The organism is bacterium (assembly GCA_035380285.1).
Taxonomy (GTDB): Bacteria; Auribacterota; Erginobacteria; order Erginobacterales; family DAOSXE01; genus DAOSXE01.
Genome location: DAOSXE010000001.1, coordinates 114,028 through 171,259, shown reverse-complemented (window position 1 = coordinate 171,259; position 57,232 = coordinate 114,028). Strand labels below are relative to the sequence as shown.

52 protein-coding genes and 3 tRNA genes (2 of these 55 running past the window's edge) are annotated in these 57,232 nt (G+C 63.6%); 20 read left to right on the top strand and 35 right to left on the bottom strand.

Going from position 1 to position 57,232, the window contains the following annotated elements:
- Positions 1–1,395: the 3' portion of a sugar transferase gene (locus PLZ73_00775; protein HOO76406.1), read on the top strand. Its footprint begins 15 nt before the window's first position; 1,395 of the gene's 1,410 nt are visible here — the last part of the coding sequence; its start codon lies beyond the left edge, outside the window; it ends in the stop codon at positions 1,393–1,395.
- A gap of 9 nt (positions 1,396–1,404) precedes the next feature.
- On the opposite strand, the gene PLZ73_00770 is transcribed toward PLZ73_00775, so the two are convergent.
- From PLZ73_00770 to PLZ73_00750, 5 genes are all read right to left on the bottom strand, one after another.
- The gene (locus PLZ73_00770; GenBank protein ID HOO76405.1) at positions 1,405–2,052 is read right to left on the bottom strand and encodes an EpsI family protein; all 648 of its coding nucleotides are present in this window, start codon (positions 2,050–2,052) and stop codon (positions 1,405–1,407) included.
- Positions 2,049–2,903: an exosortase/archaeosortase family protein gene (locus tag PLZ73_00765; protein ID HOO76404.1), complete on the bottom strand. Its 855-nt coding sequence runs from the start codon at positions 2,901–2,903 to the stop codon at positions 2,049–2,051. The genes PLZ73_00770 and PLZ73_00765 overlap by 4 nt, the downstream gene beginning before the upstream one ends.
- Positions 2,900–3,751 (bottom strand): metallophosphoesterase, encoded by an 852-nt coding sequence (locus PLZ73_00760; GenBank protein ID HOO76403.1) that lies wholly within the window; start codon positions 3,749–3,751, stop codon positions 2,900–2,902. The genes PLZ73_00765 and PLZ73_00760 overlap by 4 nt, the downstream gene beginning before the upstream one ends.
- Positions 3,752–3,778: 27 nt before the next feature.
- Positions 3,779–5,194, bottom strand: coding sequence for a hypothetical protein (locus tag PLZ73_00755; GenBank protein ID HOO76402.1), 1,416 nt, complete (start codon positions 5,192–5,194; stop codon positions 3,779–3,781).
- Between the two features lie 92 nt (positions 5,195–5,286).
- Positions 5,287–6,318 carry a hypothetical protein gene (locus PLZ73_00750; GenBank protein ID HOO76401.1) on the bottom strand — a complete coding sequence of 344 codons (1,032 nt, stop codon included), beginning with the start codon at positions 6,316–6,318 and terminating at the stop codon, positions 5,287–5,289.
- A gap of 164 nt (positions 6,319–6,482) precedes the next feature.
- Between PLZ73_00750 and PLZ73_00745 the strand changes: the two genes are divergently transcribed.
- The 6 genes from PLZ73_00745 to PLZ73_00720 are packed head-to-tail and all read left to right on the top strand — an operon-like array spanning position 6,483 to position 11,999.
- Entirely contained in the window at positions 6,483–7,259 is a 777-nt protein-coding gene (locus PLZ73_00745; GenBank protein ID HOO76400.1) for a hypothetical protein, read from the top strand.
- Between the two features lie 4 nt (positions 7,260–7,263).
- Positions 7,264–9,348, top strand: coding sequence for a FliG C-terminal domain-containing protein (locus PLZ73_00740; GenBank protein HOO76399.1), 2,085 nt, complete (start codon positions 7,264–7,266; stop codon positions 9,346–9,348).
- Positions 9,349–9,363: 15 nt separating this feature from the next.
- Positions 9,364–9,564, top strand: a complete 201-nt coding sequence (locus tag PLZ73_00735) for a flagellar FlbD family protein (GenBank protein HOO76398.1) — start codon at positions 9,364–9,366, stop codon at positions 9,562–9,564.
- A gap of 9 nt (positions 9,565–9,573) precedes the next feature.
- Positions 9,574–10,329 carry a MotA/TolQ/ExbB proton channel family protein gene (locus PLZ73_00730; GenBank protein HOO76397.1) on the top strand — a complete coding sequence of 252 codons (756 nt, stop codon included), beginning with the start codon at positions 9,574–9,576 and terminating at the stop codon, positions 10,327–10,329.
- Positions 10,330–11,169, top strand: coding sequence for a flagellar motor protein MotB (locus PLZ73_00725; GenBank protein HOO76396.1), 840 nt, complete (start codon positions 10,330–10,332; stop codon positions 11,167–11,169). It abuts the gene before it with no gap.
- 2 nt (positions 11,170–11,171) lie between these two features.
- On the top strand, positions 11,172–11,999 hold the full coding sequence (locus tag PLZ73_00720; protein ID HOO76395.1) for a flagellar motor protein MotB: 828 nt from the start codon (positions 11,172–11,174) through the stop codon (positions 11,997–11,999).
- On the opposite strand, the gene PLZ73_00715 is transcribed toward PLZ73_00720, so the two are convergent.
- The 20 genes from PLZ73_00715 to PLZ73_00620 form a co-directional block, all read right to left on the bottom strand.
- Complete coding sequence (locus tag PLZ73_00715; protein ID HOO76394.1) at positions 11,930–12,265, bottom strand: hypothetical protein; 336 nt, start codon at positions 12,263–12,265, stop codon at positions 11,930–11,932. The genes PLZ73_00720 and PLZ73_00715 overlap by 70 nt on opposite strands.
- Positions 12,262–13,377, bottom strand: a complete 1,116-nt coding sequence (locus tag PLZ73_00710) for a radical SAM protein (protein ID HOO76393.1) — start codon at positions 13,375–13,377, stop codon at positions 12,262–12,264. The genes PLZ73_00715 and PLZ73_00710 overlap by 4 nt, the downstream gene beginning before the upstream one ends.
- Positions 13,374–14,555 carry a glycosyltransferase gene (locus tag PLZ73_00705; protein ID HOO76392.1) on the bottom strand — a complete coding sequence of 394 codons (1,182 nt, stop codon included), beginning with the start codon at positions 14,553–14,555 and terminating at the stop codon, positions 13,374–13,376. The genes PLZ73_00710 and PLZ73_00705 overlap by 4 nt, the downstream gene beginning before the upstream one ends.
- A 1-nt stretch (position 14,556) precedes the next feature.
- Positions 14,557–15,384 carry a polysaccharide deacetylase family protein gene (locus PLZ73_00700; GenBank protein HOO76391.1) on the bottom strand — a complete coding sequence of 276 codons (828 nt, stop codon included), beginning with the start codon at positions 15,382–15,384 and terminating at the stop codon, positions 14,557–14,559.
- Positions 15,381–16,466, bottom strand: coding sequence for a glycosyltransferase (locus PLZ73_00695; protein HOO76390.1), 1,086 nt, complete (start codon positions 16,464–16,466; stop codon positions 15,381–15,383). Before PLZ73_00695 ends, PLZ73_00700 begins: the two co-directional genes overlap by 4 nt.
- Complete coding sequence (locus PLZ73_00690) at positions 16,448–17,065, bottom strand: acyltransferase (protein HOO76389.1); 618 nt, start codon at positions 17,063–17,065, stop codon at positions 16,448–16,450. Before PLZ73_00690 ends, PLZ73_00695 begins: the two co-directional genes overlap by 19 nt.
- A gap of 1 nt (position 17,066) precedes the next feature.
- The gene (locus PLZ73_00685) at positions 17,067–18,083 is read right to left on the bottom strand and encodes a Gfo/Idh/MocA family oxidoreductase (protein HOO76388.1); all 1,017 of its coding nucleotides are present in this window, start codon (positions 18,081–18,083) and stop codon (positions 17,067–17,069) included.
- Positions 18,076–19,314 carry a glycosyltransferase gene (locus PLZ73_00680; GenBank protein ID HOO76387.1) on the bottom strand — a complete coding sequence of 413 codons (1,239 nt, stop codon included), beginning with the start codon at positions 19,312–19,314 and terminating at the stop codon, positions 18,076–18,078. Before PLZ73_00680 ends, PLZ73_00685 begins: the two co-directional genes overlap by 8 nt.
- A complete protein-coding gene (locus PLZ73_00675; GenBank protein HOO76386.1) occupies positions 19,311–20,753 on the bottom strand; it encodes a polysaccharide biosynthesis C-terminal domain-containing protein in 1,443 nt (480 codons plus the stop codon). The genes PLZ73_00680 and PLZ73_00675 overlap by 4 nt, the downstream gene beginning before the upstream one ends.
- The gene (locus tag PLZ73_00670) at positions 20,750–21,937 is read right to left on the bottom strand and encodes a glycosyltransferase family 39 protein (protein HOO76385.1); all 1,188 of its coding nucleotides are present in this window, start codon (positions 21,935–21,937) and stop codon (positions 20,750–20,752) included. The genes PLZ73_00675 and PLZ73_00670 overlap by 4 nt, the downstream gene beginning before the upstream one ends.
- 40 nt (positions 21,938–21,977) lie before the next feature.
- Positions 21,978–23,057, bottom strand: coding sequence for a flavodoxin-dependent (E)-4-hydroxy-3-methylbut-2-enyl-diphosphate synthase (ispG, locus tag PLZ73_00665; GenBank protein ID HOO76384.1), 1,080 nt, complete (start codon positions 23,055–23,057; stop codon positions 21,978–21,980).
- A gap of 4 nt (positions 23,058–23,061) precedes the next feature.
- Positions 23,062–24,648 carry an RIP metalloprotease RseP gene (gene rseP, locus PLZ73_00660; GenBank protein HOO76383.1) on the bottom strand — a complete coding sequence of 529 codons (1,587 nt, stop codon included), beginning with the start codon at positions 24,646–24,648 and terminating at the stop codon, positions 23,062–23,064.
- A 6-nt stretch (positions 24,649–24,654) separates the two neighbouring features.
- The gene (locus PLZ73_00655; GenBank protein ID HOO76382.1) at positions 24,655–25,827 is read right to left on the bottom strand and encodes a 1-deoxy-D-xylulose-5-phosphate reductoisomerase; all 1,173 of its coding nucleotides are present in this window, start codon (positions 25,825–25,827) and stop codon (positions 24,655–24,657) included.
- Positions 25,828–25,836: 9 nt separating this feature from the next.
- On the bottom strand, positions 25,837–26,766 hold the full coding sequence (locus tag PLZ73_00650; protein ID HOO76381.1) for a phosphatidate cytidylyltransferase: 930 nt from the start codon (positions 26,764–26,766) through the stop codon (positions 25,837–25,839).
- Positions 26,684–27,439, bottom strand: a complete 756-nt coding sequence (locus PLZ73_00645) for an isoprenyl transferase (GenBank protein HOO76380.1) — start codon at positions 27,437–27,439, stop codon at positions 26,684–26,686. Before PLZ73_00645 ends, PLZ73_00650 begins: the two co-directional genes overlap by 83 nt.
- 4 nt (positions 27,440–27,443) lie before the next feature.
- Positions 27,444–28,703 (bottom strand): ATP-dependent Clp protease ATP-binding subunit ClpX, encoded by a 1,260-nt coding sequence (clpX, locus tag PLZ73_00640; protein HOO76379.1) that lies wholly within the window; start codon positions 28,701–28,703, stop codon positions 27,444–27,446.
- A 10-nt stretch (positions 28,704–28,713) separates the two neighbouring features.
- Positions 28,714–29,319, bottom strand: coding sequence for an ATP-dependent Clp endopeptidase proteolytic subunit ClpP (gene clpP / locus PLZ73_00635; protein HOO76378.1), 606 nt, complete (start codon positions 29,317–29,319; stop codon positions 28,714–28,716).
- Positions 29,309–30,589 (bottom strand): trigger factor, encoded by a 1,281-nt coding sequence (gene tig / locus PLZ73_00630; GenBank protein HOO76377.1) that lies wholly within the window; start codon positions 30,587–30,589, stop codon positions 29,309–29,311. Before tig ends, clpP begins: the two co-directional genes overlap by 11 nt.
- A gap of 64 nt (positions 30,590–30,653) precedes the next feature.
- Positions 30,654–30,725 (bottom strand) — tRNA-Gly (locus PLZ73_00625).
- Positions 30,726–30,802: 77 nt separating this feature from the next.
- Positions 30,803–30,883, bottom strand: a tRNA-Leu gene (locus PLZ73_00620).
- A gap of 94 nt (positions 30,884–30,977) precedes the next feature.
- On the opposite strand from PLZ73_00620, the gene PLZ73_00615 reads away from it, so the two are divergent.
- Positions 30,978–31,868: an HAD family hydrolase gene (locus PLZ73_00615; protein HOO76376.1), complete on the top strand. Its 891-nt coding sequence runs from the start codon at positions 30,978–30,980 to the stop codon at positions 31,866–31,868.
- Between the two features lie 33 nt (positions 31,869–31,901).
- Here PLZ73_00615 and PLZ73_00610 read toward each other — a convergent pair.
- From PLZ73_00610 to PLZ73_00570, 9 genes are all read right to left on the bottom strand, one after another.
- Positions 31,902–31,974 (bottom strand) — tRNA-Gln (locus tag PLZ73_00610).
- A gap of 19 nt (positions 31,975–31,993) precedes the next feature.
- Entirely contained in the window at positions 31,994–32,911 is a 918-nt protein-coding gene (locus tag PLZ73_00605; GenBank protein HOO76375.1) for a TIGR01212 family radical SAM protein, read from the bottom strand.
- A 33-nt stretch (positions 32,912–32,944) separates the two neighbouring features.
- A complete protein-coding gene (locus PLZ73_00600) occupies positions 32,945–34,264 on the bottom strand; it encodes an outer membrane protein transport protein (protein ID HOO76374.1) in 1,320 nt (439 codons plus the stop codon).
- Between the two features lies 1 nt (position 34,265).
- Positions 34,266–37,607 carry a homocysteine S-methyltransferase family protein gene (locus PLZ73_00595; protein ID HOO76373.1) on the bottom strand — a complete coding sequence of 1,114 codons (3,342 nt, stop codon included), beginning with the start codon at positions 37,605–37,607 and terminating at the stop codon, positions 34,266–34,268.
- Between the two features lie 79 nt (positions 37,608–37,686).
- Positions 37,687–38,223, bottom strand: a complete 537-nt coding sequence (locus PLZ73_00590) for a hypothetical protein (GenBank protein ID HOO76372.1) — start codon at positions 38,221–38,223, stop codon at positions 37,687–37,689.
- A gap of 14 nt (positions 38,224–38,237) precedes the next feature.
- Positions 38,238–38,375, bottom strand: a complete 138-nt coding sequence (locus PLZ73_00585; GenBank protein HOO76371.1) for a rubredoxin — start codon at positions 38,373–38,375, stop codon at positions 38,238–38,240.
- A 189-nt stretch (positions 38,376–38,564) separates the two neighbouring features.
- Positions 38,565–39,296 carry an FAD-dependent oxidoreductase gene (locus tag PLZ73_00580; GenBank protein ID HOO76370.1) on the bottom strand — a complete coding sequence of 244 codons (732 nt, stop codon included), beginning with the start codon at positions 39,294–39,296 and terminating at the stop codon, positions 38,565–38,567.
- Between the two features lie 34 nt (positions 39,297–39,330).
- Complete coding sequence (locus tag PLZ73_00575) at positions 39,331–40,545, bottom strand: glycosyltransferase family 4 protein (GenBank protein HOO76369.1); 1,215 nt, start codon at positions 40,543–40,545, stop codon at positions 39,331–39,333.
- Positions 40,535–42,055 carry a radical SAM protein gene (locus PLZ73_00570; protein ID HOO76368.1) on the bottom strand — a complete coding sequence of 507 codons (1,521 nt, stop codon included), beginning with the start codon at positions 42,053–42,055 and terminating at the stop codon, positions 40,535–40,537. Before PLZ73_00570 ends, PLZ73_00575 begins: the two co-directional genes overlap by 11 nt.
- A gap of 265 nt (positions 42,056–42,320) precedes the next feature.
- Here PLZ73_00570 and PLZ73_00565 point away from each other — a divergent pair, with 265 nt between their 5' ends.
- From PLZ73_00565 to PLZ73_00555, 3 genes are read left to right on the top strand one after another with little or no spacing between them, the layout of a single operon-like run.
- On the top strand, positions 42,321–44,585 hold the full coding sequence (locus PLZ73_00565; protein ID HOO76367.1) for a hypothetical protein: 2,265 nt from the start codon (positions 42,321–42,323) through the stop codon (positions 44,583–44,585).
- Between the two features lie 8 nt (positions 44,586–44,593).
- A complete protein-coding gene (locus PLZ73_00560) occupies positions 44,594–46,531 on the top strand; it encodes a hypothetical protein (GenBank protein HOO76366.1) in 1,938 nt (645 codons plus the stop codon).
- On the top strand, positions 46,528–47,505 hold the full coding sequence (locus tag PLZ73_00555; GenBank protein ID HOO76365.1) for a lysylphosphatidylglycerol synthase transmembrane domain-containing protein: 978 nt from the start codon (positions 46,528–46,530) through the stop codon (positions 47,503–47,505). Before PLZ73_00560 ends, PLZ73_00555 begins: the two co-directional genes overlap by 4 nt.
- A gap of 38 nt (positions 47,506–47,543) precedes the next feature.
- On the opposite strand, the gene PLZ73_00550 is transcribed toward PLZ73_00555, so the two are convergent.
- Positions 47,544–49,904, bottom strand: coding sequence for a hypothetical protein (locus PLZ73_00550; GenBank protein ID HOO76364.1), 2,361 nt, complete (start codon positions 49,902–49,904; stop codon positions 47,544–47,546).
- Positions 49,905–50,004: 100 nt separating this feature from the next.
- On the opposite strand from PLZ73_00550, the gene PLZ73_00545 reads away from it, so the two are divergent.
- The 9 genes from PLZ73_00545 to PLZ73_00505 form a co-directional block, all read left to right on the top strand.
- Entirely contained in the window at positions 50,005–50,415 is a 411-nt protein-coding gene (locus PLZ73_00545; GenBank protein ID HOO76363.1) for a prepilin-type N-terminal cleavage/methylation domain-containing protein, read from the top strand.
- On the top strand, positions 50,412–50,801 hold the full coding sequence (locus PLZ73_00540) for a prepilin-type N-terminal cleavage/methylation domain-containing protein (GenBank protein ID HOO76362.1): 390 nt from the start codon (positions 50,412–50,414) through the stop codon (positions 50,799–50,801). The genes PLZ73_00545 and PLZ73_00540 overlap by 4 nt, the downstream gene beginning before the upstream one ends.
- On the top strand, positions 50,798–51,307 hold the full coding sequence (locus PLZ73_00535) for a type II secretion system protein (GenBank protein HOO76361.1): 510 nt from the start codon (positions 50,798–50,800) through the stop codon (positions 51,305–51,307). Before PLZ73_00540 ends, PLZ73_00535 begins: the two co-directional genes overlap by 4 nt.
- Positions 51,304–51,657: a hypothetical protein gene (locus PLZ73_00530; GenBank protein HOO76360.1), complete on the top strand. Its 354-nt coding sequence runs from the start codon at positions 51,304–51,306 to the stop codon at positions 51,655–51,657. Before PLZ73_00535 ends, PLZ73_00530 begins: the two co-directional genes overlap by 4 nt.
- Before the next feature lie 149 nt (positions 51,658–51,806).
- On the top strand, positions 51,807–53,189 hold the full coding sequence (locus PLZ73_00525; GenBank protein HOO76359.1) for a hypothetical protein: 1,383 nt from the start codon (positions 51,807–51,809) through the stop codon (positions 53,187–53,189).
- A 122-nt stretch (positions 53,190–53,311) separates the two neighbouring features.
- Positions 53,312–54,670, top strand: coding sequence for a hypothetical protein (locus tag PLZ73_00520; GenBank protein ID HOO76358.1), 1,359 nt, complete (start codon positions 53,312–53,314; stop codon positions 54,668–54,670).
- Entirely contained in the window at positions 54,663–55,340 is a 678-nt protein-coding gene (locus tag PLZ73_00515) for a hypothetical protein (protein HOO76357.1), read from the top strand. Before PLZ73_00520 ends, PLZ73_00515 begins: the two co-directional genes overlap by 8 nt.
- On the top strand, positions 55,337–56,059 hold the full coding sequence (locus tag PLZ73_00510) for an ABC transporter ATP-binding protein (protein ID HOO76356.1): 723 nt from the start codon (positions 55,337–55,339) through the stop codon (positions 56,057–56,059). Before PLZ73_00515 ends, PLZ73_00510 begins: the two co-directional genes overlap by 4 nt.
- Positions 56,046–57,232: the 5' portion of a hypothetical protein gene (locus PLZ73_00505; GenBank protein ID HOO76355.1), read on the top strand. Its footprint extends 481 nt past the window's final position; 1,187 of the gene's 1,668 nt are visible here — the first part of the coding sequence; the start codon lies at positions 56,046–56,048; its stop codon lies beyond the right edge, outside the window. Before PLZ73_00510 ends, PLZ73_00505 begins: the two co-directional genes overlap by 14 nt.

Here is a 57,232-nt window from a genome sequence, read left to right as displayed (position 1 = left end):
CGCTTCCCTTCGAAAACTTTCCTGGTCTCGATCTCGCTCCTGGTCGACGCCTGCTTGATCTTCTCCGCCGATCTGGCCGCCTTTTTCATCCGCTTCGGCTTCGAATACGGTCCGCTCCCGCGGGTCAACCGGATCGCGTGGCTGGGCCTGGTCCTCCCCATCATCGTCCTGAGACTCCTGTGTTTCTACATCTACGGGCTCTACAACAAGCCCAAATACAAATCGACGTACGACATCGTCCTCAGCACCGTCAAGGCCACCACCGTCAGCACGGGCATCATCATCGTCGTCGCTTTCATGGCCCGGTCTTTCGCCTACCCGCGTTCCGTGATCCTCATCTCCTGGGCGCTGACCATTCCCCTGATCGTTTTCTGGAGGCTGGCGACCAAGCGGATCATCAACTGGATACTTAAAAAAAACTATTTCGTCTCCCAGGTGCTGATCATCGGAACCTGCCGCGAAGCGCAACGGATCGCCACCCGCCTGGTGAGGGAAGCGGCCATCACCCGGAAGCTGGTGGGTTTCATCAACCCCTCCTCGGCCCGCAGCGATCCCGCGATCGCCGGACAGGTGTTGGGAGGGATATCCGATATTTCCGCCCTGGTCAAGGAGAAGGCCATCGACGAAGTCGTCATCGCCTCGCCCCTCATTACCCGGCAGGAGATCCTGGCGGTCATCAACGAATTCTCCGGAACCGACGTGATCTTCCGGATCGTTCCCGGTCTCTACGAGGCCACCATCGGCACCATGGCCGGAAGTCCGACCGAGGACATCCCCCTCATCAGCCCCACCGCCCATCAGAAAGTGGCCTGGTACCCCGACCTCAAACGGTTGATCGACACCTTCGGGGCCGTGGCCGGCCTGATCGTCTCTTTTCCCTTCATGCTGGGCGCCGCCGTCCTGATCAAACTGACCTCCCCGGGGCCGGTGATCTACCGGCAGGTCCGGGCCGGCCTGCATGGGAAGATATTCACTCTCTATAAGTTCCGAACCATGATCCCGGGGAGCGAAGCAGCGGGGGCCGCCTTCGCCGCCGACGACGATCCCCGCATCACCCGGTTCGGCGGCTTCCTGCGGCGGTTTCGGCTCGACGAGCTTCCGCAGCTTTACAATGTCCTGATCAACGATATGAGCCTGGTGGGGCCGAGGCCGGAAAGGCCCGTATTCATCCGGCAGCTGATGGAAGAGATCCCCTTTTACGCCGAGCGGCTGGCGGTAAAACCGGGCCTGACCGGGTGGGCGCAAATCGTCCACGGCTACGCGTCCACCCCGGAGGAACACCGCCAGAAGCTGCTCTACGACATCTTCTACATCGAGAACATGTCGCCCGCTCTGGATTTTCTTATCATTTTCCGCACCGTCTCGGTCGTGCTCCGCGGCAGCGGCTCGAGGTAAGCCCGACGGTCATTTCCCGCCGCCGGAGAAGATCGGAGCGATCGCGGGCAGCGCTTCCCGGATAAAGAGCCGGAAGGATTCTTCCGCGTAGTCGAGCCCGTCGTCGCCGTCCCAGGAAAGCCGGACCAGGCAGAAGGCTCGCTCTCGCCCCGCCAGGCGCTTCGCCAGGTTGGCCACCTGGGGAAGAAGATAATCCGGAGTAAAACCGTTACCGTCCGCGTACCAGTAATACACCAGGCTCCGGCGCCGCATCCTTTCGGCCTCGAAGCGGTTGACCTCGATCTCCTTCCCCTCCCCGTAAGGAACGCCGATCCGCGACCGCGCGGTCTCGTCGCTGGCCCCGCCGATCAGGCAATATTCGGGAGGGTGGAGCGAAAACGTCCCGGGGGCGCCCTCCACCACGTAGAGATCGAGATGTCTGTCCCCCTTGAGATAGCTGATATACACCGCGGCGACTCCTCCGACCCGGGCGGGATGGTCGGGCCCCAGGGAAACGCGCTTTCCCTTCCAGCCGGAGATTTCCAGCGGAATCTTCTCGAGATCGATGACCGGATACGAGCCCGGCTCGTGACGCCGGTTCGAAATCGTCGCCGCCAACCCCAGGATCAAAACGGCCGCAACGGTTTCGACGACGACGATCACACCCCGTTTTTTCATCGGCGGAACCATCTCCCGACCGCAAGCAGATAGAGAAAAAAGCAGAACCCGAAAGCCCCGGCGCCGGCCAGGAGATGGATCGGACCTTCGAGAGCCACCGGCCCGATCACCCGGCGGACCACTATCAGAAACACCACCCGCAGAAGATTGCTGAGCGGCGCCATCGACAACGCCAGCCCCGCCAGGAGAACCTTGCGCAGCGGTCCGGATTCTTCCTGAAGAGCGAAAAACAAGCCCAGGGAGGCAAAAACCAAGAGCGAGCGCAGCCCGCTGCAGGGGTCGCCGATCACCAGGCTCGGCCCGGGAGGGGCACCGGCGACGATCACGGTGGAACCATCCAACACCGCTTGCACCCCCAACAATCCGGCGACGACAACCCCCCCGGCGGCGGCTAAGGATTTGAGGTGAGCGGTCAACGCCAACAGCCAGACTCCGGGGAGGGGGATCATGCCCAGGAGCAGGAGGAGAGGAGGAAGGGCGATCCGGGCCCGGGCGGCACCTGCCCACGACCAGTACCACCCGATCCCGGCCAGAACCAGCCCCCAGGCGACGAGAAATCGGATATCGATGACGATGCCCGAGGCCGCGATCGACACCCCCAACCCATACGCGAAGGCCCCGAAAAAAGAGGCCTGCCGGCCCACGGCGGCGATCCGGGAGCGGCGCAGATAGATGAGCCAGGCGATGGCGGCCGGAATCAGCCAGCCGTGAGAGTAGTAGGATTCCTGTTCGAAGAACCGGCGGTTCATCCAGGTCAGCGCCCGCCAGGCCGGCCACGCCAGTACCAGCAGGGGCAGGAAAGGGGCGATCCATCCCAGCAATTTCCGCGGCCCGACAAGAACGGCTTTCATCGGGTAAACTCGAAGAGGGTGATTTCGGGGGGGCAGAGAAAGCGGATCGGCACCGTCTTGGTGGCGATCCCCCGATTGACGTAGAGAACGGTGTTTTTCAACCGGTAGAGACCCCGGACGAACCGCGACCTCCCGAACTCCTCGAACAGACTCCCCCAACCGGGAAGGCCGACCTGCCCGCCGTGGGAATCCCCGGAAAGCACCAGGTCCACGCCTTCATCCGCCAGCGCTTCCGCCGCGTCGGGGGAATAAGCCAGAAAAATTATGGGTTTTCCCGGAGGCACCCCGGAGACGATTTCCCGGATCCGGTCGGCGGGCACCGGTTGCCCGTAGCCGGGGAAATCGATCCCGGCCAGATAAAATTCGGCCGGAGCCGCTCCCGGCTGCATCCGCAACGCCCTTTCCCCGATCATCTCCAGGCCGGCCCGGCGCAGGGCATTCCGCTGGGATACGGAAAAGGCGTTGCGGTCGGCGTTACCCAGAACTCCGTAGGACCAGAGCCCGGGCTTGAGTTGGCGGATGAATTCCACGGCCAAGCGGCCCTGCCCCGGTCCTTCGACCAGATCTCCGGTAATGAGGATCAGATCGGGGCGCAACCGGTTCAAGCGGGCGATCAGGGACCGTTCCCGGAACCCCAAGCTCCCCCGCAGGTGGAGGTCGGAGATCTGGGCGACCCGGACCCCCTCCAGGGCGGCGGCCAGGTCCGGGTTTTCGATGCGCACGCGCCGCACGGTGATCCAGTTGGGTTCGACGACCAGGGCGTCGAACAAAAGAAAACCGGCCACGGCGCATAGGCCGGCCAGACCGACCACGCCCAGGACGGCCAACCTGCTGCGGACTCTGCTCATCTGATCGGGGAGATAGCAACCCCGGGCTTATTCGACCTGGATCGAGCCCACCACCCAATCCTCGATCTTGGGATCGGTATAGGGCTGCTTGATATAATCTTCCCCGACCACCGGCTGCTCGATGTTGACGACCTCCTGCCCCCGGCCGTCGTCCCAGGTCGCGGTCTTGATATACCCGACCCCGTCGCTTTGGATGGGGGTATAGAGACCGGCCCGGACCAGATATCGCCCGGGAGGGGCGTCGGGGCGGATCATCACCGGCGACGACAACGCGCCCACTTCCTGCTTCAGCGGCCACTGCCGTACCGGGACCACCAGATTGTTGTCCCCGTTCACCGCTCCCTGGAGGTCGTTTTCCCGGTAGATATGGACGAACAGCTTGCAGGGGGCGAAGACCGGAGCCTTCAGGGAAAAGAACACCTTGACGAAGAAGACTTCCCCCCGCTTGACGCTGGCCGGGCATTCCAGGCGCACGAACTCGACCGTGGGCTCGCTGGTCGGCATCCCCCGCGCCAGCAGCCGCAACCCGGTGACGTAAAAGGTGGCTTCCCGGTCGAGGGCGACCGAAAAGATTTTCACCCGCGCTATCCGGGAGATATTGATTACCCCCCCCAGCGTCACCATATCCAGCAGTTCCTGAGCCGACTCCCCCGGTTTCAACCGGACTTCCTTTTTATACATCCGTCCTTGAGCGTCGCTGATCTGTATGAACAACCTGCGCAGGGGAGATTGGCCGGGGACCGACAAACCTACCTGGAGAGCGTCGTACAGCGACCAGTCGGCATATTGGGGGAATATCTGGAAAAAATTGTTCAACTCCACCCCCGGATAAGGGACCGACGGATCGGGGACGATGGCGACCGCGGCCACCGGGAGCTCGTCGAGGTCGTAGCGCTCGACCCGCGCCCCCACCGGTTGCCAGAGGAGGACGTCGTTGTCTTTCTCGAAACTGACTATGTCCAGGTCGGCGACGGGAGCCTGCTCCCCTTCCCCCGGCCCTCCCCCGGCTCCGTCGGCCGGAGGAACCACCCGCACCCGACCCACCGTGAAATCCTTGATCTCGGGATTGGTGAACTTTTCCCGGATATACCGGGTTTCCTGCCCGGTGCGGTCGATCTCCATCAACCCGGTCCTGAGATCGTACTCTCCGGGGGCGATCGTGCCGGGAACGGTCAGGCCGATCGGGCCGGCTTCCACCGTCTGGCCCACCGCCCAAAGCGAAGTGGGATATTTGGGATAGAAATCGGCGTTGAGAACCGGGTTTTTCTGGCCGGCCGGAGCCAGATGGAAAAACACCTTCTCGTCGCCGTCGACCGGAGCCGTAAGCTGGAAAAAAGCGCTGGCCTTGACGAACGTCCCCTGGGGAATCTCGGTCTGCAGGGAAAAACTGATGAATTTCAGCCGGGCGGGGCCTTCCCTGAGCACGGTTTCGCTCCTACCCATCCCAGTCAATACCAGGAAGATCGCTAAACCCATCAATTTTTTATGCATCTCCACTTTCTCCGGTTACAGTCGCTGCTTGTCGTTTCGAAATCTCACTCGATCACTTCCACCTCGGCCACCGAATGCCCGGGCAGGTCGGCGTTGGCGTAGGGCAGAAAAACAACCCCCCCTTCCCCGCTCTCCCCCAAGGGACGGGCCATGACCGCTTCCAGTTCGTACAAGCCGGGGGAGGCGGTCATCGGGATTTCCAGGGGGAACGGACCGACCCGGGCCATCCGCCCCGGCGCCCAGGCCGAGGTGGGCAGCGGCGGGGAAACCTCGCCCAAGGGAGTGATGCCGGCTCGATTCTTGAGACGGACCAAGAGCAGGCAGCCCTCCGGCAACGCCGCCTCCGGCATGAAGAAGAAAGAAGCCTCAACTATCTCCCCCCGGCGGAGAATCCGGGGAAATTCCAACCCAAGAAATTTAAGCCCCGGCTGCCGGTTCGAAGCCGGTGGGGTCTCGCCGACCCCGGGGAGGCTGAAATTGGAAAAGAAGAGAACCGTTTCGCTTCCCGGGCCCCACAAGAAAAGATTCAGATAGCTGACTCGCCCCAGGTTGAGTTGGCCGGATGCAGCCGACAGCGGTACTGATATCGAAGTAGTTCGGCCCGGCGCCAGTTTCTGGGCTCTTTGGAAGGAGTTCCCGGACTGGTCCTTGATTTTAATCTTCAAATCCACGGGCCACCCGTTGGGGTTATAAGCGTCGAATTCCAACGCCTTCACCCCCCGCCAATCCATCACGCCCATGGATTCGTCGGTCCAGAGAAGCCCCGGAGCGGTGCCGGGGTAATACGTGACCCGGGCCCAGTGCCGGGCGCCGGGCAGATCCAGGTCGGTCACCGCCAGCGCCGTCTGGTGGGTGACCCAGATCCCGGTATCCCCGGGCTGCTCGAAGGAACATCGGAAACCCGCCATCGAACGGGGCTGGAAGGAGTTCATGACGGCTTGCGGCTCGCGGACCAAACCCCGCAGCCACCCCTTCACCTCCGTCAACCGGCTCCCCAAAAAAAGTCCCACCACCAGGAGGAACAGGAAAATCCAAATCCCGGTGAGCAGGCGATTTGCCAGCCTTTTTCTTTCCATCCGTCCGCCAAATAGGTTAGAGTTCGGTGTTGTTTTGAAGGAGACTAGCAGAGCGAAGCGGTCGCCGTCAATCCAAGGCTGCGCCCGACGCTTCGAGTTGACAATTCAAAGCGGCAGTTGCTATAAATTGATTTCAGCAATTACTTCAATCTAAGGAGCCCTTGATGAAGCGACTGTTCATCTTCATTCTGGCCGCGGGGGCGGCGGGAAACCTCCTTGCGGACACGGCCGAAATCGCGGACCGTTACGACCTGGAGAGCGTCTGGAAACCGGGCGGCCGCACCTTCCGCCCCATGGACTACCCGTTCAGCCCCCGGCCGCTGACCATCGGGGGACCCGACGACGTCCTCTGGGGCAACGAGGGGTTCATCTTCCGCAACCCCCGGATGCGCGACCTCGAACGCTACTACCCCGAAGCCGGGTCTCGAAGAACCGCGGAGTCTCCCGCCCCCAGCGAGGAAGAGCTTCTCCAGGCCCTGCGGGACGAACAAGCCGCCGCCGACGCCCTGAAAAAAGAAGTCGAGGCCTTGAGAAACCAGGTCGAGGAATTGACGATCAAGGCCGAAGACGAAGAAATCAAGCGCCGCCAGGCGGAGCTGCAGCTCAGCGAGGCCGAGGCGAGCGGTTCCGAGACCGGTCCGCGGATCACGGTAACCGCCGCGGGCGAACCGGTTTCCGCGCAGCTTCTGGGCATGGACACCTACCTGGTCGGCGAGGGCGAGTGCCTCTGGACCATCGCGGGCAAGCCGGAAGTTTACGGCAACCCCTACCGTTGGCTCCTTCTCTACCACGCCAATCGCGACCAGATCTTCGAACCGGACCTGATCTACCCGGGAATGGTGCTGATCGTCCCCCGCTACGCCGGGCTGGAGACGGTGGGGGGGCCCGCCGCGGTCCCGGAACCGGCCGGATCGGCCGGAACCGAACCTACGGAGGATTAAGACCATGCCCGGCAGCCTCTCCCGCGGACCGGTTAGAGCGAGCGCCGTCCTGGCCACCGTCTTCCTCCTCCTGGCCGGGACCGGTGCGGCCCAAGTGGCCCAGAGCAGCGCCGAAGCCCAGACCGAAGCGGCCATCCAAGCCAACCTACAGCCCAAACTCGACACCCTGGTGGGGCCGGGAAGAACGATCGTATCCATCGACGTCACCCTCAGCGATCCCACCGGTAACGGCAACCTGCAGAGGATACAGGGGCTTTCCCGGATATCCGGGGTAAAGACGGTCGACGCCGCCCAGGAAAAGAAACTGGTTCAGGCGGCCAATAACTTCTCCCCCACCATCTCCAGCCTCCACATCACCGTCGAGGTCGACGAAAACCTGCCCCAGGAACAGATCGAAGCCATCGAACCGGCCGTCCGGCGCTGGGCCGGGATCAACGAAGCCCGCGGCGACACCGTCGCCGTCGTCCCCGAACCGTGGCCCGAAGTGGCGCTTCCTCCCTCGGCGGCCCAACAGAACTACGTCCTCTACGCCCTCATCGCCCTCGCGGGCCTGCTCATCCTGATCGCCGCCATATTCCTGCCCCTGCGGAAACAGAAACGCGCGGAAACGGCGATCATCGGCGGGGCCCAGGGGGCGGGCGGCGAAGCGGGGGGGAGCGGGCACGAGGAAAGCCCGGAAGACAAGAAGAAACGGCGGCGCCAGGAACTGGAGGAAATCCGCCAGGTGGTGGCTGCCGCCGGCGGCGGGGATTACGGAGAAATACTGGAAGAGATCCGAGACGCCCTCGACCGGAGCGGCCAGGGGACCAATTTCGACGAGCTGCTGGGGGAGATCCGCGACGCCCTCACCCGCGGGCCCCAGGAAGCGGACGCCCTGCTCTCCGAAATCCGGGACACTCTCTCCGACATGCTCGACGAACAGCGCAAGCTGGTCGCCGGCGGCGGCACCGGCACCGGGACTCCCGGAACGGGAGCACCGGCGGCCGCGGCCCCGGCGGCGCAGGCGGCCGGACCGGCGGCGCCGGGAGCCGCCGGAGTCGGCTTCGGCGCCGAGGTGGTCGAGGTCCTGGGCAACATCGAAGATCTGATGTCCCAGCAACTGGAGAAGCTCCCCGACGCCTCGCTCCTCGACGAGCCCTTCAAGTACCTGCGCTCCCTGCCGCCCGACGAAGTCCACCTCCTGATCATGGACGAGGAACCGAAACTGGCCGCCGCGGTTCTCTCCCAAGTCGATCCCAAGGACGCCGCCGATGCCCTGAGCAAGCTGGAGGAGGAAAAACAGCTGGAGGTGGCCCAGGCCATGAGTTCTCTGACCGAGGGGGAGGACATGGCCGGGGAGATCAAGGCTTTCCTGGAACGCAAGCTCAAACAGATCAAGATGCTGAAAGATTATATCCCGGTCATGGGCTACCGGGTTCTGGCCGACATCCTCAGTTCCAGCCGGTACGCGGTGGCCAAGATCATTCTGGAGAACATGCAGAAACGGAATACCACCCTGGCCGAGGAGGTCCGCAAACGCATGTTCCTCTTCGAGGACATCTCATCCCTGGACGACAAGGATATCGAAACCCTTATCCACAACATCTCCCGGGAGATGATCGCCAACTCGCTCTCCGATGCGTCCGACGAAGTTAAAGCCAAGTTCCTGCGCAACATGACCGACCGGGCCCGGGAAATGTTCGAAGAAGACACCCAAACCGTGCGCCGGGTCGAGATCGAGCGCGAAGGAAAGGAACTGCCGTTCAACGAAGCCATGCTGGAAGTCGATCAGAACGTGATCGAGGATATCTTCCGGACCGTGGACCGGACCGTCCTGAAGATGGCGCTGCGGGGGGCGTCCGAGCAGGTGCGGGAGAAGTTTTTCGCCGGCCTGACGGAGCGGGCGGTGGCCATGCTCAAGGAGGATCTGGAAGTGATGGGTTCGATCAGCCGCAAGCGGGCCGACGAAGCCCAGGAGGAGATCATGAACATCCTCCGCCAGCTCAGCAGCAAGACCATGGAGGCCCAGCACGAGATCATCGCCACCATCCGCAAGCTCGAACGCGAGGGACAGGTTTCGGTGCACAGGTTCCAGGAGGAGATGGTTTAGCGGGGGCCGGATTTCATGATAAAGGTGACCAGGCTCAACGGGCAGGAGATGGTTCTCAACGCCGATTTCATCGAACGGGTGGAAGGCCGGCCGGATACGATCATCACCCTGACCACCGGCGAGCAGTTCATCGCCCGTGAAAGCGTGGACGAAATCGTCGGGAAAGTGAAGGATTACAAGCGTTCGATCGCGGCACCGCTGCAACCCAAGGAATAGGAACAGGCCATGCGACTGACGACCATTATCGGCTTCATCATCGGGTTCTGCGTTATCTTCTTCTCCATCTTCCTCAGGGGGGGCATGGAGATGGTGGGGTACTTCGTCAACTGGCCGTCGGTCCTGATCGTCTTCGGGGGTACCTCGGCCGCCATCCTTATCAACTTCAGCATCCGCCAGATCGTGGACGGCCTCAAGGCTTTCCGTTTCACTCTGGTCACCCGGGTGCTCAGCCCGGAGTCCGTGATCGAGATCATCGTCGACATGGCGGTCAAGGCCCGCCGGGAAGGGTTCATGGCCATCCGGGAGCTCTCCACCAACGGCCGCTACCCCCTGCTCGACATCGGCGTCGACCTGGTGGCGGACGGAACCGACCCCGAAGTCACCCGGGGGATCCTCGAGACCGTCTCCGACTACCTGCACATGAAGATCTCCACCGACGAACGGCTCTGGCGCGACATCTCGGTCTACGCCCCCCTCTTCGGGATGGTCGGGACCCTGGTCGGGCTGATCCTGCTGCTGAGAACCCTCTCCGACGTGGAGACCATCGCCCCCAACATGTCCGTGGCCCTGATGACCACCTTCTACGGAATCGTTTTGGCCGGGCTTTTCTGTATGCCCATCGCCGGCAAAATCCGGGTCTACAACACCAACATGGCCCTCACCCGCGAGATCATCATCGAAGGCATCGCATCCATCCAGGCGGGGGACAATTCCCAGATCGTCCGGGAGAAACTCAAGGCCTACCTGGCCGGGAGGCAGTGATTGCCGAGAAAGAAGAAAGCCGGCGATCCCCTGGTCGAGCGGACCCGCATCGAGCCCGACGTTCAGGAAGGAGGGCTGGAGGGGGAGTGGCCGCCGAAGTGGATGACCACTTATTCGGATATGACCACGATCCTGCTCACTTTCTTCGTGCTCTGGTACGCCAACACCATGATGGGGCTGCCCCAGGAATGGATCGAGATCGCCAAGGAATCATCGAGCAAGATCGTCCGGGGAATCGCCGAAGAACAGACCGATATTAAAAAGGGAGATCAACCCCGCCAGGTGATGGTCAAAAAACGCGTGGCCGATCTGGCCCGCAATATTTCCCCCCAACAGGAGTTGGCCGTCGACGAACTCCGGCCCATCCAGGAGAAGGCCGAGGAGATCAAGGAGACCCTGGCCCAAACCGGCGTCGCCCGGGACATCGAAATCAAGGTCACCGCCGAGGACGTCGTTCTCATCCCCACCACCACCGACATCCTTTTCCGAGAAGGATCGGACACGCTGCAGCCCGCTTTCTACCCCATCCTCGATAAGATCGCCGCGCTGCTGCGGGGGACCGGGGCCGCGATCCGGATCGAGGGCCACACCGACTCCGTCCCCATCCACCCCTGCCACCGGCGCCGGTTCCCCAGCAACTGGGAGCTCTCCAGCGCCCGGGCGGTGGCGGCCGGGCGCTATCTGATCGAGCACGGCGGGATCCCCGCCAGCCTGATCTCGGTCAGCGGCTACGGCGACTCCCTGCCCCGTTTCCCCAACGACACGCCCGAGCACCGGGCCCGGAACCGGCGGATCGAATTTCACATGTATATCAGTTCGGAGATGCTGGACAAGGGATAGCCATGGCGGCGCGGCGAAGAACCAGGGGAACCCAGGAAACCGGGTCCGGGGACCTGGAGGCGACCTGGCCTCCGGATTGGATGACCACCTATTCGGACATGGCCACCCTGCTCATGACCTTCTTCATCATCCTGGCCACCATGCTCGCCCTCAAGATCAACCCCGCCTGGATCGCGGGGAAGAAATTCATCCAGACCGACCAGGCCGATGTCGAGGCCCCGGACAACGTCCCTCTGGTCGAGGTCCGGGAAGCCGACCCCGATCTGATCGTCAAACTGGAAAAACTGGAGTCGCCCCTGCTCAAGGAACTGGAGCGGGTGGACGAACTCCAGAAGCTCGGGGAGGAGATCAAGCAGTACGTCGTCGACCAGGGTCTGGAACGGTTCGTTCGGGTCGAGGTTTCGCGCTGGAAGGTGACGATCGTGCCCCTGGCCCCGTTCCTCTTCTCTCCGGGCAAAGCCGTTCTCCGGCCCCAGGCCCGGGAACTGCTCGATCGGCTGGCGGCGTTTTTCGAACTCAACCCCTACCAGGTCCGGATCGGCGGCTACACCGACTCCACGCCCATTCACACGCCGCTGTATCCTTCCAATTGGGAACTTTCCAGCGCCCGGGCCGCGGCCGTGCTGCGCTATTTCATCGATTCCCACCAGGTCGACCCGGCCCGGTTCAGCGCCGTCGGCTACGGCTCCCAAAAACCGGTGGCCTCCAACGAAACCCCGGAAGGCCGCGCCCGGAACCGGCGGGTGGAGATCGAGATCGTTCAGCGCACCGCCTTCAGCGAAGGCGAGAGTTCGCCGGCGGACAGTTCGATTTCGGGCGCCTCCGAATAAGCGCTGAAAGCGCCGGACGCGGGTTTCGCTGAATCACCGCCGACGGGCTCCAGGCGGGTGTTGATGTGCACGGCCCGGTTGATCCCGATCCCGATACCCCATCCGATCAGGGCGCCGGCGACGATCGCCAGCCCCACCACCAGAAAGATGTAGTTTCGGGTCAGTTGGGGCCTTTTGCCGATATCGTCCGCCCGAGGCGACGAAACGCTGATCCAGCGCCGGGGGCGGACATAATGAAGCTTCGGCGGTTTGGCTCGTCCGCTCACTGCCGCCTCCCGAACAGCTTCGCCCACTTCACCTTCAGATATTCCTTGATGAGCTGCGGATACATGCGGGGATTGAAGAGGATGTTGAGGGTGAGAAAACACTCATAGGTGCAGAAACACTTCTGTTTCCTGATGGTTTCCCGGGCGCGGACGGCGGCGGCGCCGAACCAGATCCGCTTGAAATCGTATCCTGCTTCCCTGACGTTTCCCATGGTCAGATCCGAATGCAGCTCGCAGGGGAGCACGTCGCCGTTGGCGAAGAGCGCGGCGCCCAGTATCCCCGCGTAGCAGGGAAGGACCATCCTGTTCTCGCGGATGATTCTGCCGATGAGGCGGTGGCGCACGATCCGTTTGGCGTTGATCAGGTCGGCGAAGGGGAACTTATCGTACCCGGTGAGCCGTCGCCGCATCATCCCCGCTTCCAGGGCTTCGGCGTAACGGGTGTAGCGTTCGATGTCGAAAAATTTGGCGGCCGGCTCCATGGGTTTGCCCCGGCAGAGGAGCGTGAATATGGATTGCGCTCCGGCTTTCTCGGTGAAATAGCGGAACATGTCTTCCAGTTTATCGTCGTTGAAGGAAGAAACCGTGGTTTCTATGCTGGCCGTGAACCGGGGGTGCGCGGCGTCGATCTCCTTCAGGCGCCGGAAGGTCTCCATGGCTTTTTCGAAGAGCCCGGGCACCCGGCGGATCTCGTCGTGATCGGGGCCGATTCCGTCGATGGAGACATCCACCATCAAATCCAGCCCCGGACAGCGGCGCAGGATCTCTTCCACCGCCCCCACCACTTTCTCCGTCAGACCGCCGTTGGTGGGAATGCCTACGTTCTGGATATGGTTGTTGCGGTAGAACACCTCCACGATCTCGGGAAGGTCGGAACGAAGAAACGGCTCCCCCCCGGTGGGGAGCAGAAAAAGAAAATCGTCCATCGAGCGGGAAACCCGCTCGATCTCTTCCAGGGTAAGTTCGTCGCGACCGGGATGGATTCCCCCCAGAAGACAGTGGCGGCAACGGGCGTTGCAGCGCTCGGTAACGAAAAAAACCAGGTACAGCGGCGAAGCGTTGCGTTTATAGAAAAGCCGCCGGCCGTATTTGAAGTAATTCCAGACGCTCATCGCTCGATTTTTCCCGAAGCCATGGTACCCGAGCCGACCTCTTCCGGCAACCGCTTCCCGGGGGGGCGGACCAGGCGCAGGTATTCCTCTTCGTACCTGCGGACCATCCGGTCGAAGTCGAACCGTTCCTCGACGGCGGTCCGGGCGCGCCGCCCCATCCGAACCGACCGGGCCGGGGAGGAAAGGACCGAGGTTATCCCCGCGGCCAGGGCCCGCGCGTCCCGTTCGGGAACGAGCACCCCCGAAACCCCGTCCTCGATGACATCCACCGCGCCCCCCACGGCCGTCACCACCACCGGCCTTTCCAATGCCATCGCTTCCAGGAGGGCGATGGAAAGGCCTTCCCTCACGGAACTCATCACAAAGACGTCGAGACCGGCGACGATCTCGAGAGCGTCGGGGCGCGAACCGAGAAGATGCACGGTGCCCTGCAGATTCCGGGCGCGGATTCCCTCCGCGATCTCTTCCCGCAGTTCCCCTTCCCCGAGCAGGAGGAAATGGAGGCCGGGGAAATCGGCTCGTAAAAGGGCCGCCGCATCCAGCAGGTAGCGATGCCCTTTTTTGGGCGTAAGCGCGGCCGAAGTCCCCGCCACGAGACTTGCCGGGCTCAGCCCCAATTCCTGGCGTATCTTCGTCTCCCCGGCCATGGCCCCGATCCGGCGCAGATTAAGACCGTTGGCGATCGTGACCACCCGGTCGGGGGCGAAACCGCTGACCTCGATCAGCGACGTCCGCACCGGTTCCGAGACCGCGATCGCCCGGTCGGTCATCCGGGCCAAGACCCGGTCGGCCCGCGCCCGCCAACCCCGCTTCCAGGCGGACATATTATGCTCGGTCCTCATCACCTTCGCCCCGCATCGGCGGCCCGCCGCCGCCCCCCACAGATGGCTGGAAAAAATATGCGTATGCACGATCTCGACCCCGCCGGAGCGGATAATCCGGCACAGACGCCGGAAAGCCGACACGTCCCCGGGCGAACGGCGACCCAGCAGATGAACGGCGACTCCCAGCTCCGCCAGCATCTTCTCCACCCCTCCCCCGCCCGTGAGCGAGCACACCGAAAAATCCAGCAGGCTCCGATCGCTTCTTTGAATCAGATCGAAGAGCAGCATCTCCGCCCCTTCGCGGGGAAGGCTGTCGATGAGATGCAGAATCCTGACCGGCCGCACGGGGTCCATCCTAGCTTCCTTCTCCCCGGCCGCGCCGGAGCCGGTGAATGAAATCGGCACCTCCGCGGAGCTTGAACCCGAAATCGCAAAGGGAGTCGTCGGCGGATATCTCGGTTCTTCTCACCAGCGGGTACCCGCGGAACCGAACGTTGCTGCCGGGATCCACCGTCACCGCACCCCGATAACCGGCGCCCCGCAGTTCCCCGATCATCTCCGGGACGTACTTGCCCCGGGGAAAAGCGAACCAACCGGGAGCTCGACCCGTCCATTCCGCGATCTTCCGCGCGCTTTCCTTCAACTCGCCATTCCTCTCCCCGGGGGACAAAGCAGGCATTTCCCGGTGGGTGACGCCGTGGGACTCGAAGCGCATGCCCGCGCCGGCCATATCCGCGATCTGCCCCGGCGTCAGCGCCCGGCGGCGTTCGGCGGCCAAGGTCCGATAACGGGGAATTTCGGCGCTTCCGTCCACCAGCCCCACGGTCAGGAAAAATACCCCCGGGTAAGAAAACTCCTGCAATATCGGGAAGGCGTTATCATACCAGTCCCGGTAGCCGTCGTCGAACGTGATGACCAGCCGGGGAGAATCGGGGGGTCGAGCAGCGGCGGGAGCGTCGAGAAGATCGTCAAGGGTAACGACCCGGTACCCCCGGTCCCTAATCGTCTTCAGATGGGTTCTGAAAATACCGGGACTAACCCCCAGTCGGTCTCCGGGGAGATCGTCGATCCGGTGATAGGTAAGCACCCGCACCCCCCGTCCCCGCCAGATCGCGGCGGCGGCGGCGGGGAGCGCGCCGGCCGCAAACGCCCCGGAACGGATAGCACGGGCCGGCCTGCTCATCTTCCCCCCCCCACCTCACGGTAGAGCGCGTCCATTTGCCCGAGCATCTTCCGGGTCGAGAACTCCCGGGCGCGCAGCCGCGCCGACCGCCCCCAGCTTTCCCGCCGGGTTGCGGAGACGACCAGCTTCTCCAGTTCCCGGGCGAGCGCGGCGGGATCCGCGGGAGGGACGACGATGCCGTCGCGGCCGGCGCGGATCACTTCGTCATTCGCTCCCACCGCGGTCGCGACCACCGGGCACGCACAGCTCATCGCTTCCAGGAGGGAGTTGGAGAAACCCTCGGAGCGGGAGGGGAGAACGAAAATATCCAGACTTTCGAGAAAGGCGTACGGTTCGTCGATCTCGCCCGTCCAGACGACTCTTTTCTCCAGGCCCGTTTCCCGGACCAGGTTTTTCAGAAACAGGGCGTGGTCGCGCTCCAAATCGCGTCCGGCGATGTGCGCTTCCCAGGAGAGCCCCGGATCGAGCCGAGCCAGGGCTTTCACCATATCTTCGTAGCCTTTGACCGGCCGGATGTTGCCCAGGCATCCGATCCGAACCGTTTTTCGGGCCGGACGCGGAGCGGAGGGGGGCCGGGGGTCGATGCCGTTGTAGATCAGACTGATCCGCTTCCCGGGAAGGTGTTCCCGGAGGCGCAGGTATTCGACCACGGACCGGGAGTTGGCGGTCACCCGGGAGGTGAAGACGTTTCCCAGCCGATGGGCGATGATATGCCGGGGGCGTTTCCAGAAACCGTCGTCCCGGCGGCTGGTGATCACCCTCCTCCCGGAAAACAGCCCCGCCCAGGGAGCGACGATGTTGGCCGCGAAGAGATAGGCGTGGATAATATCGATATCCTCGCTGACGCAGAGCCGGCGGAGAGCGGACACCGCCCGGAAAAAATCTCTTCCCACCACTCCTTTCAGGCCCAGCACCGAAACCGGCACACCTGCTTTCTCCAACTCTTCACCCAGAGGTCCGGCATAGAGGAGGCAGCACAGGATCGGTTGGTGGCCACGGTCCCCGATCCCCCGGATCACCTGCGCCAGGTGGCGCTGGGCGCCGGCCCGGACCATCTTGTCGATCACATAGGCGATTCGCACGTGCCCGCGCTCTCTTCCTCCGGGTTCCCGACTTCGTTGACCCGGCCGGCTTCCAGCCGGTAGCGGCGGCCGCAGTTCCCGCAGCCCGCCGATTCCCCCTCGAAATCGAGGTTGATCCCGCAGCGGCAGATCCAACCGCGAACCCGGGCCGGGTTTCCGTAGGCCAGGGCGAAATCGGGGACGTCGCGGGTGACCACGGCGCCCGCTCCGACAAAGGCGTAGGCTCCGATCGTGGTTCCGCAGACGATGGTGGCGTTGGCGCCGATCGAGGCTCCCTTTTTCACCAGAGTGCCGCGGTATTCGTGCTTGCGCACCACTTCGCTGCGGGGATTGAACACGTTGGTGAACACCATGGACGGCCCGCAGAACACGTCGTCTTCGATCACCACGCTGTCGTAGATGGACACGTTGTTCTGGATCTTGACCCGATCCCCGACGACGGCCGCTCCCCCGACGTTGACGTTCTGCCCCAGCGAACAGTTCTTCCCGATGACCGCGCCGGGAAGGACATGGCAGAAATGCCAGACCTTGGTCCCCTCCCCGACGGAAGCCCCGGGATCCACGTAACTCGATTCGTGGACGAAAAAGCCGTTTTTCATTTCATCGTTCCTCGTTCAACGCGATAACCTTGCCCCCCCGTCGGAGCGATTCCTGGGCCGCCTCCAGGACCCGGACCGCCCGCAAGCCGTTGCGGCCGTCGGTCAGGGGGAAACGCCGCTCCCGCACGCATTCCACGAAATGGGCGCACTCCAGGCCCAGCGGTTCCCCGGCCCTGACGGCGGGCACATATTCGTCCCCGTAACGCAACGTCAGGTACTCCCCGTAGCTGTCGTATTCCAGGTCTTCGGGCACTCCCTTGTCGTATATCCTCAGGGGGGCGTTCTTGTCCATATCGTCGAAAACCATCATCTTCCGGCTCCCGACCAGGGTGATCTTGCGGACTTTGTGCGGATCGAGCCAGCTGACGTGGATATGGGCCATGACCTTTCCCGGGAAGGCGATGCGCGCGAAAACCACGTCCTCCACTTCCGGCTGGACGTACGACTCCCCCCAGGCCGATACCGAAACCGGTTCGGCCCCGATCAGGTGGAGGGCGACGGAGATGTCGTGCGGCGCGAACGTCCACAACGCGTTTTCGCTGCGGCGGATCTTGCCCAGGTTCAACCGCTGGGCATAGAGGTAGTACGGGTCGCCCAAGTTCCCCGCGTCCAGTTCTTCCTTCATCTTTACGACCGCGGGGTGGTAAAGAAGAAGATGACCGACCATCACGATCCTTTCCTCCGCTTGGGCCTTGGCCACGATCTCCCGGCAATCTTGAGCGGAAAGAGCCATCGGCTTTTCGACGTAAACGTCTTTCCCCGCCGCCAGCGCTTCCATCACCAACCGGTGGTGGGTAGCTCCGGGAGTGGCCACCACCACCGCCTCGATCGCGGGGTCGCCCATGATCTCCCGATGGTCGCCGATCAGGTTCAAACCCGGATATTTTTCGGCGGCGTCCGCCCTCCTCTCCTCGACCAGATCGGCGGCGGCGGCCACGCGGACCCCGGGCAGCGAGTAAAAAGTGCGTAGAAGGTTCTTCCCCCATCCTCCGATCCCGATAATTCCCACTTCAACCATGATCTTGCCCCCGGTTGTGCGTTGTGCCGGTGTCGTTCAACAACCCGGCGATTATCGCCGAAGTCCGGACGATATCCCACTCTTCTTCGATTTTTCTTCTGCCCCGGCGGGCGTATTCGCCGAGAACACCGGGATCGGACGCTACCCGGCGGACCAGGCCGGCGATGGCCCCGGCGTCTCCCTCCGGAATCGTGAATCCGCAGACGGGGTTTCCGATCAGTTCCGGGAGCGACGGCAGCGGGGTACAGGCCACGGGCACCCCGCTGGCCAGGGCTTCGATGAGGACGTTGGGAATTCCCCAGTGGATTCTGGTGACGGCGGGGAGCACGAAAAGGTCTCCCCAGCGGTAGTGCTCAGGCATCTTCTCCTGGCTCTGATAACCGGTAAATTCGACCAGCCCGCCCACGGCCGCAGCCCGGGCGCGTTCCTTTAATTTCTCTTCCAGATAGCCGCCGCCGACGATGCGGCAGCGGAAATCGACCCCCTTCTCGTTCAGAATCCGGCAGGCGTCGATCAGATACTCGAAGCCTTTGCATTCGAAAAGACTCCCGACCGAAAGTATCCTGAATTCCCGCCCGGCGTGAAACGAGGGAGGGCGGAAAGGATACCGTCGGCAATCCACCCCATGGTGGACCACTCTGATTTTATCGGACGGCAGGGCCGGGGCCACCGAGAGAAGACGACGGACGTTGTCCCGGGTACAGGTGAGGATGAACCGGGCCATTTCCATTTTGAGCTTCAGGCCGGCCGTTTTGAGATAGATATCGTGAGCGTGGCCGGTGAAACTGAAGGGGATTCCGTTGAAGACCGCGATGACGGCGGCGGTCACCGCCGGATAGGTCGCCCACTGGCCGTGAACCGCCGCGATTTCCCGGGTCCGGCAGAGAGCGGCGAAATAAACGGCCTGGGGGAACAGGGCCAGCGACTTTCCCATGAATTCCGGGTCGGGGAACCCGAGCCGGACCGCCAGGATCAAGGCCTTGAGGTAACGGAGCGGGGAAGCGATGAAAGCCGCCAGGTTGGCCAGCAGCACCCGTCGACTCCAGAACAGGCGACTGTAGCAGGTCTTTTGTTTCAGGGCGGCCCCGGCGGCGTGAACCACGGGATCGCGGTCAGCTTTCTTGATGGAAAGAATGATATACTCGATCTCTTTCTGCAGAAAATCCATCTCCCGGAGCATGAAAGCCTCGTCATAGCAGGGAAATTGGGAGAACACGAACGCCGTTTTCATCTTTTTCCTTTCAGATTCCTCACCAGAGCCGCCGCCCGCAGCAGTTCCTTATCCAGCGCGCCCGACACCGCCGCCGCGGACAGATAGACGACCGTCCCCGCACCCGCCGCCGCCCATAAGCCCAAACCGGCGAGTTTCAGAACCCAGACAACCCCGGCGGCGGCGGCCGCAGCCGCCAACAGCCGTCCCCTCTCCCGGGGCAGCACCGCCCGTCGGAACCGCGGCCCGAGAATGCGCAGAAACGCCGCCAACACCGCCATTTGTACCAGAAAAAACGCCCAAGCGCCCCCCATCATCCCCCAGAGGGAAACCAGGATACAGACGAGAAGGGCATTGGCGGCGGCGGCCGCGAACATGATCACCGCGAACAGGCGCTCGCGGCCGGTAGCCACCATCATTCCGTAGCAGAGATGGTTAAGAAGGAGAAACAGGGAGGAACTCCCCAAAACCGCCAAAACCCCGGCGCCGGGAAGATAGTCTTCCCCGAAGAGCACCCCCATGATCCGCGGAGAAAGCATCATCGAGACAAAGACGAACGGCAAGCCGGCCAGGAAGAACAGTTTGCCCGCCTTGGCGGCCAATACCAAGGCATCGTCCCCGCCCCCCCTCCCTTGCCGGCTTAACCCCGGGAATATCGCCCCCATCAGGGAAACGGCCAGAATTTCCAACCCCTTCAGGGGCAGTCCGGCGGCCCCGAAATAACCCGCCGCCCGGGGACCGAGCAGATGTTCGATCAGCACCCGGCTGAGATCCTGAAATCCGTTGCAGAAGACGGCCACGGCAACCGGAAAACCCGACAGGACCAGGAACCGGAAGAGGCGGAGATCCCAGACGGGCCGGGGAGAAAAGAAGATCAGGTAAATCAGGATCAACGTCCCCGCCAGCCAGACCAGAGCCACCGCCAGGTATCCCCCGGCAAACTCGATCAGATCCGCCCCCCGGACCGTTAGCAGTAGGACCATGCCTAAAAGCAACAGATCCTTGCCGGCGCCGACGGCGGCTTCATACCACATCCGCTCCCGGGACCTCCAGGCGATCACGCCCGCTTCTCCGAGAGTATTGAGAAAATAAACGCCCGCGAGCACCGCCAGGACCGGGATCAGCCGGCCGGACCATCCCATCACCAGGCCGACCGAGAGGATGACCGCCAGGTAGAAAGGAAACGCCAGAATTCTCAGGCAGAAGACCGCCCCGAAATACCGTCCGGAAGAAGCGGGGTCGCGGACTGCGGCGCGGATGGCTATCTTTTCCATTCCCAACGAGAGCCAGACCGCCGCCAGGGCGCAGAGGGAGTTGGCTACCGTCCAATCTCCGTAGAGTTTCGGCCCCAGGTGCCGGGCCAACAACAACGCCACCCCCAGGGATACCGCCATGCGCAGCACCCGTGAAACCAGGAGCGCGGCGGCGTTGGAGGCCACCGAGTTCCGGTCCCCGGTCACCGTTCGTCCCCCGCCGGGACAACCGCCCACGCCAGCGCGGCGGCGGCGAAGAGCATGATCTGCGGCATCATCGCCAACCGGTAACGTCCCTCGGGCGGGACTATCATGTGGGTGACCACGATTTCCAGGATCAGGAAGAGCGGCAGGAATATCTCCCGCGGACTCCGCCGGGAGACCGCCATCCCCACCGCAGCCAGGATAAACAGCGTCCAGAGAGCCGCCGTGGCCGCCGGCACGTTCCCGTGTCCGTCGAGATGGAGGAACCAGATCAGGCGCCGGCGGGAGAGAGATAGAAACCGCCGGGGGTCGGCGGCGATGTGTTTGAGCGCGGCGGAGCCGTAAGCGCGGCTGTAGGCGATCTCGTCCTCCTTTTCCCCGGTATGATAAACCCCGCTCTCGATCAGGCGGGCGATGCTCCCGGTGCCTCCCGTCGCCACCGGGTTGTTGGCCAGATAAAGGATATTTCCGGACTGAGTGGCGACGGGGACCAGCGCCCCGAACAAGCGAAAATTCCGCCAGGTCCATGGCGTCAGGACCACAACCGCCGCCGCCGCGAACCATCCCGCCCGGAAGTAGCAGCGGCGGCCGCCGACGCCGGGGAGCGCCAGCCAGAACAGGGCCGCCGGCAGAAAGGGAAGGATGACGGGCCGGCAGAGAGCCGCCGCCCCCAGGAGAACTCCTCCGGCGGGAGCGCCCCCCCGGAGGCCGCGCTCGGCCGCCAGCACCAGAACCATTCCCGACTGCAGCAGGAAAAGAAACAAGGTCTCGGTCATCGCCCGGGCAGCGTACACGATCAGCGGAGGCCAGACGGCGGCCAAAACCGCCGCCCAGATCCCGGCGGTACCGTTCCAGGAAAACCGCCGGAAACAAAGACGAGCCTGAAAATAGAGCGATACCGCGGTCAGGGCCCCCAGAAATCCCTGTACGAACCTGAGCCGCGGCCAACTCCCCCACCCCGCCTTCTCCAGAAAAGCCAGAAACAAGGGGTACCCCGGGGGAAACGCCGCGCGGCGCCAGGGAGAGAGAACCAGCCCTTGTCCGGCCGTGAAATTACGGGCGATAGCCAGGTAGACGCCCTCGTCCTGATCGCGGGCGCGCCGTTCCTGGCCCGCGCCGTATCCCCAGCGCAGGCCGAGCGCGGCCAGAAAAACCAGCAGAACCGCGATTGATACCCGAGTTTTCATCCAGAATCCGAGCCGCCCGGGTTCGAACGAGAAAACGACGTTACCCCTTTTGGGGGGAGAGGGTCTCCAGTTCCTCCAGCAGGGCGGGTATGATTTCCGGGACCGAGAGCCTGCGGACGACGCGGCCGCTCCGAAAAAGAACCGCCGAATCCTTTCCCGCCGCCACCCCCACGTCCGCCTGCCGGGCCTCTCCCGGGCCGTTGACTACGCAGCCCATTACCGCGATGGTCACCCCGGCCCATCTGGAAGCTTCGGGATGGAGGCAAAGCCGCTCCCTGATCCGGCCGACCAGGGAAACCAGATCGATCTCGGTGCGTCCGCAGGTGGGACAACTGACGATGACCGGGCCGAATTTTCTCAAACCGACGGCCTGGAGAAGCTCTTTTCCCACCTCCACTTCCTCGATCGGATCCGCCGTCAGCGAAATCCGGATCGTATCCCCCAGTCCCTCCAGCAGGAGGGCCCCGATCCCGGCCGCAGAGCGGACGATCGCGGGTAGGCCCGGTCCGGCTTCGGTGATGCCCAAATGGAGGGGCGCGGAAGTTCGTTCCGAGATAATCCGGTAAGCTTCCACGGTCACCCCCGGATCGAACGCCTTGGCCGAGATCTTGACCCGATCATACCCGTTTTTTTCGATCAGATCCGCCTCCCGCAGGGCGCTCTCGGCCAGAGAGCGGGCATTGACCCCGCCGAAGCGCCTGGCGTCTTCGTCCCGAAGAGAACCGGCGTTGACTCCCACCCGGATCGGAATGCCGGAGCCTCGGCTCGCTTTCACCACTTCGGCCACCTTCCAGGCCGCCCCGATGTTTCCGGGGTTGATCCTGATTCCGGCCGCTCCCGCTTCGATCGCGGCCAAGGCCAGGCGAAAGTCGAAATGGATGTCGGCCACCACCGGGATCGAACTCCCCCGGCAGATCTCCTCCAGTGAACGGGCGGCTTCGGCGTCGGGAACGGCGCAGCGCACGATTTCGCAGCCGGCCGCGGCCAAGCGCCCGATCTGTTCCAGCGTCCGGATGGAATCGCGGGTGTCGGTCGTGGTCATCGACTGGACCGTCACCGGAGCCCCTCCCCCCACCCTGACCGCACCCAGTTCCAACTGTCGGGTGGCTTCCCGGCGCATCTCCCTACTCCAGACCCAATATCCGGTAAACGATGTCGTTGTAAAACACCAACAGAAAAATCATGGCGATCAAGCCCAAACCCGCGTATTGAACCGCCGCCATCGTCCGCTCCCCCAGGGGGCGCCGGATAATCCCCTCGACCGCGATAATCAGGATATTCCCCCCGTCCAGAACCGGGATGGGCAGCAGGTTGACCAGGCCGATGATGATGCTGATCGAGGCGATGAAGCGGAGCAGTTCGACCAGGCCGCGTTCGGCGAACTTTTCGGTCTCCTGGTATATCCCGATCGGCCCCGTCAGTTCCTTGTGGCTGAGATCTCCTCTGATCAGGCCGGCCATGCTCCAGAACCAGAGCCTGATCTCCCGCTCCGTTTCCGCGGCCGCCCGGATCAGGGAGGCGGGAAACGGCACCCGCTCCTCGATCTCGCGGGCGGCCAGGACCACCCCGATCAGCCCCCTACGGCCGATGCTGACCTTGATTTCCACGCGACCGGGAGTTTCCTCGCCGTCCTTCTCCCTGAGCACGGTCAGGATCGCCTCCCGGTCCGGATGGGAAGCGACCCAGGAAGCCGCTCCCTCCGGCCCCGGATCCTCTCCGTCGATCTTCAGGATCCGGTCCCCGTCGGCCAGGCCGTCCTCGTCTTTTCCTTCCCCTATCTTCCGGACCGTCCCGTCCTTGAGGACCGCTATCCCCTCCAACTCTCCCGCCGAACCGTTGAGCAGGGACAAGGTTTCGAAGCGCCCTCCCCGCTCGACTTCGAGGGCAAGCGGATCGCCCGGCCGGGAGGCCAGATCCTCGGTCAACTGGTAAAGCGAAACTTCTTTCCCGTCCAACTTCCTGATCAGATCCCCCGGTTCGACGCCGGCGGCGGCGGCGGGAGATCCGGGAGACACCTCCTCCACCACCGCTTCCGCGTAGGGGAGCACCCCGATTCCAAGATAGCGGGAACCCGGGATGGGGACGGCGGTCAGGGAACAATGCCGGAGGCTCCCTCGGGCGGCCACGGCTACGTCGAGAGGCTCGCCTCCGCTGAAAAGCACCGAAAGCACGATATCGTTCCAGGAATCCATCTCCCGGCCGTCGATGGCGACGATGGAGTCGCCGGATACGATGCCGGCGCCGGCGGCGGGCGAGTCGGGCAGCACCGCGCCCACGCGCGTGCTGTGGCTGTAGGAGGGGATGAGGAACCCTACGGTGTAGAGACAGGCGAAGATCACGACCGCCGAAAGGATGTTCATCACGGGCCCGGCGGCGATGACCGCGATCTTCTCCCAGGTTTTCCGGTGGGAAAACTTCTGGTAAGCGGGGACGTTTTTTTCCGCTTCCGTTTCCTGGCCCGGATGGTCTTCCTGGCCGGCCATCTTCACGTATCCTCCCAGGGGCACGAGGGAAAAGCGATATTCGGTTCCCCGGGCCGTGAAGCCCAGTATCCGGGGGCCGAAACCGAGAGAAAAACAGAAGACCCGGATGCCGCGCCACTTGGCTACCAGGAAATGCCCCAACTCGTGGACGAAGATCATTGCCCCTAAAATCAGGGCGAACCGCAACAGGCTGCCGGCGAACTGTACGACCGAGCTTATCTCTCCCATGGCTTCTTACCTCGTCAGGTCCCGGCACAGCCGCACGGAAAATTCTCGCGCGGCCCGGTCCGCTTCGAGCACGTCTTCTATCTCCCGAACCGGGACCGCCCGATGTCTGGTCATCGTGCGCCTGATGACGGTGGGAATGTCCAGGAATCCTATTTCCCCCGCCAGAAACGCGGCGGCGGCGGTTTCGTTGGCGGCGTTCATGACCGCGGGCATGGTCCCGCCGACTTCCCCGGCTCGATAAGCCAGGGCCAGGCAGGGAAATTTTTCCAGATCCGGCTCCCGGAAGGTCAAGGCCGGCGCCTGCCTGATATCCAAACGTCCGTATGGAACGGGAGACCGCCGGGGCCAGGCCAGGGCGTAGGAGATGGGCAAGCGCATGTCGGGATTGGCCAGTTGCGCCAGGAGGGACCCGTCCTTCATTTCGACCAGGGCGTGGACCAGGCTTTGCGGATGCACCGCCACCTCGATTTTATCCAGGGGGATCCGGAAAAGGTGATGGGCTTCAAGCACTTCCAAGCCCTTGTTCATCAAGGTCGCGGAATCGAGCGATACCTTGGCCCCCATCTTCCAGCGCGGATGGGCCAGGGCTTGCGCCGGAGTCACGGACGCCAGGTCTCCGACCGGGGTATCGAGAAACGGCCCCCCCGAGGCGGTGAGGACGACTTTACTCACCTCGGCGCCGTCCTCTCCGCGCAGGCATTGAAAAACCCCTGAATGCTCGCTGTCGACGGGGATGACCTCGGCCTCGCACCGGTCTACCGCCGCCATGAACAGGTCTCCGGCCGAAACCAGTATTTCCTTGGAAGCCAGCGCGATCGCCTTCCCGGCCTCGATCGCCGCCAGGGTCGGGAGGAGAGCGACGACTCCGGGGATGGCGACCAGGACCATGTCGGCCGCGGGGATACCCGCGGTCTCGAAGAGGCCTTCCTCTCCGGAGACCACCCGGACCTTCTTTCCCAGGCGCCCCTGCAGCATCCGCGCATCCTCCGCCCTATCGACGCAGGCGAGAGCCGGGGAAAATTCTTGCGCTTGTTCCTCGAGAAGCCGGAGGTTTCTTCCCGCCGCCAGGGCCGCGACCCGGTACCTTCCCCGGGAACGGCGGACGACGTCGAGCGTGTTGGTCCCGATGGAGCCGGTCGAGCCTAAAACCGCAATCGTCTTTTCCGGAACGTCCGCCATATCCGGGCCTTAGAGTTTGAAGACCAGTTTCATATAGAAAAACAACACCGGGGCCGAAAAATATACGCTGTCCATGAGGTCCAATACCCCTCCCAGCCCGGGCAGCGTATTTCCGGAGTCCTTTTCCCCCGCCGACCGCTTGATCAGCGATTCCGCCAGGTCGGCCCCGATCGAAGTTCCTCCCAGCAGCAGGCCCAGGGTCGTTACCCCGGCCGCGCTGACCTCGTTCAGGGCGAACAGGTATTTCCCTCCCAAGGCCGCCACCCCTCCGAAAACAATCCCGGCCACCGCCCCTTCCAGGGTTTTCCTGGGACTGAGCCGGGGAATAAGTTTGCGGCGCCCCCATTTCGAGCCCACGAAATAAGCGGCCGAGTCGGTGACCTTGACCACGAAAAACAGGAAAAACAGATACATCCGCCCGTCCAGGTCCGGGAACCGAAAGGATTGGTAATAGTTGATGCGGGGCAGAAAAGACATCAGCCACGAGGCGTAGATAACCGCCGTCACCGTCGAGCATATCCTGGCCGCCGCGCCGTCGAGTTCCCGGCGGGTGGCCTGAAAAAGAAACGTCAGCACCAGGAGCACCAGCAGGGAAAACTCGGGCCATTCCGGCTGGCAGAAAACCACGAACTGGGAGGGAATGTAGCGGGGACCGACGGCGGCGATGAAGGCCGAAGAAAAAACCAACCCGCCCCCCACGGCCGCGGTCCACCTGATTCCGCCGGTGAGTTGAGCGAATTCCAGGCAGCCCAGAATGACGAAAAAATTCCCGACCAGGAAAAAGAGAACCGGGACCCGGTAACTGAGAAGCACCACTCCCAGCAATACCGCGATCAGGATCCCCGCCGTCTGTAGCCTATGCCTGAGCATCTTTCCCGTCGCCGGACCGGTCGAGGCCGCCGAAACGCCGCCGCCGGGTCCAGAACTCCCGAATCGCATCTTCCAACTCCCGGCGGCCGAAATCCGGCCACAGCACCGGGGTGACTACCAGTTCGGCGTAGGAGGACTGCCAGAGCAGGAAGTTGCTGAGGCGCATCTCCCCGCTGGTTCGAATCACCAGATCGGGGTCGGGTATTCCCGCGGTGTACAGGTGCCGTTCCACGTCTTCCAGGGAAATGTCCTCCGGTTTCACCGCCCCCTCCGCCGCGGACCGGGCCAGGCGCCGAACGGCTTCCAGAATTTCCTGTCGCCCGCCGTAATTAAGGGCCAGGACCAGGGTCAACCCCGAGGCATCCGCGGTGGCGGCGGAGGTCTTTTCCAGAGACCGCCGCACCGCGGGGGAAAGGGAGTCGACGTCGCCGATGGTCCGGAAGCGGATGTCGTTTTCGAGCATCGTCGGCAGTTCCTGCTTCAGATAATGCCGAAGATAGCGCATCAGACCCGAGACCTCGGCCCGGGGGCGTTTCCAGTTTTCGGCCGAAAAGGCATACAAGGTCAGGTAGCTCACTCCCAGTTCCGAACAAGCGGTGGTGATGGTCCGCACCCGTTCGGAACCTACCCGGTGACCCTCCAGCCGGGGCAACCCCCGGCGACGCGCCCAGCGGCCGTTGCCGTCCATGATCACGGCGATATGCCGGGGAGGGGGCGGTTCCGGCGGGGGGGGAGTTTTCATGGCATCAGGCGCTCTTGGCCCGGCGGGCCGGCCGGGCGGAATGGGGAAAATAACTTCTGAGCAGTTTCGCGGTCAATTTGAATTCCGCGACGTCCTTCCGGGAGGGGACCTCATACATGACGTCCAGCATCACCCGCTCCAACATTCCCCGCAGAGCCCGGGCGCCGGTTCCCTTGCGTATGGCCTCGCGCGCCAGAACGCCAAGGGCTCCCCGGTCGTAGCTTAGCTTCACGCCGTCCATGGCCAGCAGCTTTTCGTACTGTAGAAGCAGAGCGTTGCGGGGTTTGGTCAGAATCTCCACCAATTCGTCTTCCTTGAGGTGGTTGAGGGAGGTCACGACGGGCAAACGCCCTACGAATTCCGGAATCATTCCATACTTGATCAGATCTTCCGGTTCGGTCATCTCCAAGATCGCATCCAGGGCGGCGGAAGTTTCCCCTCCGGGGTCGCGGAATCCGATCGACCGGCGGTTAAGGCGCCGGCGCAAAATCTCCTCCAAGCCGCTGAAAGCTCCGCCGCAGATAAAGAGAATATTGCCGGTATCGACTCGGACGAACTCCTGGTGGGGATGTTTTCGGCCCCCTTTGGGGGGAACGTTGCAGACGGTGCCTTCCAATATCTTCAACAGGGCCTGTTGCACCCCCTCGCCGGAAACATCCCTGGTAATGGAAACATTCTCCGTTCTCCGGGCGATTTTATCGATTTCGTCGATATAGACGATCCCGACTTCGGCGCGGGCCACGTCGTAATCGGCGGCCCGCAACAGGTTCAGAACGATATTTTCCACATCCTCTCCGACGTACCCGGCTTCGGTGACGGTAGTGGCGTCGGCGATGGCGAAGGGGACATGCAGAAAAGCGGCCAGGGTCTTGGCGATCAGGGTCTTTCCCGCCCCGGTCGGGCCGATCATGAGGATGTTGCTTTTTTCGATTTCCACTCCGTCATCGGTCCCCATCGCCGATTTCAGCCGCTTGTAGTGGTTGTGTACCGCGACCGCGATCGTTTTCTTGGCCGGTTCCTGGCCGATGACGTATCGATCCAGATATTTTCTGATTTCGCGGGGCGACGGAAGCGGATCCGGAAGAAGCTGCGGGGCGGGGGCGGCGGCTTTGTCGGGCTCCCCCAGCATTTCCGCGGAGATGCGGACGCAGTCCTCGCAGATATGGCCGTCCAAGCCGCGGATCAACTTCCCGACATGCTCGGCGTCGCGGCCGCAGAATGAGCACGACGGCCCCGGGCCGGTTTTGGAAGGCTTCTGCGCCATGAACTTCCCTCTATTTTTTATCCTTGCGGGTAATGACCTGGTCGACCAGCCCGTATTCCACCGCTTCCTGAACGTTCATGAAAAAATCGCGATCGGCGTCTTTCTCCACCTTCTCCAGTGGCTGACCGGTGTGCCGGGCGAGAATGGCGTTGAGTTCGTGTTTCAACCGTAGAATCTCCCGGGCGTGAATGCTGATATCGATGGCGCTGCCTTCGGTCCCGCCCCAGGGCTGGTGAAGCATGATCCGGGCATGAGGCAGGGCGAACCGCTTTCCCGACGACCCCGAAGCTAAAAGAAGCGCCCCCATGCTCGCGGCCTGACCCATGCAGTAGGTGGTGACGTCGCACCTTACGAACTGCATGGTGTCGTAGATCGCCAGCCCGGCCGTCACCGACCCCCCCGGAGAATTAATGTAAAGATTGATATCCTTCTCGGAATCCTCCATCTGCAGATAGAGCATCTGGGCGACGACCAGGTTGGCTACATGATCGTCGATGACCGATCCGATGAAGATGATCCGGTCCTTGAGCAGGCGGGAATAGATATCGTAGGAACGTTCTATTCTCCCCGTCTGTTCCACCACCATCGGGATCAGCTGGGCTTTTTCATTTTTCATCGGCTGATTTCACCTCGGCATTCTCGATTATGAACTCCAGCGCCTGGTCGCGAAGCACCCGGTCCTGATAGGACTGAATACTTCCGTCGTTCTCCGCTTTCTTCCGGAAAAGGGCCGGATCCTCGCCTCGCTCCCGGGCTTCCCGGGCCACCGCCTCGGCCACCCGGACGGGATCGGCTTTGATCCCTTCCCGGCGGGCGATCTCCCTCAACAGCAGGATCGTTTTCAGCTCCCGCCGGGCATTGGCTTCGGCGGTTTTTTCCATGGTACCATCGCCTTCCGGGAGTGGATACCCTTTCTCCGCCTTGTCTTTCAGCACGGCCAGGTGCAGATCGCTGAGGGCTTCCAGGGCGGAGGGGGGAAGATCGAACCGATTCTTTTCCAGGACGATCCCGAGCGCCCGTTCGTTGAGCTCCAACCGCGCTTCTATTTCCTTGCGGTTCTGCAGCGCCTCCCTCACCGCGGCCCGCACTTCTTCCAGGGTCCGGTAGGTTCCCCAGGAGGCGGCCCATTCGTCGTCGAGAGGCGGCAGGACTTTCTTCTTGATCTCCCGCAGCTTGACTTCGAACACCCTTTCGCCCTCGGGCCCTTCGCCGGTTTCGATCAGCCGGGTTTCCCCCGGCTTCATTCCCACCATGCCGGCGAGGAGGGGCGCGTCGTCGCGCACGGTAACCTCCACGAAAAACCCTTCCACCCATTTGGCCTCTGAGCCGGACGGGGCGCCGCTTTCGCCGGACTCGATCGTGCGGAAGTCGATGACCCCGAAATCCCCTTCCTCGAGTTTTTCCTTCTCCGCCGCCGCGAACGTCGCCGTCCGCTCCCGGAGAGACTCGATCTGGCTTTCGATTTCTTCTTCCGTCACCTCTACCGCCGGTTTGTCCAGCTTGATCGCCTTGTATCCTTCGGGAACGAATTCGGGAAAAACGTCGAAGACGGCGCTGAAAACGAGCGCTTCTCCCGGCTTCCAGCCCACCTCCCGGAACTGAGGGTCTCCCAACACCCGGAAGCTCTCCCGGCGGCATACCGCGAAAAACTGTTTTTCGATCTGGTTTCTGACGGCCCGGCTGCGCGCTTCCCCTCCGAAACGCTGTTCCACGATCGGCCGGGGAACCTTGCCGGGTCGGAACCCGGGGATTTTCACGCTGCCGCCGAGTTCGCCCAGAACCGCGGCCAGTTCCTTCTCCATCTGTTCGGCGGGCACTTCTATCCGCAGTTCCCGTCGGCAGGGAGCCGTTTCCCTGACCTCGTGCTTGCTGTTTTCCTCGGTCATCCCTTCCTCCTCCCGAAACGTTGCCCCCAATAGAAAAAATGCCCGGATTCACCCGGGCCTGCAGAGCGGGAGACGGGATTCGAACCCGCGACAACCACGTTGGCAACGTGGAGCTCTACCACTGAGCTACTCCCGCGCGAAACGCCGTAGCTTTGCTTCAGTCTTGTATGATTAGCTCCACCTCCTTCAGAAAGCAAGCAAATTCGCTGACGATGGGCGAAGGGAGACTTGAACTCCCACGGGTTTCCCCACTGGATCCTAAATCCAGCGCGTCTGCCATTCCGCCATTCGCCCTATCCCGCCGGACGTTCGTGTTTTATGGTGGATAATTTAACAATCGTCATTATCATAATGCAACGCAAAATCCATCGAACCGGGAAAGGACGGAATGAACTCCCCTAAGTATACGACTCTGATCGCCGACGCCGACAACACCCTCTACAGCTGGGTCGATTATATCGTTCCCTGTCTGGAAGCCATGGTCAACACCCTGGAAAACCTGAGCGGTCGGCCCCGGGACGCGATCATCGATTCGATCAAGAAGGTCTTCGAAGCCCGCCAGACCAATGAATACGCTTTCGTCCTTCAGGAAGCGGAAATCTTCTCCGACTTGAGAGAGGATTTCGATTGGTTTCAGAAAACGTATATTCATCCCACCCGTTACGTCTTCAACCGGGTCCGCCTGGAAAATCTCCGGCTCTACCCCGGGGTGCGGAAGACCTTCCGGCATCTGATCGACCGGGGTGTTTCAATTTACGTTCTCAGCGACGCCCCCGCCTTTGCCGCCGAACAACGGCTGAAGCATCTGGGGTTGGCCCAGTTCATCCGCGCCATGTACGCCCTGGAAACTTACGCCATTCCTCCCTCCACCCGCCTCGACCCGGCCCTGGTCAACCGGCTTCGGAGCGGATACTACCGTTCCCGCATCGGCAAGGTCGTGGAGATGCCCCTGGTTTTCGAAAAACCCAACCCCGAGGGCTTGAAGTTCCTTCTGCGGCAGGAAGGGATCGATCCGGCGCGGACGGTTCTGGTCGGGGACAATCCCAAGAAGGACATCAAGGTAGCCCGGGAGTGCGGATTGACCGACGTTTGGGCGCGTTACGGTACCGTGATCGCTCCAGAGCTGCGGGAGAAACTGAAAAAATATTCGGCTCCCTCGGTCCATCGGCGCAACGTCTCCAGCGGGGAAGACGGATCCGTCGCCCCGACCCTGACCATCGACCGCTTCGACGAGATCCTGCCGCTGTTCGAAGAAAAAGCCCCGAACTCCCCCGGATAATCGGAAGGCCCCGCGGCATCCGCGGGGCCTTCCCTGCCCCCGGAGGACTCGAACCTCCAACTTCCTGATCCAGAGTCAGGCGTTCTGCCAATTGAACTAGAGGGCAATGGAGTAAGTTGTATACCTCACCCCGGGTTCGATTGCAACCGCGAATTGGAATAGCCCAGGCCCCGGCGACGCAGATAATCCTCCAGATAAGCGAGGCTGGAGCGCTTCCGGCAGCTCCAGAGCGGAGCGACCAGTCCGCGCGCGGGAGAGGAGTCGGCAAGAAGACGGTGAACGACGACGCCTTCCGGAAGCGTCTGCAGGGAATCCGCCAGAAGCGCCGCGTAGTCTTCAAGCGTCAATACCGCGACCTCCCCCCGGAGATAGGCCTGATGGAGGGGCGTCTCCGCCAGGATCATCAGCTGATGGAACTTGACGCCGAAGACGGGCAAACCCGCGAGAGTTTTCATGGTGAACGCCGCTTCCGCCGGGCCTTCCCCGGGCAGACCGAGCATGCAATGAACCGTGACCTCGATCCCCGCCCGTTCCAGATGCGCCAGAGCCGCTGCACTTTCGGCGGCGGTGTGCCCCCGACAGATCGTCCGCAGGGTCCGATCCACCAGAGTCTGTACTCCCAGTTCGACGGCCAGATAGGTTTTCCGGGAGAGCCCGGAGAGATAGTCGATCACCTCCCGGCTTAGACAATCGGGACGGGTGGCGATGGCTATTCCGATCACTCCCGGAACGCCGAGAACCTCGGCGTGGAGACGGCTCAGAAGTTCCGGCTCGGCGTATGTTCCCGAATAAGCCTGGAAATAGGCTATGAATCTCCGAAACCGCCGGGGCGCACGCAGGATACCCCGGCGAAGCTGGTCGAGGCAGGGGGTGCCCGTACCGGCCACGGGGCTGAAGGCCCGGTTGTCGCAGTACGAGCAGCCTCCCCGCCCCCGGGTTCCGTCCCGGTTGGGGCAGGTGAACCCGGCGTCGAGCGGAACCTTGAGGACAGGTTCCCCGAACCTCTCTTTCAGATAGGTCGAATACTTCCGGATGAGGCGCACGGCGCCCTTCCTCCGCTCCTCCCGCCTTCGGCCTTAAAAACGGTAGGAAACGTCCAGCCCCAGCCCCACGATCCTCTGCTCGAATTTTTCTCCCTGGGCGTGGCGGTCGCCCCAGGCGGTCGCGGCCAGAAGATCGAAAGCCCACCCGCCCGGAGGCTCCCACCCCAGGCCCAAGGTTACATATTTCTTATCGGTGTCGGGGATGTAAGCCAGACTTACCGACTTGGCCGGCATCGGCGATTCGTCGTAGCAGAAACCGCCGCGCACTTTCCAGCAGGAGGCCAGCAGATACTCGCAGCCGACCCTGATCTTTTCGGCATTATGCCAGTCTTCGTTGTAGTTCTCGTCCCGCAGCAGAACCCCGGGATCGTCGAAATCGATATCGGTGCGGAAGGTGTCCCAAAGCGATTGGTTCATATCCAGCGAGCAGAGCAGGCCGGGCAACGGGCGAACGGCTATCCCCACTCCCCACGTGGGGGGATGGCGGAATTTCTGGGTGAGGTCGGAGCGTTCCTGAAGCCCTAAAAGAGAAAGGCTGGCATCGGCGTCGCCGGTCAAACGCACCGAGGCGCCGGTCCGGAGCACCCCCCCCAGGCTGATCCAGTCCGCTATATCCACCAGGAGACCGAAACTTCCTTCGCAGCCGACCCCGTCGTCATCCACCGTGATATCGTAGGTATAATCGAGAGGGGACGGACCGGGAACCGAATCCACGATCTTCTCGGCGTCCCGGCGGATATCGTCGATGAGAAGCGCTACGCCGGCGCCGAAGTATACCCCGGGAACGATCTGACGGGCGGCGGACAGCTGGAAGGAGGTCGAAATCAACCGCTGCCAATTGCTGCCGTAGATGCTCCCGGCCAGGTACGGCATGTTTTCGCTCCAATCGATGGCGTAGCCCAAGGGCTGATAAATGGTCAACCCGACCGTCGCGACCTCGGGGATGAGATACGATATACCCAGACCCTGCGGGTTCAGATAATTGCCGCTGGTCGAGTACTTGGTGAAACGATCGGGCTCCATTCCGGTGTAATCGACGAAAACGTCCTTGGTCCACTTGTAGGAAGCCGCCGCCCGGTCCGGGGTGAAGTTGGCGTAGGAACCGCTGGAGCGGACGGTCGGCTGCACGAACAGGAGGTCGGCTCCGAACTGGCCCCCGGTGCGCCCCAGTCCGGCCGGGTTCCAGTAACCGGCGGTCCAATCGTCGGCGACCGCGATGAAGGCTCCCCCCATGCTCTGCGCCCGAGCGCCCAGTCCGAAATTCTCGTATCCTCCGGCCCGACCGGTGCCGGGGACGGCCAGGGCCAGACCGATCAACGCCGCTGCGGCGAACACGACCCTCTTTGCTGCCATATCATCCATCCTTTCTTGGTGGCGGACCGCCGTGGCCCTGTTGAGGTTGTCCCGCCCGGCCCGGTTCGATCCGGAAATACCGGGCTTGGGGGTGGTGGGCGACCAGGGCGACAATGCTGGTATCAGGAACCAGCATCCCGTTTTCCAACGCCCGTATGCCCGCCCTCTCCGAACCGAGGAGAGAACACACCGTCCGGTTCATCATCATATCCGGGGCGGCCGGATATCCGAAAGCATATCGTTCCCCCCGCCGAGCGCCGCCTTCCGGAGACGGGAAGAGTTCGCGCATCATCTGCTCCTGAACCCATCCGGCCAGAACCTCGGTCATTTCCGCGGCCAGGCCGTGCAGGAGAAAGTAATCCCGGTACTTTCCCTCTTCAACCGCGACATTCGGGTCCGGAGAAGCCACCGATACCCCCATAAAACCGACAACGTCGGAGTCAGACCGGAAAAAATCCGGGAGGGCCGCGCCTTCTTCCCCCTCCTGACGGGGAAAAGTCAAACGCACTTCACCGAAGTCCCCGGCGGCGATGGCGAGATCGTCGCCTTGGCTGCGGCAGGGATAGTAACCGTACACCGCCCCCGCTTTCAGGAGACGGCCCCGTTCGACCCGGGCCAACAGTTCTTCGAGAATAGGTTCGGCTTCCTCCTTCAACAGCCGCCGATATTCTTCGGCGCCGAGGGTCCCCCGCTGGAATTTCCAGCGGGAGACCATCAGGCGGCGGCGGTTCATCCGGGCTATGAGCGCGGAGAGGTCCACGCCCTTCACAACCCTGCTCCCGGTGAAGGGGGCGGCGGGGGCGGAAGGAGGCGGAGCGATTTCCAACCGGTCCGGAGGCCGCGGGGAGGGAAGATGAGGCCGGCGCGGGGAGGGAACGGCGCCCCTTTCCAGATAGGCGAGGCTGTCGAAGGCGTCGCGGCAATAGACGACGGGGCCCGGATATTCCGGTTGGCAGGAGTCACGGACGAACTCGGGCGTGAGCGCGGCCCCGCCCAATAAGACGGGCGTGGAAATCCCCGCTGCCGCCAGGGCCTTGAGGTTTTCGACCATGGTCGCCACCGATTTGACCAGGAGACCGCTCATGCCCACGGCCTGGGGGGAGTATTCTCGAATCGCTTCGATGATCTTCTCCGCCGGAACCCGGGTTCCGAGATCGATCACGTCGATTCCGTTGTTGGAGAGAATAATCTTGACCAGGTTTTTCCCGATATCGTGCACGTCGCCCGCCACCGTGGCCAGGACCAGGACGCGGCGCGAGCGCGGCCGCGAGCCGGCGAAATGGGGTTGAAGCTTGTCGACGGCGGCTTTCATCACTTCGGCCGATTTGAGGACGAAGGGCAGCTGCAGCGTTCCCTCGTTAAAAAGCCTGCCCACTTCCTGCATGGAAGGGACCATGATCCGGTTAAGCACCTTCTCGGGCGCGATACTGCGGCAGAGTTCGTCGACGGTCTCGGCCAGGCCTACGGTTCTTCCGCGAACGATCAGGCGCCGCAAGCGTTCGGAAGGATCGTCCGGCTCCCGGTCGGAGCCGGAGTCCGAAGGCGCACTGCCGGAGAACCGGGCCAGATAGTTTTCGAGGGGATCGCCGTGGGCGGTGTCGTTATCCAGAAGACGACGGCCCAGTTCGCGGACTTCGCCGGGAACTTCGGGAAGGGCCTGGAACGCCGCGATATTGACGATGCACGCGTCCAGCCCCTGGCCGAGGCAGCGGTCCAGGAAAATCGCGTTGAGCGCGCTCCTGGCCTCTCCCCTCAGTCCGAACGACACGTTGGAAAGACCGATGACCGTACGGACCCCGGGGAGGGCCCGCTTGATCTCGCCGATGGCGGCGGCGGTGGTGCGGGCCGAATCCGCCAGGGCGGGATCGCCGCTGGCGATGCTGAACGTCAGCGGGTCGACCAGAAGCGAACCCCGCTCCATCCCCCCCTTTTCGCACAGCGCCACCAGGCGCCGCGCCGTCGCCAGCTTCTCCGCGACGGAACGCGCCATCCCGTTCTCGTCGATGCAGAGACAGATGAGCGCGGCCCCGAACCGTCGCGCCAGGGAGACGACCCTCCGGGCCTTTTCCTCGCCTTCTTCGAGGTTGACGGAATTGATGACGGCCCGCCCCCCGTAATGTTTCAAAGCGGCTTCCACCGCGGCGGGGATCGTGGAATCGATGACCAGGGGAGCCCGGCACTCCCTGGCCGCCATAGCGGTCAGAATCGGGAGGTCCCGGACTTCGTCCCTGCCGGCGTAGGCGCAACTGAGATCGAGGAGGTGGACCCCCAGGTCTTCTTGGGATTTCATGATCTCCAGGCCACGGTCGAAGTCGTCGGCCAAGAGCGCGTCCCGGAATTTTTTCGACCCGGTGGCGTTTCCCCGTTCCCCGATGTACAACGGCCGAGGTTCCTGGGTCAGCGCAACTTCTTCATAAAGGCTGGCGACCGCTTCGGTCTCCCCCGAAATCAGCACTCCGGAAGGGCGGTAGCCCCGCAACTCCTCGACCAGGGCGGCGATATGGGCCGGGCCGGTGCCGCAGCACCCACCGGCTGAATCGAGCGAACATTCCCGAACGATCGTTCCCAGCCGCCGGGCGAACTCCTCCGGTTCCAGAGGATATACGGTCCGGCCGTCGCGCAGTTCCGGCATTCCGGCGTTGGGCATGCAGGCCGTGCGCCGGCTCCATTTCCGGCGCAGGTATTCGAGATGAGGCCTCATGCCCGTGGGCCCCAGAGCGCAGTTCAGACCCAGAATGTCGATCGGGTACGCCTCGAGCGCGGCCACGACCGCCGGGATGGACGTTCCCACCAGCATCGAACCGGTGGTCTCGATGGTGAAAGAAACGTATAAAACCGGCTCCGGGTCCTCTCCTCCCACCGCCCGGAAGGCGTCGAGCACCGCTTTGATCTGGAGAGGATCCTGGCAGGTTTCGACGATGATCCCGTCCACCCCGCCTTCCAACAGGCCTTCCAACTGCGGCAGATAGGATTCCCGAAGCTCGTCGAAGGAAACCTGCCCTAAACTGGGAAGCTTCGTTCCGGGGCCGAGCGAGCCCAGTACGTAACGGGCCTTCCCCGACGCCCCCCTGACGGCTTCGCGGGCCAGCAGAGCCGCGGCCCGGTTTATTTCCCGGGTTTGTCCGGCCAGTCCGTATTCCGCCAGAACCAACCCCGAGGCCCCGAACGTATTCGTTTCCACCGCGTCCGATCCGGCGGCAAAGTAGGCGGCATGAATTCCGCGGATGACCTCGGGAGCCGTCAGGTTGAGAATCTCGTTACACCCCCGCTTCCCGCGCCAGGACCGTTCCGGAATCCGGGTCGCCTGGATCTGGGTGCCCATGGCCCCATCCAGGATCAGCACCTCCTCCCCTAGCCTGCTGCGCAATTCCATGGTCCCGGTCTTGAGTCCGAATCGTGGGAACCCGCCCTCCCCCGCCGAATCAGCGGAATCGATCCTCGTTGACGTCGTCGGCGATATCCTGATCGATCCGTTCCTGCCCTTCCCAGGCTTTCTCGGCGGCGCGATCTTTCTTGATCGCCTGCTCGCAACCCGTCTGGAAATCCTGAAGCGGATCGGCGGCAGGAAGGGAGATCAACCAGGAACCGTCCCCCTGGCGGGCCAGGTGCAGCTGTACCACGCCCCCCGAAGATGGGAGCAGGTCGGCGATAGCGGTCGCATCCTTGACGGCAACGGCGTTTATCCGGCATTCCTGATAGGCTTTCTCCGCCAGTTCCCGCCGGAGAAAGGCGATCGCATCCTCCGAGCCCACTTCCGTGGCCGGCGCAGGCGCCGAGGCCTCCGAACGCAGGCGAACCTTGAGTTCGCCGGTGAGAAAAGATGCGGCCCGGGAATAATCGCCGACTTTGACCGCCTCCTGAAAGGCGGTGACGGTTTCGCGCACTTGATCTTCTTCTCCGGCCTGAACCGGGAGAGCCGCCCACAACAACAGCACCAGGGACAATCTGATGGCGTTCATCTTCGTCACCGGCGTCAGGCTTTTTCGAACTGGTCTTTCCCGGCTCCGCAGAGGGGGCAGACCCAATCATCCGGGAGATCCTCGAAAGCGACCCCCCCGTTTTCCGCCGGGTCGTAGATATAACCGCAAACCAGGCAAACCCACTTATCCATTCCGTACCTCCTGTTCGTTGGGAGAGGAACTCCGTCCCCTCCTTTGAGCTAACTATATCAGGTGACGAAGGGGAAGCCAAACCAGGATCGAAGAAACGGAAACCTTCACGGCGGCCTGAAAAAACATAATCCATGCCGGGGCGAACCGAGAAAATCGACCGGAGACCCCGTATCCCCGGCCGGAGCGGATCATTCCCGGCCCCCGTAGCCGGCCAAACTTTCCTTGATGATCGCGCTTTTATCCACGGAGAGTTCCGTCGCCAAGGCGTTTTCCACCGCTTCGACCATGGCCGGAGGGCCGCACAGGTAAAAAGGAACCCGGAGATAATCCGGTATCTCCTCTCCGACCGACTCCGGCGTCAACCTCCCCCGTCGCCCCCGGCCCCCGGAAGGAAAGTCTCCGGTTTCCGCGAAATAAACCGTGTCCAACCCCGGAAGGCGCCGGGAAAAAGCGGCGAAATCTTCGGTGAATATCAGGTCGTTCCCGGAACGGGCGCAGTAGAGGAGCGTGGGGCGGCAGGGGACCCGCCCGGCGGCCAGGGTGGCGATGATCGAGCGGAAGGGGGTGATCCCGATCCCCCCGGCGATGAACACCACCCGCTCGGGGCTCCCTTCGTAGATGAACTTCCCCATCGGCATTCGGATCCTGACCTCGTCTCCGGGCCGCAGTCCCCGCAGAAGACGGGAATAATCGCTTCCGCTCAGCCGCTTGGTGCATTCCAGAAAGGCGTTTTCCCGGGGGCTGCTGGAGAAGGAGAGGTAATGGGCCGACCACCCCCCGTCGGTAGGAAGCAGCAATTGGAAAAACTGGCCGGGGCGGAATTCCGCCTCGGGCGGCCTCAGGAACCGAAAACTCCAGATGTCTTCGGTCCGCTTCACCGTCTCCAACAGAAGGCTGTCGAACTCTATGGGCTCCGGCATGGTCGGCCCCCCTCGGAATGAACTGTATCCCGCTCTAACTCCGGAGACAAGCCTGTTCCCGGTAAAATTCGAGGAGGCGCCCGGCGATGTTCGTCCAATCCAGTTCTTCCGCAACCAACGCCCGGGCTCGTTCTCCCATCCGTTCGCCCCGCCGGGGATCGATCAGCAGCCTTTCCACCGCCGAGGCCAACGCTTCGGGATCGCCGGGCGCGGCGGTCTCGCCGCACGCGTGTTCTCGGGTCAACCGGCCGATTTCGCCGACAGCGGAAACGGCCAGAGGGCGGCCGCTGGCCAGATAGTCTCCGAACCGCATCGGGAAGCGGGACCGGTCGGAATCCGTATCCATAAGCGGTAGGACAAGAACATCGGCCGCCGCCAGCCATGCGTCCAGGGTGCGCCCCCGGCACCCGCCGGTGAAAACCACCCGGTCCCCCAACGAGGAATGACGGGCTTTGATCGCGGCCGTCAAACGTCCCAACCCGCCGTACCGGCAGAGGTCGCCGACCACGAAGAGACGGGAGCGGGGTCGTTTTTTCAGAATCAAGGCGAACGCGTTCAACAGCAAGTCCAGGCTTTCGTCGAACATCCTGCCCATGGAAACCAGGACTTCTCCCTCTTCCCATACGTCCAGTTCCCGGCGCGCGGCGGCGGTTTTCACCGTCGACCGTTCCCGGCACGGGCTCCCGTTGGGGATGATCCGGATCCGGCCGGGCGGTATCCCCGCCGCCGCCGCCGCTTCCTGAAGTGCCGGACTGACGACCGTCACTCCCCGGGGCCGGCCGCGGCGCAAAACCTCTTTTTCCAGAAACCGGACCAACCGATGCGCGGGGCCGGGCAGATGTTTCCCCAGTCCGTCCCCCCACCGATCGTCCCAATCGACAAACAGCCCGCTGCCCGGAAGCAACCGCGAAGCCAGGGCCGGAATCCCGGTGGAGGGGATGGCGACGGCGAAAGCGTGAACCACATCGAACCTGCCCCGAAGTTCCCGGAGATTGAGTAAGGTCCTCCAGGCGCAACCTAGGTACGAAGGGGTATCGGCGATTTCCGGCAACAGCCTCACCCGGACCCCCGGCGCGTCCGCCCTTTCCCGCACCGGGCCGAGCCCTTTCCGGGAATCGGTGCATGATATCGCGACTTCCACGCCCTGGGCGGCCAGACCCCGGGCCAGACCCTGGCAACGGAGAAACGTTCCCTCTTCCACCACATTGTGGTTGAGGAAAAGAACCCGGCGGGGCCGTTCATACTCCATCCCGCACCCCCCGTTCCGCCGTTTTGACCCCTTGTATCCAGGCCGCCGCGCCCCGTAGGCCCCGGGTCGCCGCCAGGCTCCGGAAATAGCCGGCCTGACGCTTCAACCAGGCCGGCGAGCGGACGCGGCGGCGCACCCATTCCCGGGCGATCCGGGCGCGGAACCGCCTCAACTCGTCGTTCCCCAGCCGGGGATTCGCGATCAAGGGACGGCTGCCGTCGTAAGCCCCCATCTCCCGGGTTAGCAGCCTCCCTTCCCGCTCCAAACGCCGATAAAGAGAAGTTCCCGGATAGGGGATGCAGAGACTGCACTGGATGGAATCGGTTTTCAGGGAAAGGATCAGGGAACGGGTCGCCGCGAGCGATTCCGGCGTTTCTTCCGGGAAACCCACACAGAAGGTGGCATGGGTCCTGATGCCGACCGCCGCGGCGGCCGCGGCTATTTCGCGGGCTCGGGCCCCCATCGATTTTTTGCCCTCGGGCACAAGAACCCGATCCCAGGCCCCTTCCACGCCGAATTTGACGCCCCGGCAGCCGGCTGCGGCCATTTCCCTGAGGAGATCGGGGCTTAAGCCTTCCAAATCGGCCATGCAGTACCAGGTGACCCGCAGCCCGCGGTCCCGAAGACAACCACAGATTGCCCGGGCGTGGGCGGGGTCGGCGGTGAAGCTGTCGTCGTCGAAATAAAAAGAGTGGGGACGAAAGGACTGAATAAAAAACTCGATTTCATCCGCCACCCGGGCGGGAGCGAAAGGCCGATAACCGCGCCCCGGAAAGAGCACCTGATTCCAGAGACAGAACGAACAACCGCGCGGGCACCCGCGGCCGGAATGAAGCTGGAGACAAAACTTTTCGGGAGCGATATTGTCGCGATAGCCGGAGTGAGAAAAGCCGCCCCCCGGAAAAAGGTCGCGGGCCGGGAACGGCAAGCGATCCGGGTCCGTGACCGCTCCCAAGCCGGGCACCTCGTGGAGCCCCTCCCCATCGCGGACGACCAGCCCGGGGATCCGGGCGTTTCTCGGATCGATCCCCTTCTCCAGCGCCTCCGCCACATCGGCCAGGGAATACTCGTATTCCCCCCGCAGGACGAACCGGACCCATGGGTGCGCGGCCAGCAGTTCCCGGGCGCGGGCCGTGGCATGGGGACCGGCCACGATCACGGTCCAGCCTTGCTCGGCCAGCGGGCGGATGTTTTCCATGTCCATGACTTCGGTGGCGGGAGAGGTCTCCAGGACCACGGCCCCGGCCCCGGAAGCCCGGGCGAACTCCAGGAAACGGTCCCTCCCCCATCCGGTCACCAGGCAATCGACCCCCGAAACCTCATGCCCCCGTTCCCGGAGTACGGAGGCGGCGGTCGCCAGAAAAAACGGGAAAGGAGCGTAATAAAGAAACGGCGCCCCCGCCGGAGACAGATAGGAGAATGGCCAACGGCTGCCCGTTCTGACGTGGACTTTTTCCAGCCCGCTCCCCCCGTCGGTTCGCGAGGGAGGGTTGGCGAACAGCATTCTCATTCCGGCTCGCGTTTCCGGAAGGCGCGGCGGAGACGAACCGGGAATAAATCCCCGTTCCCAAGCCCGAGGTGGAAACTGTAAAATGGTTTTATCATGATGGTTTTCAGGCGTCGCCCACGGGAACGGATCGATTTCTGCGAGTATACTCCGACGCCCCACTCCGGGGCAATGCGGTTGGGAAAACGGTTCGCCGGAAAGCGCACCGCAATGGAACCTCGATGACGGCGGCGGATATTCATCCCCGGCGCCCCCTTGTATTCCACCAATGCCGATGAAAACCGGGTTCGATAACCCTTCGACGCGCATCGACCTGGCACTGCTGGGTTTGCTGCTTCTCTCCCAGGGAGCGGCCGGGCTCACGAAAATCCACTTTCTCGATGACGCGGTCCGGCAGGCGGCCTTTCTCGCGGCGGGGGTCTGTCTCCTCCCTCCTCTCTTTCTCCTGCCGGGAAACGGGCTGCTGCGGGTTTTCTCGGGGCGGCGGCGGGGCGCCCTCGCCTGGTTGGGCGCGGCCGCGGGATTTTCCTGGATCTGGCTGGCGGCGGCCGGCACCGGCCTCAAACTGATCGGACTCCCTCCGGGAAAGCTGGGTTGGATCGCCCTCGTCATGGCGCCGACCTTGCTGCCCGGGAGGACCCGGACCGGCTCCGGACGGTTCCTCGGGAAATCCCTGGGGCCTCTGGCCGCGGGAGCGGGCGTGCTTCTGGCCTCCGCCGTATTGACCTGGAAACCGTTTCTGATCGGGGAAAACGCCCTCTGGCCCAACGAGTTTCGGACGGCGTTGAACGACGCCGCCAAAACCAGAAGCGGCTCCGACTGTCCCCCTCCCCTGATCGTCCCGGGAGAGGGCTGGCGGGATGCGGGCAAGCCCTTTCTGGCTCCGGCCGGACATCTGGCCTCCCTTCGGGTGGAAAACCGGGGCGACCGGACCTGTAGAAGCGTTATCTTCTTCTTCTTCTCGGCGCAGGAGGAGATGCTGCTCGAGATCTCGGTCAACGGCCGGGAATCGTACTTCCGCTATTTCCCCCCGCCGTACTCCCAGGGGACGGAGCCGCGTAATTTTCCTCCGGGAAAAGCTGCCGTCCTCGCCCGGCCCCGGTTTCTACCCGGCGAAAACCAGATTCTTTTCTCGTTCCGGGACGGCCGGGGAAGACTTTTCCCGCGGCCGCCGCGGGTCGAGGTTCTCAACGCCTCCGACCTGCCCGGGACGGAACTCGCCCGGGTATTCGCCTCGAGGTGGCTGTTCGCGGACACCGGCGATATCCGCGAACAACTCGACCTCGCCCGCTCGCTCCGGACGTCCCCGCTTCCGCGGACCTCTTCCTACAACGGCAGCCTCTTCGACGGAGGGGGCGTCACCGTCGAGCACCTCCCCTTCCCCTTCCTCCAAAAGGCGGTCGTACTCGATCTCTGGGTGGATGGAATCCGTTCCTTCCAGCTTCTTTCCTGGGGGTTTTCGACGCTGATTCTGGCCGGCTGGCTGGCGCTGGCCGCCGCCGGGGGCGGCCGCGGGCGCGATTACCTGGTCGCCGCGGCGGGAGGGCTCTTTCTGTATCTGTCGCTTCATTTCATCCGCTACCGAATAGACACTCCCTACGTCGGGCTGGGACTGGGCGCGGCCCTGATCTGGGTCGCGGCGGGTCTGGCCAAACGCGATTACCCCGCCGCGTTCGCCTGGGCGGCGGCGGCGGTTTTGACCAAAGGGGGGATCGCTTTCCTGGCCCTGGTCTTTCTCGCCTGGGCCGTCGTCTACCGGCGACGCGAAACCGGGCGCGTCGGGGCCTGGTTGCTGGTCACCGCCCTGGTTCTGACGGGGGCGGTCATGGTCCCATCGGCGCTCCTCATCCCTTCCCGGGAATTGAACTCCCTGCTGGGAGGAAGTTACTGGGACCGTTTCGGAACCTGGAGCGCCGTTCTCGGCGGCGACGGAACGATCGCGGCCATTCAGAAAGAAGCCGCGCTCTTCTATCTGCTCACTCTTTCCGCCGCTTCCGGATACGCCTGGATTTTCTGGTTCTGCTCCCGCGGACGGCGGGCGCGGGCGGCGGCGCTGTTCGCGCTTGCCGGCGCGGGGTTGATCGTCGTTTCCCGCCCCTCCCTCGTTTCTCCCGGTTTCGCCGGTTTCCGGTTGAGCTACCTCGCTCCCGCTCTGTATTTCATCCCCATCCCCGTCCTGATTATTCTGCGGAGAGCGAAAGCGAAAACGGCGGGGCTGCTGGCGGCCCTCGTCGGCGTTCTTATCCTCGTCTCCCCCCGCCTGGGCGGGCGCGGGCTCGACCGGTACCGCCTGGCCATGGCCGGGGGCATCAACCGGGATCTTCATCAGGCGGCGGTCATCGATTATCTCCTGCGCCGGGATCGGCCCTACGACCGGGAAATACTCGGGAGGATACTCCCGGGCTTTTACTCGGGTCCGGGCCCCTTCGATGCCGCCACCCGCCGCGGGCTCTGCCGGCGCCTGGAGGAACGGGGCCGGCGGCGCGAAGCCGACGAAATCCGGCGCAGCCTGGCCGCAACGAAAACGCCGTGAACGCGCGCATGAGAAAAAACCTCCGTTATCCCCTCGTGCTGGCCCTGGCGGCTGGGGTTTTCTGTCTACCCCTGCTGCTTTCCCCGGGAAAACGCAGCCGGGACGCGGATTGGAATCAGGTGGGAGCCGTCCATTCGCTCCTGGTCCGCGCCATCGTCCAGGAGGGAAGGTTGCCTTTCTGGACCCCGTTTCTGGGCGGCGGGTACCCGATCTTCGCCCACCCCGAAAACGACTGCCTCGACCCCTTTTTCGCCCTCTCTCTCTTCCTCGATATCTGGTTGGCTCTGAAGATCAGGATCTTGATTTTCTACTGGGCGGCAGCGGGAGGCATGTACCTGTTGGTACGGCGCGGTTTCGGCCTCGACCCCGAAGCCGCTTTCCTGGCCGGGGTTCTTTTCGCCTTCGGGACCTACTTCCCGTTCCATTTCGCCACCGGCAACCTCTATATCGGTTTCTATTCCTTTCTGCCCTGGCTGCTGTTCCTGCTCGTCCGGGCCGCGACGTCCGGGAAAGCCCGGTTGGGGGCGGCCTTGGTTCTGGTCTGGCTGCTGGCCGGCGCCACCGGCCTTTGGGTGGGGGCCATGGGGCTCTTCCTCGGAATCTGGGCGCTCCTCGGGACCGGTTCCCGGGAATTTCCCCGGATCGGCCTGGGGCGCCTGTGCGGAATCGCCCTGGCCGCCGCCCTGCTCAGCGCCTTCAGACTGCTGCCCATGGCGGAATTGATCGCGCGCGCTCCCCGGTCCTTTTCCGACTATCGGGAAGCTTCCCGGGGATCGCTGGACCTGCCGGGCCTGGCCCGCTCGCTTCTGGACGCGGGGCCTTTTCTTCAGGGTCCCGCTCCTCCGGAACAAGAGGCCGCCGGCCTGGGTCGGGACGAGCCCCTGGGCGATTCGACCGTTTACCTCGGTCCTCCTGCCCTCTTTTTAGCCGCGGTGGGCCTTTGGAAAAACCGCCGGAGGTACTGGCAGCTGCCGGTGCTGCTGGCGATCTTCGCTCTCCTGACCATGGGAGCCGGAGCGCCGCTCGACCTCTATCGACTGCTCTGGCACGCCCCCGTTTTCTCCTCCATGCATTTTCCCAACAAATACTTCGCGGTTTTTCTTCAATTCATTCTCGCGCTGAGCGCGGGCCTCGGGCTGCGGGGCCTCTTCCCCAAAGGCGGTCGGCTTACTCCCGTCGTTCTCGTCGCGGTGCTGGGCTGGACCTTCGCGGCGTCGCTTCCTTACGCGGAAGCCGGATTCGATTCGGAGAAAGAAGCCGCTTTGCGGGAAACGCCCTTCACTCAGGTTCTGACCTACTGGGAAGCCGTCCCCGGCTCCCCGGGCGAAGACCCCGGGTCGATTCCCATCTACCGGCCCGGAACTCTCTCGCGGGAATACGTTTCCCTGCGGCGACTGTTTCTCATGGGCGGGGACGGCCCTCGGCTGGTGCCCGCCCTCGTCAACCGGTACGAACCGGACTTGTTCGATCTGATCCGGGCCGGATACGGAGTCATCAACTGGTACGGCTGGCTGTACCTGCCCGAATCGGCCCAGCCGCGGCTGTTCCTGCGCCTGGGGCGGATCGAGGGAAAAATCAGGCCGCCGGTCTTTTTCCGCGAACCCCGGGCGTTCTTCCCCAACCCCGAGTACCGGGGGGAAGCCTGGTCACCCGGAGGGGGCCGGCTGAAAATACTGGATTCCGGGGGCGGTCGCATCGTCGTCGACCCCGGAACCGGAGAAGAAGCGGTCGTCAATCAGAACTGGTATCCGGGATGGATCAGCCCGGACGCGGAAGTGTATTCCCGTAACGGCCTCCTCGCGGCCCGACGGCTCCCTGGACAATCGGGAAACATCCGTTTATTCTTCCTGCCGCGGCCCTTCCTGGCCGGAGCCGCGGTGGCACTGATAACGGCCGCGGCCGGGGCGATCGGAATGGTTCGGCGGAGGAGAGCGACCGGACGGTGAAAAAAACGCTGCGCTTTGTTGCCTCCCTGCTCCTCACGGCCGGGTTGCTCTGGCTCCTGTTCCGGAAAGTCGATCTTTCGGCGGTATCGGAACGGCTGGCGGAGAGCGCGCCGGGGCCGGTGGCGGGAGCCGTCGCGCTCTCCTTTCTCACCAACTGTTGTCTTGCGTCCTGGCGCTGGGCGTACATACTCGACCGCCTGGGAGCGGACATCGGTTTCGGCGAAGCGTTCGCCGTCAAAATGGGATCCTCCCCCATCAAGAGCCTGCTCCCCTTCCGTTCCGGCGAAGCTTCCCGGGTCCTTTATCTGAAGCGGAGGCACGGGTTCTCGGCCCTGCGCGGGACCGCGTCGGTCGCGCTCGAGCTGGGAAGCAACCTGGCCGTTTTCGGGATGATGGTGGTCGCGGGTGGGATCGTCTTCGGCGCCGGGCTGGACGGAGCGGTCCTTTTCCTGGGTTGCGCCCTGTTCCTGGGCGCGGCGGGGCTGGCGCTCCTCAGCCGTCCCCGCGCCCGGCGACAGGTGCGGGAGCGGGTGGAGAAGATGAGACCGGGCAGGTGCCGGGATCTGATCCGGGCGGTCTTGAGCATCCCCGGCGCCCTGGGACCGGGGCCGATGCTGCGCATATTTCTTTTTTCCCTCGCTATTCAAGCGGGAAAGCTTCTGGGTTTTTTCCTGGCCGGGAAAGCCCTGGGAATTCGGTTTCCGGCGCCGGTGTTCCTCGTCGCCCTCCCTTTTTCCATCCTCATTTCGACCATCCCCATCACGGTTCTCGGTATCGGTCTGCGGGAAAACTCCCTGGCGGGCCTGGTTCCCCTTTTCTGCGCGGTGCCCGAGGCGGGGATAGTGGGAACGGCTCTGCTTTTCTCGCTGGCCGAGTATGTCTTCCCCGCCCTGCTCGGCTTCGGCTGGACCCGATCCTTTTTGGACGGCTTGATCCGGAGAAGCCCCTCAAGAACCTCGCCGCCCGCAACCTGAAACCGGGGACTTGGGGACTTCGGCCGCGGCCGGCCGGACTACTGCCGAGGCCAGGGGTTGGTGACCGGCTGGTCGTTGGCGCCGCCGTAATAGGCGGTAATCCCGCTGCGGACCATCCATTTGCCGCTGGCGGCGCGGAATACGGCGATATCCGTCGCGCCGTCGCCGTTGTAGTCGGCGGCAACGGGATCGTCGGAGGAAGATCCGAAGTAGGCCGATAAACCGTCGCGGACCATCCACTTCCCGTTGGCGGGCCGGAAAACCGCAATGTCGGCCGACCCGTCTCCGTCATAGTCGGCCGGGAGCACCGTGTCGGACGCCGCCCCGAAATAGGCCGTCAAACCCCCTCGAACCATCCATTTTCCCGCCTCGGGCCGGAAAACCGCGATATCGACCGACCCGTTGCCGTCGTAGTCGGCGGGGACGGGGATATCGGCGGCGCCCCCGAAGTAAACGGCAGGGACGCCCCACACCAGCCATTTCCCGCTGGCGCCCCGGAAAAGAGCGGGAGCCGCGGTGCCGTTGCCGTTGTAATCGGCCGGGACCACCGTATCCGCCGACGATCCGAAGTATACGGTCGTTGCCCCCCGAACCATCCATTTTCCGCTGCTGGGCCGAAAAACTCCCGGATCCCAGGTGCCGTCGCCGTTGTAGTCCCGCGGAACCGGCAGATCGGTGGAGGTCCCGAAATAGACGCGGGTAACGTTGCGGATCAGCCAGAGTCCGCTTCCCGGACGGAATACGGCGATATCGGAGGTGCCGTCGCCGTTGTAATCGCCCGTGACCGCGCCGGCGTGGGCAGGCGGCGTTCCGCTGGGAGTGGGCGACGGGCTGGGGCTCGGCGTCGGGGTGGGGGTGGCGCTGGGAACGGGGGACGGCGTCGGGGTGGGCGTCGCGGATGGGGTCGGAGAGGAGCTCGGGGCGGGACTGGGAGACGGCGGCGGAGACGGAGAAGGCGTCGGAGTCGGGCTGCGGCGGGGAGACGGCGTGGGGGAAGCGGAAGGGGAAGGCGTGCGGCCGGGAGACGGCGATGCGGTGGGGGTGGCGCTGGGAACGGGGGACGGCGTCGGGGTGGGCGTGAATTCGAGAAATATCAGCACCCGGTTGTTGTGGGTGTCGGAAACGTATAGCCGGCCGTCTTGGTAAAAAACCCCGTCCGGCCAATACATGGTGCGGGAAGTGGGCGGCGGCGGCGGCGTGGGGATGGTGGTGGGGGCGACGGTCCCCGAGGGCGTGGGCGGCGGCGATGGCCCCGGGGGAAACTGATTGACGAAGTTGTCCCGCATGGTGGGCTGCCCCAGAACGACGTCGGCGGACTGCCCGTTCTCCGTAGGCAGGCTGTTGTAGATCAGCACCCGGTTGTTGCCGCTGTCGGGAACGAAGAGCCGGGTCCCGTCGTAGAAAACCGAGCCGAAGGGTTCGTCCAGGGTGTCGGCGTAGGCTGCTCCCAGTCCCCGGTTCGGATCGCCCGAAAAGAAATCGGCCTGCCCGATCACCACGTCGGCGGTGGCGTTGTTCCAGGCGGGGATGCTGTTGTATATCAGCACCCGATGGTTGTAGGTATCGCTGACGAAGAGCCGCCCGTCGCGGGCGTAGACCCCGCACGGTTCCTGGAGGGTGTTCTGGGCGGGGCAGCCGGTTCCTCCTTCCATGCAGGGATAATCCTGGTTGATCTTGTTCTCGATGAAATCGGGTTGGCCGACGACCACCGAAGCGGAGTGGTTGTTCCAGTCCGGGATGGAGTCGTAGATCAGGACCCGGTGGTTGAAGCGGTCGGCGACGAAGACCTTTCCTCCGTCGACGCAGACGCGGCGGGGTTCGTAGAGCGTGTACGCTTCCGCGTACCCCCCCACCAGCCCCTGGTTGGCGACCAGGTATCCTTCCGCGTCCGGCTGCCCGATGACGTACTGGCAGCTGGCGTTGTTCCAGGCCGGGACCTCGTCGAAGACCATAACCCGGTTGTTGAAGGCGTCGGCGACGAGGAGCCGGCCCTCCGCGTAAAAAACGTCGTCCGCCCGCCAATCGGTATAGGCGTAGGGGACGTTGGGGTCCATACCCGTGGGATCCTGGTTCAGTTCTCCGTGAAACATGTCCGGCTGGCCGATGACCACGGCGGCGTCTTCGCCGTTTTCCACGGGGAGGGGGTCGTAGATCACGACCCGGTTGTTGAGGTAGTCCGCGACCAGAAGCTTGGATTCGGCTACGATCAGCCCCCCGGGCCACAGCAGCGTGGAAGCCGTGGGAACGGGGTCCTCTACCGTCCAGGGCTGCTGGTTGGGCAGATTAAGCAGCATGCTTTCCTGGCCCAGTTCCAGGGCGGCGGACTGGTTGTCCGTAAATGCCGCCTCGGCCGAGGAAAACACCCCCAGCAGCCATGCCGAAACCAAGAGTTTTTTCATCGCTCTTATTTATAAATATAAGCTTCTTCCCCGGCCGGCGCAAGCCGGCGCGCGCTTGCAGGGACGGCTTCCGCGGGCTATATTCTAATTGGAGGAGACCATGAAGGGCTTCACGGTGCTGGAAATTATCATTGTGCTTCTGGTCCTGGCCATCGTGGCCTCGGCGGTCATCCCCAAGATGATCGATACCGACTCTCTGGGGGCCAGGGTGGCGGCCGAAGTGGCGGCCACCGATATCCGGGCGGTTCAGGCCAACGCCATTTTCACCGGAGCTCCCAGCGCCATCGTTTTCACGTCGGGCTGGAGCGAATACAGCGCCCAGGGGCTCCTCCCTCCCCTGCGGGTGCTCCCCAGCGGGGCCACGGCCGGGGGCAGCTACAGCATCACCTTCAACGGTCTGGGGGAACCGAATTTTTCCTCCGCCCAGACCCTGACCTTCGTGAACGGGGGCGGGAGCACCGATCTGACCGTGGAACCCCTGACCGGAAAAGTGACGGTAGGCGGATCGTGAACGGCGCCGGCAGAACCAGAACGGAGGGGTTTTCCCTGATCGAAATCGCCATCGTCATCATGGTGGCGGCGATCATCATTCCCGCCGTCATTCTCCCTTTCGTGGAAGCCACCCGCGGGATGGACCGTCCCGTCATTCTGGGGACGATGGCCTTTCTCGCCCAGCACGAGATGGAGAAGAAAATCGTCGCCTACAACTTCCACTCCATCTCCGCCTGGGCCGACTCCCCCATCGGGGGCTTCCCGGGCTACTCCAGTTCCTGCACCATCGACCCCAACGTCACCTTCGGACCGGTCACCGAAGGAGCGAAACTGGTGACGGTGACCGTCACCGGGGGAGGCTACGACTTCGAGTTGGTCACCGTGAAAACGGACTGGGAAGAATGAACGGCCGCGGCAGACACGCGGGAGCCCGGATGGAAGGGTACTCCCTGGTGGAGATGACCCTGGTCATCGTCCTGCTCGGGATCCTGGCCGTCAGCGTTTTTCACGGGATGCTCTCGGGGGTCGATATCTACCTGATCGCCACTCGGGATTACCTCAACCTGTTCCAGGAAGGAAGAACCGCCCTGGAGAAGATGGCCCGGGAGATCCGGGAAACCAGCCCGGGCGACGTCAGCATCGGCACCGGGTCGGTCAGTTTCACCAAGGAGTCGGACCACGTCACTCCCATGGACGCCAGCGAGACCGTGGTCTTCAGCCAATCGGGATCGGAGATCCGGCGCACCACCGACCTGGGGACGTTTACCCTGGTCGATCATGTCGAACCCGGATCCTTTGCCGTCAGCCAGGACGCAAACGGCGTGGTGACCATCGATTTCACCCTGACCAGCGATCGGACGGATATCCCGCTGCGGACGTCCATCCAGCCGCGGATTCCCGACGGAGAATGAAAACGGCCGCACATATCCGGGACCAGCAGGGAATGGCCCTGGTCGGGCTGGTCATCATCATCGTCATCCTGGCCGTCGTCGCCTACGGCCTGGTGGCGTCCATGACCGCCCACCAGCAGACGTCCTCCCTTCCCTTCAATTCCCTCAAGGCCTTCTATCTCTCCGAGGGGGCCTTGGAAATCGGGAAAAAATACATCGTCGACCAGGAAGGGGAAACCCCCGGGTGGGCCCCCGACACCGATCTCTTTATCGACGAGCCCCTCGGCGACGGTACAATCAATCTCTCCATCCACTGGGAGAGCGGGGCCACCTTCGTCACCTTTACCGCCAGCGCCTCGGTCTCTAACTGAGCGGGCGGCCCGGCGGCCGGGCGTCGAGACGCTGTATCTCTTTGGCGGAGTTTGACAAACTTCATTTGTCAGGGTATAATTTAAATGGGTGGAAGGGCCTGAAAAATATCGTGGAGACACGACGGTAAACCTTATTCATGGGGGCGGCAATGAAGACGGCAATTGCGATCGCGGGTGCATGCCTGCTGGCGGCGGGAGCGTTCTCCGCCCGGGGAGACACCTCCTCGCGGGGGCTTCGGGAAGTGGTCAACCTGGGGAGCCAGGGAGAAGAGCCGCAGGGGAGCGGCCGGTTCTTCCCCCCCGGCATCGGGGTCTGGGGAACCGAGAGCTTTCAGTTTACGGGTGACGGCGATCTTTGCTCGTTCGACCCTTCCGTCTACCCCATTCCCCCCTCCGACATCGCGCTGATGGGGCCGGGCCACGCCGGGAGCAACGACCGGATCTACCTGGACGGTTCGGTCCGGGTGACCGGGATGATCAGGACCACGCAAGCGGTGCGGGATGCCTCCATGGGCTATCCCTTCGACAGCGAGGTTATCGATGCCGGCTGGTCCTGTTCGGTGGGGTCCAAGCTTCCGACCGGGCTTACCGGAGAGGCCGGCGACGATTTCCAGTACAGCGGGGCCCGGGTCGCCACCCCCTTGAGCGGGTGGGACGGCACCAAGCAGAACCCGGACCGGCAGTCCTACAGTTCCGGAACGCCCTGCTGGCCCAAGGACCCGGGTTATCCCGTGATCGCCCCCTTCTACCCGCAGTGGGACATGAACGGGGACGGAACCACCTCGGCAGCGGATTACGATTACTTCGTCGCCCACGGCGGTTTCGCCGCGCAGCGGGGCGCTCCGGAAACCACCATTCCCTATACGGAGAAGGACGATCCCACCATCATGAAGATGGACAAGGGGGTCCTGGTCCCCGCCAGCGAAGGGCAGGCCTGGTACGACGACTACTATATCGACGATCAACACAACTTCGTCGGCACCTGGAAGTCGGTTTATTTCACCGGAAGCCACTATCGCTTCAATAACTTCCAGTCCGGGGCCAACGAACCTATCTACTTCGTCAACCCCGCCGATTTCTACGTCGACGGCCAATATACCCAGGGCAACGGCTGCGATCTGATCTTCATCGACGCCGGGCAGTGCACGATGGCGGTCAAGAACAACTTCATCATCACCGGGGAAGCCGACATCAACTCCGGAGGGGAAATCGCGGTGGGCGGGGAGTCCTACCGCTTCGACCTGGTCACCCTGGGCGATACCCTCGATTTCGCCAACAGCGCCGACGGCAGCGCCGGACGCTTCTACGCCCCGCTGGCCGACGTCCATATTTCCGGGGACGGCTGGCTCTACGCCGGGGTGATCGGAAAGACGGTGACCATGGAAGGCGGCCGCTCCGTCGGGTATCCCATGGATTATGTCGGCCCCAACGGCGGTATCGGCGGCGAATACGGCGGATCCGCGCCGGGCCCGGGCGACGATCCGGCGAACCCCGCCCAGCGGGAGAACTGGAAGGAGATCGTGAACGAATAACGGCGGCGGCGTTTCGCGGCCAGGCCGGAGACGACCCCGGGGGACCGTAAAGAATTAGTTGACACCCGCAATCCGATCGGGTAGCATTACGGTAAGGGTCTGTCCGACTCTGAGGAGGAGCCATGAAAACGACGGTCAAGCTGGCGGTTATCGGGGCGGCGATACTGCCGCTGGCCCGTCCCGGCGGGGCCGAAACCTCGTCCCGGAGCATCCGCGAAGTCGTCAACCTGGGAACCCAGGGAGAAAGCGGCGAGGGCGGCGGCAGGTACTTCCCGGGCGGAATCGGCCTCTGGGGGAGCGAAGGAGTGGAGGCTACCGGCACCTCGGGGGTTTATTCGTTCAATCCGGTCGACTACCCCATCCCGCCGCGGATCACCTCGCAGATGGGCCCCGGGCACGTCGGGACCAACGAAGACATCTACATGTCCGGATCGGCCATCATCACCGGGAAGGTCAACGTCCCCCAGGCCATCGTCGACGAAGCCCTGGCTCAGACCTACACGCACTGCGACGCCGGCTGGTCGTGTTCGGTGGGGAGCAAGCTCCCGGTGGGCTTGACGGGGGAACCCGACGACGAAACCGAGTATGCCGGACCCCGGGACACCACCCCGCTCCAGGGCTGGAAACCAAGCCAGTGGCCTCCCGAGGGGACCTTCAACGGGGGGACCCCGTGTTGGCCGACCGATCCGGGCTACGTTCCCATCGCGCCCTTTTACCCGCAATGGGATATGAACGGCGACGGCACCACCTCGGGGGCCGACTACGATTATTTCGTTGCTCACGGCGGGTTCACCGCCGAACGGGGCGGGTCGGCATCGGCGATTCCCTATACCCAGAGGGACGATCCCACCATCATGAAGCTGGATAAGGGGGTGCTGGTCCCCGCCAGCGAAGGGCAGGCCTGGTACGACGACTACTACATCGACGATCAGAACAACTTTCACGGGACCTGGAAATCGATTTACTTCACCGGGAGCCGGTACCGTTTCAACAACTTCTATTCCGGAGCCAGCCAGCCCATGTACCTGACCAGCTCGGCCGACTTCTACATCGACGGCAACTTCAACCAGACCAACGGCTGCGACCTGATCTATCAGGGGGACACCGCCTCCATCACCATGGCGGTGAAGGGGAACGTGGTCTGGTCGGGAGAGGCCGATTTCAACGTGGGGGGAAAGGCCAATGCCTTCGACCTGATCACCCTGGGCAGCTCGCTCGATCTCGAAGGAAGCGCCGACGGGACGGCCGGGCAGTTTTACGCCCCGCTGGCCGACGTCCATATCGACGGCGACGGCTGGCTGTTCGGATCCGTGATCGCCAAGTCGGTGGTCCTGGAGGGAAGCCGTTTCGTCTGTTACCCCAGCGACTACCTCGGCCCCAACGGCGGCCTGGGGGGCGGTTTGGGCGAAGGCGAGGGAGAAGACCCGGCCAACCCGGCCCAGCGGCAGAACTGGAAGGAGATAATCTCTTCCGGTGATTGAGAACGGCGGCGGCCGTCGGCGGCGGTTGGCGTGGCTGGGGGCGACGGGAGCGGCGTGGGCGCTGGTGATGGGGTGGTATCTTCCCGGGGCGCTGTCGGGGCCCGGGTCGAAAGGCCGTCTTTTTTTCCCCCGCATCGAAATGCGGACGCAGTACCGTATCCTGCGGGAAAGAACCCCGGCGGGAGAAGCGCTCTTCGCCTATACCCCTCCGGCGGACGGAGCCCCGGCCCGGGTGGCCGGTCGCGGACGGATCGAGCTCGGCGACGGGGGCGTCTGGCCGGTGCGGCTCGATGCCGGCATCGATGCCGCGGGCGGGATTACCGAGTTTTTCTTCATGGCCGGACCCACGAGAGGGAAGATCATTGCCGTCCGTAAAGACGGGGAACTCCTGCGCGCGGACCTGCCCGGGACGGAGCCCCTGGCCCTGCCCTTCCCTCCCCTTTCCGGAAGCTTTCTGCTGATTCCCTTCACCGGGCTGGAACCGGAAGAAACCGCTGTGCGTCCCGGCTTCGCCGGTGATGTCGCGGCGCGGCTGCGGGGAGGGGGCGGCAGCGGCAACATCGAGGTGAAGATCGGGGCCGACGGGCATCTGAATAAGATCGTTCTGCCCGGCGGCTGGTCGGCGACCAGGTGCCCGGCGCCAACGGCGAGCGGGGGAAGCGGCGCATGATCGAAATCACCGGCCTCACACGTCGTTTCGGCCCTCTGACCGCGGTGGACGGCCTCACCCTGACCGTCGCCGACGGGGAAATCTTCGCGCTTCTGGGCCCCAACGGCGCGGGAAAGACCACCACCATCCGCCTGCTCACGGGTCTTTTGAAACCGGACAGCGGCGGCATTATTCTCGACGGCATCGACTCGAACGTAGACCCGATCCGCGCCCGGACCCGAATCGGGTACGTTCCCGATATCCCCTACATCTACGAAAATCTGACCGGCCGCGAATTTCTGGAATTCGTCGGCCGCATCTACGGGGTCTCCGAAGCGGCGCTCGAGCGCGGATTATCGGAATTGGGGGAGGTCTTCGGGCTGGCCCCCCTCCTCGACCGCTTGGGGAAAAGTTATTCGCACGGGTTCCGCCAGCGGCTGGTGATCGCCGCCGCCTTGATTCACGAACCCGGGATCATCGTCATGGACGAACCGATGGTCGGACTCGACCCGGCTTCCGCCCGGCTGGTCAAGAACATCCTCATCCGGGAACGGGCCCGGGGGAAAACCGTTCTCGTCTCCACCCACACCCTCTCCCTGGCCGAAGAGATCGCCGACCGCATCGGGGTCATGCGGCGAGGGAAGCTGGTGGCCCTGGGCAGTCCCGAAGCGATCAGAGGCGAAGCTTCCCTGGAAGAAGCGTTCCTCTCCAAAACCGGCGGCGGCGATGTCGGCGGTTGACCCGCTTCGCCTGCTGGCCGGCCTGCGCCGGCGGCAACTGCGCAACCTGCTGCGGGACTTCAGCGGGAAAAATACGTTCCGCTGGGCCGCCAGCGCCGTCGCCGTCGTTCTCGCCTGGGCCGGGTTGTTCCGGGGGGGCCTGGCCCTGCTGCATTTCATCTACGATATCCCCGGGCTGGGACCGTTGCTGGGCCGACGCCTGGGTTACATGGCGGCCATGGCTTTTTTCCTGCTCCTGGTCTTCAGCAACGCCGTGGTCTCTTTCCAACTCCAATACCGTTCCCGGGAAACGGGTTTCTTCCTGTCGGCTCCCCTCCCCTCCGAAACCCTGGTCGCTTTCATCGGGGCGGAAACGTTTTTCCTCAGTACCTGGGCCTCGCTGTTCCTGGCGCTGCCGTTGGCGGCGGCCTGGGCCGTCGTAGCGCGCCTGGAATGGTTCGGGCCCCTGGCCTTCCCCCTCTTCGGACTCCCCCTGGCTCTTCTCGCCACCGCGCTGGGAATGATCCTCTCCGCGCTCGTCCCCGGCTTGACCCGCACCCGGGTCATGCTGATCGCGGCCGGACTGGTCGCCTGGAGCGCTCTCCGGCGCTGGGGCCCGCTCCCGGCCGGCGGAATCGAACCCGAAATTCCGGGCATGGCCGCGGGGGTGGTCAACGACCTTCTCGCCCATACCCGGCTCTCGCTGCACCCCCTGATGCCTTCTTCCTGGGCCGCGGCCGGTTTCTTCGCGTTCTCTTCCGGAACTTTTTCTCAAGCGGCCTCGGCATTCACGGTTCTGGCCGTCAACACCCTCTTCGCGCTGGCGCTGGCTTTTCATCTCAACTGTTCATGGCTCCGCCGGCACTATTCCCGGAGCCTCTCGGCGGGCGGAAAAACGACCCGCCTAAGGCGGAGCGGACGCCTCTTCGACGGACTTCTTCGGTTCCTGCCCCGCACCTTCCGGGCCATGGCGACCAAGGATATCCTGCTTTTCGTACGCGAACCGCTGCAATGGGGGCAGGGCTTGATCCTCTTCGGCCTCCTGGGCATCTATATTTTTTCCATCAGGGGAATGCCCGGCGATATCCGGCAGCCTTTCTGGCAGACGCTCGTAACCGTCTTCAACCTGGGAGCTTCCACTTTGATCCTATCCACCATGACCACCCGTTTCGTTTTCCCCCAGATCAGCCTGGA

Coding starts and splice junctions, on each gene's coding strand:
- PLZ73_00550 (HOO76364.1), bottom strand. CDS start 49,904: ATGAAAAAACTCTTGGTTTCGGCATGGCTGCTGGGGGTGTTTTCCTCG.
- PLZ73_00655 (HOO76382.1), bottom strand. CDS start 25,827: ATGGCGGACGTTCCGGAAAAGACGATTGCGGTTTTAGGCTCGACCGGC.
- PLZ73_00525 (HOO76359.1), top strand. CDS start 51,807: ATGAAGACGGCAATTGCGATCGCGGGTGCATGCCTGCTGGCGGCGGGA.
- PLZ73_00510 (HOO76356.1), top strand. CDS start 55,337: ATGATCGAAATCACCGGCCTCACACGTCGTTTCGGCCCTCTGACCGCG.
- PLZ73_00755 (HOO76402.1), bottom strand. CDS start 5,194: ATGGGTAGGAGCGAAACCGTGCTCAGGGAAGGCCCCGCCCGGCTGAAA.
- PLZ73_00765 (HOO76404.1), bottom strand. CDS start 2,903: ATGAAAGCCGTTCTTGTCGGGCCGCGGAAATTGCTGGGATGGATCGCC.
- PLZ73_00650 (HOO76381.1), bottom strand. CDS start 26,766: ATGCGATTCGGGAGTTCTGGACCCGGCGGCGGCGTTTCGGCGGCCTCG.
- PLZ73_00545 (HOO76363.1), top strand. CDS start 50,005: ATGAAGGGCTTCACGGTGCTGGAAATTATCATTGTGCTTCTGGTCCTG.
- PLZ73_00575 (HOO76369.1), bottom strand. CDS start 40,545: ATGGAGTATGAACGGCCCCGCCGGGTTCTTTTCCTCAACCACAATGTG.
- PLZ73_00560 (HOO76366.1), top strand. CDS start 44,594: ATGAGAAAAAACCTCCGTTATCCCCTCGTGCTGGCCCTGGCGGCTGGG.
- PLZ73_00565 (HOO76367.1), top strand. CDS start 42,321: ATGCCGATGAAAACCGGGTTCGATAACCCTTCGACGCGCATCGACCTG.
- PLZ73_00760 (HOO76403.1), bottom strand. CDS start 3,751: ATGAGCAGAGTCCGCAGCAGGTTGGCCGTCCTGGGCGTGGTCGGTCTG.
- PLZ73_00600 (HOO76374.1), bottom strand. CDS start 34,264: ATGGCAGCAAAGAGGGTCGTGTTCGCCGCAGCGGCGTTGATCGGTCTG.
- clpP (HOO76378.1), bottom strand. CDS start 29,319: ATGAAAAATGAAAAAGCCCAGCTGATCCCGATGGTGGTGGAACAGACG.
- PLZ73_00685 (HOO76388.1), bottom strand. CDS start 18,083: ATGGTTGAAGTGGGAATTATCGGGATCGGAGGATGGGGGAAGAACCTT.
- PLZ73_00745 (HOO76400.1), top strand. CDS start 6,483: ATGAAGCGACTGTTCATCTTCATTCTGGCCGCGGGGGCGGCGGGAAAC.
- rseP (HOO76383.1), bottom strand. CDS start 24,648: ATGGGAGAGATAAGCTCGGTCGTACAGTTCGCCGGCAGCCTGTTGCGG.
- PLZ73_00530 (HOO76360.1), top strand. CDS start 51,304: ATGAAAACGGCCGCACATATCCGGGACCAGCAGGGAATGGCCCTGGTC.
- PLZ73_00770 (HOO76405.1), bottom strand. CDS start 2,052: ATGAAAAAACGGGGTGTGATCGTCGTCGTCGAAACCGTTGCGGCCGTT.
- PLZ73_00750 (HOO76401.1), bottom strand. CDS start 6,318: ATGGAAAGAAAAAGGCTGGCAAATCGCCTGCTCACCGGGATTTGGATT.
- PLZ73_00585 (HOO76371.1), bottom strand. CDS start 38,375: ATGGATAAGTGGGTTTGCCTGGTTTGCGGTTATATCTACGACCCGGCG.
- PLZ73_00720 (HOO76395.1), top strand. CDS start 11,172: ATGGCGGCGCGGCGAAGAACCAGGGGAACCCAGGAAACCGGGTCCGGG.
- ispG (HOO76384.1), bottom strand. CDS start 23,057: ATGCGCCGGGAAGCCACCCGACAGTTGGAACTGGGTGCGGTCAGGGTG.
- PLZ73_00740 (HOO76399.1), top strand. CDS start 7,264: ATGCCCGGCAGCCTCTCCCGCGGACCGGTTAGAGCGAGCGCCGTCCTG.
- PLZ73_00520 (HOO76358.1), top strand. CDS start 53,312: ATGAAAACGACGGTCAAGCTGGCGGTTATCGGGGCGGCGATACTGCCG.
- PLZ73_00690 (HOO76389.1), bottom strand. CDS start 17,065: ATGAAAAACGGCTTTTTCGTCCACGAATCGAGTTACGTGGATCCCGGG.
- PLZ73_00570 (HOO76368.1), bottom strand. CDS start 42,055: ATGAGAATGCTGTTCGCCAACCCTCCCTCGCGAACCGACGGGGGGAGC.
- PLZ73_00590 (HOO76372.1), bottom strand. CDS start 38,223: ATGAACGCCATCAGATTGTCCCTGGTGCTGTTGTTGTGGGCGGCTCTC.
- PLZ73_00705 (HOO76392.1), bottom strand. CDS start 14,555: ATGGACCCCGTGCGGCCGGTCAGGATTCTGCATCTCATCGACAGCCTT.
- PLZ73_00680 (HOO76387.1), bottom strand. CDS start 19,314: ATGAAAACGGCGTTCGTGTTCTCCCAATTTCCCTGCTATGACGAGGCT.
- clpX (HOO76379.1), bottom strand. CDS start 28,703: ATGGCGCAGAAGCCTTCCAAAACCGGCCCGGGGCCGTCGTGCTCATTC.
- PLZ73_00735 (HOO76398.1), top strand. CDS start 9,364: ATGATAAAGGTGACCAGGCTCAACGGGCAGGAGATGGTTCTCAACGCC.
- PLZ73_00645 (HOO76380.1), bottom strand. CDS start 27,439: ATGAAAACTCCCCCCCCGCCGGAACCGCCCCCTCCCCGGCATATCGCC.
- tig (HOO76377.1), bottom strand. CDS start 30,589: ATGACCGAGGAAAACAGCAAGCACGAGGTCAGGGAAACGGCTCCCTGC.
- PLZ73_00710 (HOO76393.1), bottom strand. CDS start 13,377: ATGAGCGTCTGGAATTACTTCAAATACGGCCGGCGGCTTTTCTATAAA.
- PLZ73_00615 (HOO76376.1), top strand. CDS start 30,978: ATGAACTCCCCTAAGTATACGACTCTGATCGCCGACGCCGACAACACC.
- PLZ73_00670 (HOO76385.1), bottom strand. CDS start 21,937: ATGAAAACTCGGGTATCAATCGCGGTTCTGCTGGTTTTTCTGGCCGCG.
- PLZ73_00730 (HOO76397.1), top strand. CDS start 9,574: ATGCGACTGACGACCATTATCGGCTTCATCATCGGGTTCTGCGTTATC.
- PLZ73_00700 (HOO76391.1), bottom strand. CDS start 15,384: ATGAGCAGGCCGGCCCGTGCTATCCGTTCCGGGGCGTTTGCGGCCGGC.
- PLZ73_00535 (HOO76361.1), top strand. CDS start 50,798: ATGAACGGCCGCGGCAGACACGCGGGAGCCCGGATGGAAGGGTACTCC.
- PLZ73_00580 (HOO76370.1), bottom strand. CDS start 39,296: ATGCCGGAGCCCATAGAGTTCGACAGCCTTCTGTTGGAGACGGTGAAG.